We start from the raw sequence: 56390 nt of genomic DNA on the forward strand, positions 1-56390 counted from the left end.
CGATGCGGACGCGGTCGCCGGTCTTGAGCAGCGCCAGGCCGCCGCCGACGGCGGCTTCCGGCGAGGCGTTGAGGATCGACGGCGAGCCCGACGTGCCGGACTGGCGGCCGTCGCCGATGCAGGCGAGCGCGTGGATACCCTTCTTGATGAGGTAGGCCGGCGGCTGCATGTTGACGACCTCGGCGCCGCCAGGATAGCCGACGGGGCCGGCGCCGCGCATGAACAGGATGGTGTGCTCGTCGATGCCTTGCGCCGGATCGTCGATGCGGGCGTGGTAATCCTCCGGGCCGTCGAAGACCATGGCGTTGCCCTCGAAGGCTTCCGGATCGTTCGGGTTGGACAGATAGCGCTCGCGGAATTCCGGCGAGATGCCGCTCATCTTCATGATCGCCGAATCGAACAGATTGCCCTTGAAGTTGATGAAGCCGGCATTGGACTTCAGCGGCTCGGCCACGGTGCGGATGACGTCGGTGTTCTCGTTGGCGACCCCCTCGCAGTTGGCACCGATCGACTTGCCATTGACGGTCAAGGCATCGGGATGCGGCAGCATTCCGGCCTTCATCAGTTCGGCCACCACGGCGGGTACGCCACCGGCGTGGTGGTAGTCTTCGCCGAGATATTCACCCGACGGCTGCAGGTTGACGATGAGCGGCACGTTGAGGCCGACCTTCTGCCAGTCGTCATTGTCGAGCGGTACGCCGAGATGGCGGGCGATCGCGTTGAGATGGATCGGCGCGTTGGTGGAGCCGCCGATCGCCGAATTGACGACGATGGCGTTTTCGAAGGCCGCGCGGGTCATGATGTCGGACGGCTTCAGGTCCTCGTGTACCATGTCGACGATGCGTTTACCCGTCTCATAGGCGATCTGGCCGCGCTCGCGGTACGGCGCCGGGATGGCGGCCGAACCGGGCAGCTGCATGCCGAGCGCCTCGGCCAGCGAATTCATCGTGGTGGCGGTGCCCATGGTGTTGCAGTAGCCCGTGGACGGCGCCGAGGAGGCGACGATGTCCATGAACTCGTCATAGTCGATCTCGCCGGCCGACAGGCGCTGGCGCGATTCCCAGACGATGGTGCCCGAGCCGGTGCGCTTGCCCTTGTGCCAGCCATTGAGCATCGGGCCGACCGATAGCGCGATGGCCGGGATGTTGACGGTCGCCGCCGCCATCAGCAAGGCAGGCGTGGTCTTGTCGCAGCCGATGGTCAGCACGACGCCGTCGAGCGGATAGCCATAGAGCACCTCGACCAGGCTGAGATAGGCGAGGTTGCGGTCAAGTGCCGCGGTCGGCCGCTTGCCGGTCTCCTGGATCGGGTGACAGGGGAATTCGAAAGGAATGCCGCCCATCGAGACGATGCCTTCGCGCACGCGCTTGGCGAGCTCGATGTGGTGCCGGTTGCAAGGCGAAAGATCGGAGCCCGTCTGGGCGATGCCGATCAGCGGCTTGCCCGACATCAGCTCGGCGCGTGTCAGTCCGTAATTCAGGTAGCGCTCGAGATAGAGCGCCGTCATTCCCGGATTGTCGGGATTGTCGAACCACTCCTGCGAGCGGAACTTTTTCTTTTTCGTGGGGGCGCCGGCCATCATGGTCTCCGTATTTGTATGACAAATCGATATGACAACGCGCGGATGCAGGCAAGGGGCACGCGTGATCTGAATCCCGACTTTGGTGCGATAGACAGCTATCGAGCCGCGCGCTACGACCAATCCGACATCGGCGATCGGGGAGGTTTAGATGGCTTTGGTGATCGAGGGCGAGGAACGTATCGCCGCACCCGTGCAGAAAGTGTGGGAAGCGCTGAATGACCCAACCGTCCTGAAGGACGCCATTCCGGGCTGCAAGAGCCTGGAAATGAAATCGGCGACCGAGATGGCGGCAACGGTGGTGCTGAAGATCGGGCCGATCAAGGCGACCTTCAACGGCGAAGTGACGCTGAAAAATCTCAAGCCGCCGCATGCCTATACCATCCAGGGCGAAGGCAAGGGTGGCATCGCCGGCTTCGCCAAGGGCGGCGCCGACGTCACCCTCACCGCCGACGGGCCGGACGCGACGGTCCTCAAATATGCCGCCAAGGCAGAAGTCGGCGGCAAGATCGCGCAGCTCGGCAGCCGGCTGATCGAATCGACATCGAAGAAACTGGCCGGACAGTTCTTTTCGGCATTCGGCGAGAAAGTCGGCGGCTGATTCTTCCCGTGAAGGATCACTCAAATACGATGTTCGGCACCGCCGCTTCGGCCGCGCCGCGTTCCTCAATGACCCTGTCCCAGACCTTGGAGGCTATATCGCGGTAGATTTTCGCCTCGGCGCCGTCGGGCTTCGAGGCGACCACCGGCGTGCCGGCGTCCGAGCTCTCGCGAATGCCCATTTCCAGCGGCACCTCGCCGAGGAAGGTGACGCCCAGCCTCTCGGCCTCGCGGCGCGCGCCGCCATGGCCGAAAATATCGTAGCGCTGGCCGGTGTCCGGGGCGAGGAAGTAGCTCATGTTCTCGACGATGCCGAGCAGCGGCACGTCGACTTTCTTGAACATGTTGAGACCCTTGCGGGCATCGATCAGCGCCAGGTCCTGCGGCGTCGAGACGATGACCGCGCCGGCCAGCGGCACCTGCTGGGCCATGGTGAGCTGCGCGTCGCCAGTGCCGGGCGGCATGTCGACGACAAGCACGTCGAGCCGCCCCCATTCGACCTCGCGCAGCATCTGCGTGAGCGCCGACATCACCATCGGCCCGCGCCAGATCATCGGCGTCTCCTCATCGACGAGGAAACCCATCGACATCACCTTGAGGCCGTAATTCTCCATGGGTTTCAGGATCTTGCCGTCGACCGTCTGCGGCCGGCCGTGGATGTTGAGCAGCCTGGGCATGGACGGACCGTAGATGTCGGCATCGAGCACGCCGACCCGCAAGCCATTGGCGGCAAGGCCAAGCGCCAGATTGACGGCCGTGGTCGACTTGCCGACGCCGCCCTTGCCGGAGGCAACCGCGATGATCGCCTCGATGCCGGGCACGCCGCGCTTGCCGTGGCTCTGCGAAGCGGGAGCATGCTGAGCCGCCCGCGGTGCGGCGGCGGCCGGAGCCGGCCTGGGTGCGGGACGCGGTGGAACCGGTGCCTCCATGCCTCCGCCTTTCTTTTCGGCCGTCAGCGCAACGACCGCGCCGGCGACGCCGGGAATGGCCTTCACCACCCGCTCGGCGGCGGCACGCAAGGGCTCCATCTCCGGGGCGCGCGCGGCGGGCACGGTGATCGAGAAGAACACCTTCGAATCGGCGATGAAAATCTCCGAAACCATGCCGAGATCGACGATGTTGCCGGTGAAGTCCGGCCCGTTGACGGTCTTCAGGCGCTCGACGACGATTTCCTTGGTGATGGACATGGCTGTTATTCCCTGGCGTTCGGCTGCAGCTCACATAGTGCAGAACGCGGACGGCTCCAAGCGTCAGGCGTATGGCGGTCGTCAAGCGGCCTGGGTGACCTATTTCCATGACCAGAGGGAATGACAGCCAGGAAAGGAGACGATCATGCTTGAAAACAGCAACGCAACGGCCAATCTCGCGGTCAGGGACCTGGCCAAGGCAAAGGCTTTCTATGAGGGGACGCTCGGCCTGAAACAGGTGCACGATGAGGGCGGCGAACTGATCGTGTACAAAAGCGGCGACACCACCATCAATGTCTATCGCTCCCAATTCGCCGGAACCAACAAGGCGACAGCGGTGACGTGGACGGTCGGCGACGCGATCGGTACCGTCGTCGCCGCGCTGAAATCGAAGGGCGTCGTCTTTGAACACTACGAAATGCCCGGTTTGACGCTGGAAGGTGATGTCCATGTCGGACAGGGTATGAGGGTCGCTTGGTTCAAGGATCCGGACGGCAACATCCTGAATCTCGTCGACAGGTAGTTTTTTGCGATTGCGCAATGGCTGGGGGCGGCACGATTGTCGGCGGTAGCAGCAACCATCTGGCGCGGCGCCACCGCGCCGGATAGCTTCCGCCAATGATCGACAAGCTGGAATTCTTCATCGCACTGGCCAGGGAAGAGCATTTCGGCCGCGCCGCGGAAGTGTGCGGCGTCACCCAGCCGACGCTGTCGGCCGGCATCAAGCAACTGGAAGGCCAGCTCGGCGTCATGCTCGTACTGCGCGGCTCGCGCTTTCAGGGGCTGACGCCGGAGGGCAAGCAGGTGTTGGTCTGGGCGCGCCGCATCGTCGGCGACTCCAGGACCATGCGCGAGGAGATGCGGGCGGCGCGCCACGGCCTCTCAGGCCGCATCCGCATCGCCGCCATCCCGACGGCGCTCGCCATGGTGGCGCGGCTGACGACGCCGTTTCGCGAAAAGCATCCGGGCGTCACTTTTTCAGTATTGTCGCGAACCTCGATCGAAGTGCTGTCGCTGCTGGGTAATTTCGATGTCGATGCCGGCATCACCTATCTCGACAACGAACCGCTGGGACGGGTGACCAGCGTGCCGCTCTATGACGAGCGCTACCAGTTGATCACCGCTATCGGCAATCCCTATTCCGACCGCGACAAAGTGACATGGGCGGAGATCAGCCATTTGCCGCTGTGCCTTCTGACCCCGGACATGCAGAACCGCCGCATCATCGACCAGCATCTGGCCGAGGCCGGCGTGCAGGTGCGGCCGACACTGGAATCGAACTCGATGATCGTGCTGTTCTCGCACATCCGAACCGGTAAATGGTCGTCGATCATGCCACTCAACCTTGCGGAAACATTCGGTTTTTCCGAACCGATCCGGGCCATTCCGATCGTCGAGCCCGATGCCAGCCATACAGTCGGACTGGTGGCCGCGCCGCGTGAGCCGCACACGCCGCTGGTGCAGGCGCTGCTGGACGAGGCGATGGCGCTGGCAGACGATTTCCGCGCCCATCGCTAGGCTAGAGAATGGAGGCTGAGCGTTGTCGATAGAAAATTTCTATCAAACGACGGGACAGCTTTATTGATCTCGGGGGTTTCCTCTGATTTCGTAAGGACTTAGCGATATTGCGCCCTGTGCATGTCGTTACCCCAAAACCGCTCTATATCTTGGGGTGACATATATCGGGCCGCCATGACCAGGGAGGGCGCTGCATGACCGTGCAGCCTGCAAGTACCGAGATCGCATCGCGCACCGCGGCGATCATTCAGGATCTGAAGGACCTCGAAGGTCCGTTGCTGCCGATCCTGCACGGCATCCAGGAAGAGTTCGGCCATGTGCCGCAGGCCTCGCTGCCGGTCATCGCCGACGGGCTGAACCTCTCCAGGGCCGAAGTGCACGGCGTCGTCAGCTTCTATCACGATTTCCGTGCCCGGCCGGCCGGCCGGCACGTGCTGAAGCTCTGCCAGGCGGAAGCCTGCCAGTCGATGGGCTCGGACGCCGTCGCCGCCAGGGTCAAGCAGTTGCTCGGCATCGATTTCCATGAGACCACGCATGACGGATCGGTTACATTGGAGCCGGTCTATTGTCTCGGGCTGTGTGCCTGTTCGCCGTCGGCTATGCTGGACGGCGAGGTGATCGGACGGCTCGATGACGAGAAGATCGACGAGATCGTCGCCGAGGTGCGCTCATGACCCCCCGCATCTACATTCCCGGCGATTCCGGCGCGCTGGCGCTGGGCGCGGAAAAGGTCGCCAAAGCGATCGCAAATGAACTGGCCGAGCGCGGCATCGATGCCAAGATCGTGCGCAACGGCTCGCGCGGCGCCTATTTCCTCGAACCGATGGTCGAGGTGGCGACAGACAATGGCCGTGTCGCCTACGGGCCGGTGAAGCCGTCGGACGTGAAGAGCCTGTTCGACAGCGGCTTTCTCCAAGGCGGGTATCACAAGCGCTGGCTGGGTGCGCCCGACAAAATCCCGTTCCTCGCCAAGCAGACGCGGCTGACCTTCGCACGCTGCGGCATCAACGACCCGCTGTCGCTCGATGCCTACAAATCGCTCGGCGGATTGAAGGGCCTGCAGATCGCCGTGGCCATGGCGCCCGCCGACATCGTCAAGCAAGTGACCGACTCCGGCCTGCGCGGTCGCGGCGGCGCGGGCTTCCCGACCGGCATCAAATGGAAGACGGTGCTCGACACGACATCGGAGCGCAAATACATCGTCTGCAACGCCGATGAAGGCGACAGCGCCACCTTCGCCGACCGCATGATCATGGAAGGCGACCCCTTCGTGCTCATCGAGGGCATGACCATCGCCGGCATCGCCACAGGCGCGACCAAGGGTTTTGTCTACATCCGCTCGGAATATCCGCACGCGGTGGTTGTCATGAACAAGGCGGTCGAGATCGCCCGCAAGGCCGGTGTGCTCGGTGTCAATGTGCTGGGCTCGCCCAACGCCTTCGACATGGAAATCCGCGTCGGCGCCGGCGCCTATGTCTGCGGCGAGGAAACCTCGCTCTTGAACAGCCTGGAAGGCAAGCGCGGCGTGGTGCGCGCCAAGCCGCCGCTGCCCGCGATACAAGGATTGTTCGGCAAGCCGACGGTGATCAACAACGTCATCTCGTTGGCCTCGGTGCCTATTATCATGGATAAGGGCGCCACCTTCTACAAGGATTTCGGCATGGGCCGCTCACGCGGCACGATCCCGATCCAGATCGCCGGCAACGTCAAGCAAGGCGGCCTGTTCGAAACCGCTTTCGGCCTGACACTGGGCGAGATCGTCGACGATATCGGCGGCGGCACTTCCACCGGGCGCCCGGTGAAGGCGGTGCAGGTCGGCGGCCCGCTCGGCGCCTACTTCCCGCGCGCGCTGTTCGACACGCCGTTCGACTACGAAGAATTCGCCAAGCGCGACGGGCTGATCGGCCACGCCGGCGTCACAGTTTTCGACGATACTGCCGACATGCTGAAGCAGGCACGCTTCGCCATGGAGTTCTGCGCCATCGAAAGCTGCGGCAAGTGCACGCCTTGCCGCATCGGCTCGACGCGAGGCGTGGAGACCATCGACAGGCTTGCCGCCGGCATCGAGCCGGAGAAGAACCTCGCTTTGGTCACGGACCTCTGCAACACGATGAAGTTCGGTTCGCTCTGCGCGCTGGGCGGCTTCACGCCCTACCCGGTGATGAGCTCGATCACGCATTTCCCCGAGGATTTCAAGCCCGCGCCAGCGCGCGTGGCTGCTGAATAGGAGCTGGCAGATGAACATCAAGGCCGACTTCCCGACGCTGATCGAAGAACTCGATTACGGAACTCCGCAATCGAAGGCCGAGAAGCAGGTCACGCTGACCGTCGATGGCCGCAGCATCAGTGTGCCGGAAGGCACGTCGATCATGCGTGCGGCGATGGAAGGCGGGGTGGAGATTCCGAAGCTCTGCGCCACCGACATGCTGGACTCCTTCGGCTCCTGCCGCGTCTGCCTCGTCGAGATCGAAGGGCGTGGCGGCACGCCGGCCTCCTGCACGACGCCGGTCGGCGAAGGCATGGTGGTACGTACGCAATCGGACAGGCTCGACGCCATCCGCCGCGGCGTCATGGAACTCTACGTCTCCGACCATCCGACCGGGTGGAACGAGAAGGCGGGAACCGGCGCCAGCGAGTTCGATGTGGTGGCGAAGTCCGTCGGCCTGACCGAAAACCGCTACGGCGTCGAGGGCCGCAACCACGTCAAGGAAGAAAATGGCGTCGCGCCCGGCCATGGCTCGCTCGCGGTCGACTACATCGCCCGCGATGAATCCAACCCCTATTTCACCTACGATCCGGCTCAGTGCATCGTCTGTTCGCGCTGCGTGCGCGCCTGCGAAGAGGTGCAAGGCACTTTCGCGCTGACCATCGAGGGCCGCGGCTTCGAATCGCGCATGGTCGCCGGCATGCACGAGGACTTCATTGCCTCGGAATGCGTCTCCTGCGGCGCCTGCGTGCAGGCCTGCCCGACCGATGCGCTGCGCGAGAAGACCGTGCTCGAAAAGGGCCTGCCGGAGCGCTCGGCCGTGACCACCTGCGCCTATTGCGGCGTCGGCTGCTCGTTCAAGGCCGAAGTGAAGGGCGACGAGGTCATCCGCATGATGCCCTACAAGGAGGGCATGGCCAACCACGGCCATTCCTGCGTCAAGGGTCGCTTCGCCTATGGCTACGCCACCCACAAGGACCGCATCCTGTCGCCGATGATCCGGGAAAAGGTCAGCGATCCCTGGCGCGAGGTGAGCTGGGAAGAGGCGATCGCCCACACGGCCAAGGAATTCCGGCGCATCCAGTACCAGTACGGCCGCACCGCGATCGGCGGCATCACCTCCTCGCGCTGCACGAACGAGGAGACCTATCTCGTCCAGAAGCTGGTGCGGCAAGGCTTCCGCAACAACAATGTCGACACCTGCGCACGCGTCTGCCATTCGCCGACCGGCTATGGGCTCGGCCAGACCTACGGCACCTCGGCCGGCACACAGGATTTCGATTCCGTCGAATTCACCGACGTCGCCGTCATCATCGGCGCCAATCCGGCTTCGGCGCACCCGGTGTTCGCCTCGCGGCTGAAGAAGCGGCTGCGCCAGGGCGCAAAGCTGATCGTGCTCGATCCGCGCCGCACCGAGATGGTCAAGTCGGCGCATGTCGAAGCCGATTACCATTTGCCGCTGAAGCCCGGCACCAATGTCGCCGTGCTGACGTCGCTGGCACATGTCATCGTCACCGAGGGCCTTTTCGACGAAGCCTTCATCCGCGAGCGTTGCGACTGGGCGGAATTCCAGGACTGGGCGTCCTTCGTCGCCCTGCCGGAAAACAGCCCCGAAACCGTGGGCAAGCTGTCCGGCGTCGATCCCGAGCTGATCCGCGGTGCGGCGCGCCTCTACGCCAAGGGCGGCAATGGCGCGATCTATTACGGCCTCGGCGTCACCGAGCACAGCCAGGGCTCGACCACGGTGATGGCGATCGCCAACCTCGCCATGGCCACCGGCAATATCGGCCGCCCGGGCGTCGGCGTGAACCCGCTGCGCGGCCAGAACAACGTGCAGGGCTCGTGCGACATGGGCTCGTTCCCGCATGAGCTGCCGGGCTACCGGCACATTTCGGGCGACGCGGTGCGCGACATCTATGAGAGCCTATGGGGCGTGAAGCTGGACGACGAACCCGGCCTGCGCATCCCCAACATGCTGGATGCCGCCGTCGACGGATCGTTCAAGGGCATCTACATCCAGGGCGAGGACATCCTGCAGTCCGATCCCGACACCAAGCATGTCGCCGCCGGCCTTGCCGCGATGGAATGCGTGGTCGTGCACGACCTCTTCCTCAACGAGACGGCGAACTACGCGCATGTCTTCCTGCCCGGTTCGACCTTCCTCGAGAAGGACGGCACCTTCACCAATGCCGAGCGCCGCATCAACATGGTGCGCAAGGTGCTGGAGCCGAAGGCGCGCTACGCCGATTGGGAGGCGACGCAGGAGCTCGCCCGCGCGATCGGTCTCGACTGGAACTATACGCATCCGTCCGAAATCATGGACGAAATCGCCAAGACGACGCCAAGCTTCGCCAATGTCTCCTTCGAACTGCTCGACCGGGTCGGCTCCGTGCAATGGCCCTGCAACGACAAGGCACCGCTCGGCACGCCGATCATGCATGTCGACGGCTTCGTGCGCGGCAAGGGCAAGTTCATCCGCACCGAATATGTGGCGACGGACGAAAGGACCGGACCGCGCTTCCCGCTGCTGCTGACCACCGGCCGCATTCTCAGCCAGTACAATGTCGGCGCGCAGACACGGCGCACCGAGAATGTCATGTGGCACTCCGAGGACCGGCTGGAAATCCATCCGCACGACGCGGAAAACCGCGGCCTGCATGATGGCGACTGGGTGCGGCTGACCAGCCGTTCGGGCGAGACGACGCTGCGCGCGCTGATCACCGACAGGGTGTCGCCGGGCGTGGTCTACACGACCTTCCACCATCCCGACACGCAGGCCAACGTCATCACCACCGATTTCTCCGACTGGGCGACCAACTGTCCGGAATACAAGGTGACCGCGGTGCAGGTCGGCGCTTCCAACGGCCCGTCGGAATGGCAGCGCGACTATGACGAACAGGCCAAGCAGAGCCGCCGCATCGCTCCGCTGCAGGCGGCGGAGTAGCTGTGACGAGGCATTCGACAACAAGAGCTTCAATCTTGACGGCTGATCGACCCCCACTCCGTCGAGCTTCGCTCGACACCTCTCCCCCGATCGACGGGGGAGAGGAAAGGTGCGCGCTTCTGCCGGGAGGCACCCTTCCTCTCCCTCCGGAGGGGGGAGAGGTGGCGCTGCGAAGCAGCGACGGAGTGGGGGGCGGCCTCGGAGAGCAATCGCCGATTGAAGCAAAAAACCTTCGGCGCTTCCTAAGCGAAATGGCCGCCAGGCCAAAGGTTGGCGCCTCGTGACCCGCTCTCCTATCTCTCAAATCTCCAGACTGGCGCACCGCGCCAGCGGCACGGCTGCGGCCAGCCGCATGGTGCCGGAGGAGACGCCGGTGGCGTTCTCCTTTGCCGGCACCACGCATGCGGTGATGATGGCGAGCCCCGCCGATTTCGAGGATTTCGCGCTCGGCTTCTCGCTGACCGAAGGCATCATCGCTGTGCCTGACGAGATCGAAGCCATCGAAGTGGAAGATCATGGCGCCGGCATCGACATTCAGATCCGGCTGAAGGACCACGCCAATACGCGCTTCGAGGCGCGGCGGCGGCGGCTTGCCGGACCGGTCGGCTGCGGGCTCTGCGGCATCGAATCCATCGAGGAGGCGATGCGCTCGGTCGATGCGGTCGGTGCGTCGAAACTTACACTCAATGCCGAAGACATCACCCGCTCGGTCAAGCTGCTGTCGAAGGTGCAGCCGCTGCACACCGAGACCGGCGCCGTGCATGCCGCCGGCTTCTACGTACCGGGCAAGGGCGTCATCATGGCGCGCGAGGATGTCGGCCGCCACAATGCGCTGGACAAGCTGGCGGGCGCGCTGGCCAAGGCCAATATCGATGGCGCATCGGGCGCCGTCGTGGTGACCAGCCGTGTTTCGGTCGAGATGGTGCAGAAGACGGCGGCGATCGGTTCGGCCTTCATCATCGCCGTTTCCGCTCCCACCGCCCTTGCCATCCGCACGGCGCAAGAAGCCGGCATGACACTGGTGGCGTTGGTGCGCGGCGACGATTTCGATGTTTTTACCCACCCTGACCGGGTGATCTCCGGAGTTACCCAGCATGTCGCATGACGAAGAGCACATCATGAGCACACGGGAAAAGCTGGTGCGCATGGCCAACCAGATCGCCGCCTTTTTCCACTCCAGGCCACGCGAGGAAGGCGTTGCCGGCGTCGCCGAGCATATCAACAAATTCTGGGAGCCGAGAATGCGGCGCCAGTTCTTCGAGATGCTGGACAGCGGCGGTGAGGGCTTCGACGAACTGGTCGTGGCGGCTTCGGCTAAGATCAAACGGCCGATCACGTCGGCGGAAGCCGATCTCAAGCTCGGGCTCGACGCCTTTCCGGGCGACGTCGCGGCGTCGCAGAGATAGCCCCAGCGCCGGCTTATATTGCTCTTTGCTAAAGTTTAAGCTGCCGCAACCGGCGCGGCTCTGCTATGGTTGGCGATCAGAAATCGTCAGGCCGGGCGGACAATCTCGTGAGGCCGATCGAAACCCGATACGCCCTTAGCGGCGAGGTGCGGATCGCCTATCAGGTGGTCGGCCAGGGATCGTTCGACCTCGTCTTCGTGCCGGGCTTCATCTCCAATCTCGACCTGCATTGGGAAGACGAGGGGTATACCCGGCTCCTGAAGCGGCTTTCGGCGTTCTCCCGACTAATCCTGTTCGACAAGCGCGGCACGGGTCTCTCCGATCGCGTCGATGTCCATCACCTGCCCAGCCTCGAAACCCGTATGGACGATGTGCGCGCGGTGATGGATGCGGCGGGCAGCGGCCGTGCTGCCCTGCTTGGCGCTTCCGAAGGCGCGCCGCTGGCCATGCTGTTCGCCGCCACCTATCCGGAGCGGACGCGGGCGCTGACGCTCTATGGCGCCTATGCGCATTTCCACAAATGGGTGATGCCACCGGAGCGTCTGGACGCCTTCATCGCGATGGCCGAGACGGCTTGGGGCACTGGCGCCACCTTGCCCAATTTCGCGCCAGGCCGGGTTGATGACGCCCGGTTCTCAAACTGGTGGGCCCGCTTCGAACGACTGTCGGCGAGCCCGACCGCGGCGGTGGCACTGGCGCGGATGAACGCCGAGATCGATGTGCGCGGCGTGCTGGCGGCGATCAGCGCGCCGACGCTGCTGATCCATCGCCGCAACGATGTGCGGGTCGACCCCGACGCCAGCCGTTTTCTGGCCAGGAAGATTCCCAACGCGCGACTAGTCGAAATCCCGGGGCGCGACCATCCGATCTGGACCGGCGATGTCGACCGGGTGGCCGACCTGATCGAGGAATTCCTGACCGGCGAACGCGCCGTGGGGGAAGCGGAGCGCGTTCTGGCGGCGCTTCTGGTGACACGCATCTATGACACGGCACGGCTTGGCGACAGGATGTGGAGCGAACGCAGCGAGCATTTCCACGAGATATGGCGGGCACTTGTGGGCCGCCATGGCGGGCGCTGCACGGATGTGCACGGCGAAATGATGATTTCGCGCTTCGACGGCCCGGGGCGGGCCTTGCGCTGCGCGGCGGCATTGCGCGACGCGGCGCAACAAATCGGTGTGGCAAGCGCGCAAGGGGCGCATGTCGGCGAGATCGAATTGCGCGGCCCCCCCGCAGGATTGACGGGCCGCGTGACGATCCAACTCGCCGCTCACGCCGGGCGCGGCGAGATATTGGCGTCGAGGCTGGTCGCCGACCTCGCAGCCGGCTCGGGGCTTCATTTCGCCGACGCTGGCCGTGTCAGCATCGACGAACTGGACGAGCCCATGGCGCTAGTCTTGGCGATGTCCGAACAGCACCTGGAGCCGGCTTGTCGTCCCAAGGCCAAGGCGAGCGAACCGGCTTGCCTGACCGCGCGCGAGAGCGAGGTGGTGAGCCTGATCGCCGACGGCAAGAGCAATGCCGCGATCGCCGCCGAACTCAGGCTGAGCGAGCACACGGTCAAGCGCCACGTCGCCAACATATTGCTCAAGCTCGACCTGCCATCGCGAGCGGCGGCGGCGGCTTTTTCCGCCAGGCAGACTGGCCCGGACGGGCCATGAGAGCCATGGCGCTTTCGGGCGAAGCAGGCACACCGGTGTAGGCGCTATCAATTCCCCATGCAGTCCAGGCGGATATCGCCGAAAGGCGCTGCGAACGGAGGATGAGATGCTCAAGTCAAAACTGAATGTCAGATCCCTTATGGTCGTGGCAGGCATTGGCGTGCTGACCACGACCTCTCCCGTAAGAGCAGAGGATGCATCGGCGACCGCCGCCTACAAGGACATCCGGGCGACGCTCGGCTCGGTGCCGGACATGTTCAGGACACTGCCTGATGTCGCCATCGCCGGCGCCTGGGCCGAGATCAAGGGTGTGCAGCTCAACCCCAAGACCGCGCTTGATGGTAAGACCAAGGAGTTGATGGGGCTCGCGGTCGCGTCGCAGATCCCGTGCCAGTACTGCATCTATTTCCACACCGAAGCCGCCAAGCTCAACGGCGCCAGCGACGAGGAGATCAAGGAGACGATCGCGATGGCGGCAATCGTGCGCCATTGGTCGACGATCCTCAACGGCAGCCAGGTCGATCTCGCGACCTTCAAGAAACAGACCGACGACGTGTTCGCGGCCGTCAAGGCCAAGTCGCAGTGACGACCCGGCTCGGCGATGAGTGCCGGGCGACACCTCAAAGCATGAACCGCCCGATCGCAACGACGGGCATATGGAGGACAAAATGCTGACCAAGACCCAGACAGTGGACGGCGCGGCGATCAAGAAGGCGATCGAAGGCCGTGATGGAAAGATGCTGTCGAGCTTCTATGCGGACGACGCGCTGGTGCGGGTGATCGACCGCAACAACCCGCCGAGCAAGCCACGCGAAATCCGCGGACGCGCGGCGATCACGATGTTCTGGGACGATATCTGCAGCCGCGCGATGACCCACAAGGTCGATGCAACCATCGCCGACGGCGACAGCCTGGCCTTTACCCAGGCCTGCGCCTATCCGGACGGCACGAAGGTGTTCGCCGCGGCGATGCTGGAACTCAAGAACGGGCAGATCGCGCGGCAAACCGTCGTGCAGGCCTGGGACGAGTAGTCAAACGCGGCCATGCCGAAACAACGGAGGACAAGATGTTCAGCGCCAGATGGCAGATCGACGCCAGGTTCGGACACAAGCAGACCGTGCTCGAACTGATGCGAAAATGGGAACGCGAGATCGGCTCACAGGTTGGTCTCGCCGACCTCGAGTTCCAGATCATGACCGGCTCGATCGGCGCGCGCGAAGCGACGGTCGAGTCTCACCACCAGGTCGAGAGCCTCGCCCAGTTGGAGGCGTTCTTCGCCAAGATCGGCAAGATCGACGCGCACGCCAAATGGGGCAAGGAGTTGGAGCCCTATGTCGTGTCAGGCACCAGCCTGTGGCAGATTTTCCGTATCGTTGAATAGGTGATGTCGGATAGCCGTGGCCCAGCCCCTGGGAGGCGGCGAGTACCAAGGAGGGTGGCTGCGAGGCGGCGGCCACCTTCATCATGCGCCATGCGATAAAGGCAAAGCCACGAGGCGTGGCTCCCGCTCTCCTATACGGTCAATCTCTTCGGCGGCTTCCGGCTGCCCGCCATGGCTCTCCTGGGCCATTGCCCATTGGCCCTTTCGGGCGAAGCAGCGGGGACAGGATCGGTGCAATGTACTCGCCTCTGCTCCATCCAACGCATCCGCCCCGAGGGAGGCGGCACAACGAAGCAACAAGATGCGTCGCGCCGACGCCGCATAGCGCCGGCGCAATCAAAGGGAGAAAACCGATGACCGACGAAACCCATGCAAAACTGCGTGAAAACCTGCGCGGGGGGCTGATCCTGCGTGACGATGCCGGATATGACGAAGCACGCAAGATCTACAACGGCATGATCGAAAAGCACCCGCTGCTGATCGCACGCTGCGCCGATGTCGCCGACGTGATCACCGCCGTGAGATACGCGCGCGACAACGACCTCCTGATCGCCGTGCGCGGCGGAGGGCACAATGGTGCCGGATTGGGAATTTGCGACAACGGCCTCGTCATCGACCTGTCGACGATGAAGGGGGTCCATGTCGACCCGAACAGGCGCACCGTGAGGGTCGCGCCCGGCTGCACGTCCGGTGACGTGGACCATGCTACCCATGCTTTCGGGCTCGCCGTTCCGTTCGGCATTGTCTCGACCACGGGCGTTGCCGGCCTTACTCTCGGCGGAGGGACGGGCTATCTGACGCGCAGATACGGTCTCACCATCGACAATCTTGTCGAAGCCGATCTGGTGCTGGCCGATGGCAGCATTGTAAGGGCCAACAAAAGCGAGAATCCCGACCTGTTCTGGGCGTTGCGGGGCGGCGGCGGCAATTTCGGCGTCGTGACCAGCTTCCTGTTCCAGGCCCATCCTGTGAACATGATCTTCGGCGGCCCGGTATTCTGGGAGGCCAAGGATGCTCAGGCCGTCATGCAGGTGTATCGCGACTACCTACCGGAGGCGCCGGAAGACCTCGGTGCTTTTGTCGGCCTGAAGTCCGTGCCCTCGACCGATCCCTTCCCGCGCGAGTATTGGGGCAAGCGCGCCTGCGCCATCATCTCCTGCTACAACGGCACGGAGGAAGACGGGCGCAAGGCGATGGCGCCACTGCTGGACAACTTGCCGCCGCCGATCTTCAACTGGATGGGCGTCATGCCATACCCGGCGTTGCAGGCGCTGTTCGATCCGCTGCTTCCGAAGGGCCTGCAATGGTATTGGAAGGGCGATTTCGTCAAGTCGCTTCCCGACGAAGCCATCGCGACCCACATCGCGCAGGCCGCCCAGGCGCCCAGCGAATTGTCTCTCATGCATCTTTACCCGATAGACGGCGCCGTGCGCCGCGTCGGCAAGGACGAGACTGCCTGGAACGCACGCGACGCAAGCTGGTCAATGGTCATAGCCGGCATCGATCCCGATCCGGGCAAGGCCGCCGACCTCACCAAGTGGGCCAAGAATTACTGGGCGCGCATCCATCCCCACAATGGCGAAGGCGGCTACGTGAATTTCATGATGGAGGACGAAGGAGAAGCGCGCTTGCGGGCAAGCTATGGCGCGAATTACGAGCGGCTGAGCCAGGTGAAGCGGACCTATGACCCATCCAACGTCTTTCGGGTCAATCAGAACATCAAGCCCGCGCCATCCGGGGTACAAGGCAGGACGGCGGCTTAGCTGGCGGATCGCTGCTTATGCCGCTTAGGCGGTCTTCCCTCCGTCAAAGGCAGGGCCTTATAGAGAGTATAGTAACGCTGACGCCCTCCTTCAGACAAAGGGCGTCAGCGCCGCGATGCGATATCCCTTACCCGTGAGCCACCATGACATGGCGCACGGCGGTGTAGTCCTCCAGCGCGTAGAGCGACATGTCCTTGCCGTAGCCGGACTGTTTCAGTCCGCCATGCGGCATCTCGTTGGTCAGCATGAAATGCGTGTTGATCCAGGTGCAGCCATATTGCAGGCGGGCAGCCGTTGCCATGGCGCGTGAAACGTCCTTCGTCCATACCGAAGACGCTAGGCCATAATCGCTGTCATTGGCCCAGTTTACAGCGTCGTCGACCTCCGAGAACCGGGTAATGGAGACGACTGGGCCGAACACTTCGCGGCGCACGATCTCGTCCTCCTGCAGCGCGCCGGCGACGACAGTCGGTTGATAGTAGAAGCCGGTGCCCTCGCCCGGCTTGCCGCCGGTGGTGATCTCGATGTGCTTCAGTTCCGAGGCACGCTCGACGAAGCTCGAGACGCGGTCGCGCTGGCGGCGCGAGATCAGCGGCCCGATCTCGTTCTCGGTGTCGTCGGGCTGGTTGTATTTGATGGTCGAGACCGCGGAGGAGAGGTCGGCGACGAGCTTGTCGTAGATCTTCTTGCCGGCATAGATGCGGCAGGCGGCGGTGCAGTCCTGGCCAGCATTGTAATAGCCGAAGGCGCGCAGGCCGTTGACGACGGCGCCGAGGTCTGCGTCGTCGAAGACGATGACCGGCGCCTTACCGCCGAGTTCCAGATGCGTGCGCTTGACCGACTTGGCGGCGGCCTGCAGCACCTTCTTGCCGGTGGCGACGTCACCGGTGATCGAGATCATATTAACCTTGGGGTGATTGATCAGCGTGTTGCCGACGCTGTCGCCCCGGCCAAGCACGACATTGACGACGCCTTCGGGCAGGATTTCGGCCAGGATCCTGGCCAGTTTCAGCGCCGTCAGCGGCGTCTGCTCCGACGGCTTGAAGACGACGGTGTTGCCGCCAGCGATCGCCGGCGCCAGCTTCCAGGCCATCATCATCAGCGGATAGTTCCACGGCGCGATCGAGGCGACGATGCCGATCGGATCGCGCCGCACCATGGAGGTGTGGCCGGGCAGATATTCGCCCGCGACGACACCCGGCATGGAGCGGACCGCGCCGGCGAAGAAGCGGTAGCAGTCGACGATCGCCGGGATTTCGTCATTGAGCACGGCATTGATCGGCTTGCCGCAGTTCAGCGCCTCGAGCGTGGCGAATTCCCTGGCCTCGGCCTCGATGCGGTCGGCGATCTTCAGGAGGTAGCCGGAGCGCTGCGCCGGCGTGGTGCGCGACCACAAGACGAACGCTTGTTCGGCGGCAATGACTGCCGCCTCGATCTGCGCTTGGCTGGCCTCGGGCAGGTTGAGAATGGTCGCCCCGGTCTTTGGGTTGAGGATCGGCTCCTCGGTCTCGGTGCCCTTCTCAAATTTCGAGCCGATCAGCATCTGGGTGTCCATTGGATTCTCCTTGGGCAGAAGTAGTGAGTAGTGAGTAGTGAGTAGTGAGTAGTGAGTAGTGGATGAGTTTCCACCGTGGATTCGGCTATTCCCTACTCACTACTCACCACTCACTTCTTTCATTTCCCGCTTCCGGCGATCTGGTCGCCGTCGCGGGTCAGGTAGTAGGCAAACAGGATCGGCAGCAGCGTCACCAGGACGACGACCATGGCGACGACATTGGTGACCGGGCGCTGGCGCGGACGGATCAGCTCTTCCAGCATCCAGATCGGCACGGTCTGTTGCTGGCCGGCGGTGAAGGTGGTGACGATGACTTCGTCAAAGGACAAAGCGAAGGCGAGCATGCCGCCGGCGAGCAATGCGGTGGCGATGTTGGGCAGCACGACATGGCGAAAGGTCTGGAAACCGTCGGCGCCGAGATCCATCGAAGCCTCGATCATCGAGCCCGAGGTGCGGCGGAAACGGGCGACCGCATTGTTGTAGACGACGACCACGCAGAAAGTGGCGTGGCCGAGCACGATCGTCCAGAACGAGAACGGGATGTCGGCGAGCGCGAAGGCCGAGCGCAGCGCGATGCCGGTGATGATGCCGGGCAGTGCGATGGGCAGGATGACCAGCAGCGAGATGGTTTCGCGGCCGAAGAATTTCGTCCGCGACACGGCGGCGGCGCACAGCGTGCCGAGCACCAGAGCAATCGTGGTCGAGATAGCGGCGACGCGGACCGACAGCGACAGCGCTTCCCAGACATCGGGCCGGTTCCAGGTGACGGCGAACCATTGCGTGGTCAGCCCGGGCGGCGGCCAGACGAAGCTCTTCTCCTCGGTGGTGAAGGCATAGACGAAGATCAGCAGGATCGGCAGATGCAGGAAGAGCAGGCCGCAGGCGGCCGCGATCTTGAGGCCGAGCGGAGCGGATTGACCACGATCAGAGCGCATCGAAGGCCCCCATGCGCTTGGCGCCCCAGAGGTAGAAACCCATGATGACGATGGGCACCACGGTGAAGGCGGCGGCGAGCGGGATGTTGCCGGCGGTGCCTTGCTGCGAATAGACGGCCTGGCCGATGAACAAGCGCGAGGTGCCGATGATCTGCGGGATGATGTAATCTCCCAATGTCAGCGAGAAGGTGAAGATCGAGCCGGCGACGATGCCGGGCAGCGCCAGCGGGAACAGCACGTTGCGGAAGGTCTGGCCGGGCGAGGCGCCGAGATCGGACGACGCCTCGACCAGATTGCCGGGCACGCGCTCGAGTGCCGCCTGCACCGGCAGGACCATGAAGGGCAGCCAGACATAGACGAAGACGATGAAAGTGCCGGTGAAAGACACCGACAGCGAATTGCCGCCGACGACGGGCAACGACAGCCAGGCATCGAGCAGCCACAGCAGATGCAGCTTGGCGAGCAGCCAGGTCAAAATGCCTTCCTTGGCCAGGATCAGCTTCCAGGCATAGATCTTGACCAGATAGCTCGACCACAGCGGCAGCATGACGCCGAGATAGAACAGCGCCTTCCAGCGGCCGCGCGCATAGCGCGCCGCGTAGTAGGCAATGGGGAAGGCGACGATGGCCGAAGCCAGCGTGACCAGGGCCGCCATCGTCACCGTGCGCAAGATGATGTCGAGGTTGGCGGCCTGCAAAAGATCGCCATAGGTCTTCAGCGTGAACTGGCGGTTGATGAGGCCGGAGAACTCATCGATGGAGAAGAAGCTCTGCGCCAAAAGCGCGAACAGTGAGCCGATATAGACTATGCCGAGCCACAGCACTGGCGGCAACAGCATGAGCAGCAGCAGGACTTGCGGCCGGCGCCAGAAGAGGTCGGAGAGCGCACCGCGCATGCCGCCGCTGCCGGGCAGGATGGCGGGTAAGGGATTGGGGTTGAGGGCGGCGATGGTCATGACGGATGCACAGTTCTGCTGACGCCGTGATCCGTCGCGCCCCCCTCTGTCCTGCCGGACATCTCCCCCACGTGGGGGGAGATTGGCAGCTCGTGCGCGGCGCCAGCCTTCAGACGTTGGAGATTGGCGACGGCCGATGCGACATCCGATCTCCCCCCTAGAGGGGGAGATGTCCGGCAGGACAGAGGGGGGCGCATCGCGCAAACCTTCATCATGCCGGCTCGTCCATCAAATGCAGGTGCTCGCGATTGAACGTCAGCACCACCGCCTCGCCCTCCGCCGGCAAGGCAGTGCCGGCAGGCACCACGGCGTGCAGTTTCAACCCGTCGGCATCAAGCGCCAGCCTGGTCGTGGCGCCGAGATAGTTGGTCGAGACGAGGCGCGCAGCGACGCCCTCGCCGCTCGCGGCGCGGCCGACGCGAATGGATTCAGGCCTGAGACTCCCCCAGCGTTGCTGGCCGGAATAACGCTGGACGAAATCCGGCGGCAGCACGTTCGAGGAACCGACGAAATCGGCGACGAAGCGCGTGCTCGGCCGCTGATAGATGTCCTCCGGCGTGCCGATCTGCATGATCTTGCCATCGTTGAAGACGGCGACGCGGTCGGCCATCGACAGCGCCTCGCCCTGGTCATGGGTGACGAAGACGAAGGTGATGCCGAGCGCCTTCTGCAGCGATTTCAGCTCCTCCTGCATGTTTTCGCGCAGCTTGAGGTCGAGCGCGCCGAGCGGTTCGTCGAGCAGCAGCACCTTGGGCTGGTTGACCAGCGCACGCGCCAGCGCGACACGCTGGCGCTGGCCGCCGGAAAGCTGGCCGGGCCGGCGCGCGCCATAGCCGGGCAGCCGCACCAGCGACAGCGCTTCTTCCGCCGCCTTGTGCCGCTCGGCCTTGCCGACACGCTTGACCATCAGCCCGTAGGCGACGTTGTCGAGCACGTTGAGATGCGGGAACAGCGCGTAGTCCTGGAACACGGTGTTGACGTTGCGGCGGTAGGGGGGCACGCCCTCGGCGCGTTCACCGAAGATCGAGATCGAACCCGATGTCGGCTGCTCGAAACCGGCGATCAGGCGCAGGCACGTCGTCTTGCCGGAACCGGACGGCCCGAGCATGGCGAAGAATTCGCCTGGTACAATGTCGAGGTCGACAGCGTCGACAGCGCGAACGCTGCCGAAATGGCGCGAGACTTTTTGAAAGGAAACGGCTGGGGTCATGTGGTGTCCTGATCTGTCAGGCTCGTCAAATCTTGGGCGTTGGCGCTGCCCCTCATCGGCCTGCCGGCACCTTCTCCCCGTATTGAGACGGGGAGAAGGGACGCGCTTCAACGCCGATGATCCCCTCTCCCCGTTCTTCACGGGGAGAGGGCAAGGGTGAGGGGCAGCGCCAACTATCGACGAAACGAAGCGAAAATTATCGTCCGCCGATGACGCCGATATAGTCCGACACCCAGCGGTAGTAGGGCACGCACTGGTCGTTCTGGGTGGCGCATTTCGAGACCGGCGTCTTCCAGAACTTGATCTTGTCGAAATTGTCGTAGCCGTTGGTCTTGCAACCTTCCTCGCCGAGCAGCTCGTTGCCTTTGCAGGCGGCCGGCACGACCGGGAGCGAGCCGAACCAGGCCGAGACATCGCCCTGCACCTTCGGCGCCAGCGAATGCTCGAGCCACATATAGGCGCAGTTCGGATGGGCCGCGTCGGCTTCCATCATCGTGGTGTCTGCCCAGCCGGTGACGCCTTCTTCCGGCACGGTCGAGGCAACCGGCTTCTTGGCGGCGACCAGCGTGTTGACCTGATAGGGCCACGAGCCCGAGGCGACCACGCCTTCATTCTGGAAATCGTCGACCTGGATGGCGGCGTCATGCCAGTAGCGGCCGACCAGCGTGCGCTGGACGCGCAGCAATTCGAGCGCGGCCTTGTACTGGTCCTCGTTCAGTTCGTAGGGATCCTTGATGCCGAGTTCCGGCTTGTGGAACATCAGGTAGTTGGCGGCGTCGGCGATGTGGATCGGCCCGTCATAGGCCTGGACGCGGCCTTTGTTGGACTTTCCGTCCGGCAGCTTCATTTCCTCGAAGACGACGTTCCAGCTCTTCGGCGCTTCCTTGAACACCTCGGTGTTGTACATCAGGATGTTGGGACCCCACTGATAGGGGATGCCGTAATGCACCTTGTCGACGGTGAACCAGGGCGCGTCCTTCAGCCGGTCGTCGACCGTCTTCCAGCTTGGGATGAGATCGGTGTTGATCGGCTGCACGCGCTTGCCGGCGACGAGGCGCAGCGAAGCATCGCCCGAAGCGGTGACGAGGTCGAAGCCGCCCTCGTTCATCAGCGACACCATCTCATCCGACGTGTTGGCGGTCTTGACGTTGACCTTGCAGCCGCTCTCCTTTTCGAAGGCGGTGACCCAGTCATAGCCCTTGTCGGTCTCGCCGCGCTCGATATAGCCCGGCCAGGCAACGATGTTGACCTGGCCTTCGCCCTTGCCGAGTTCCTTGACCTGGGCAACGGCCTGCCCGGAAAAGGTCAGCGCGACCGTCAGCGCGGTGCATGACTTCAGGAATGAATTCATCATCGATCTCCCATTTTGGCGCCCGGCCTCCGAAAACCGGTTTCGGTTTTCGCCAAGGTCAACGCGCGGACTGAAAAAGTATCAGTTCGTCCGACGGACGCATGTCGCTCTGGTGGCGGCTTTGGTCCCTTGAAGGGAAGGTGCTTTGAAAATTCCGGTTTCGCAAATTCATTTATCAGAAAGGCGATATCGGTTTTTCCGATAGCAAGACGCCCTTCAAGCCAGCGCCGTCACAAGCCAGCAGGCGGCATTGAAGCGGGCCTCACCATCCTTCACGAAAGGCGCGTACGCAGCAGGCAACACCGTAGTGATTTTTTCGGCCGTTGCCCGGTCAACTTCGCGCAGCGTGGCGGCGACCGGCCCTAGCCGGGTGGCAAACGTCATCAAATCGCCTTCTGCGATCCGACACAGGACGTTCGCCTGTTCGACTTCGATTGATGACCAGCCGCTCGCTTCAAGGATCCGCTTCACCTTGGCGCCGTCGGCCAAGGCAAACTGTCCCGGCGCATCGGGATCTGGCGCGGGTGCGGGCGGCAGGAAAGGCTCAGCCGCTCGCGCGGCGGTCGTCATGAAATCATTCTCGACCGGACTGCGCCAAGCAACAAAGGCGAGTTTGCCACCGCGCCTTGCGGCTTGTCTTATATTGGAGAACGCGGCCACTGGATCATCGAAGAACATAACACCAAAGCGCGAGACAACAGCGTCGAAGCGTCCTGGTTCGAACGCATGCGCCTGGGCATCGCCCACTTCGAAACTTGCGTTTGCTGCCCCTTCCACCCGCGCGCGCTCCGTCGCCAGGGCGACAAGCGGCCGCGAGATGTCGAGCCCAACACAATTTCCGTCGTTGCCCACGCGGCGCGCCATCGTCAGGGTTGTGGCGCCAGCGCCGCAGCCGATGTCCAGGACATTGCCCCCCTCCCCGGGATAGCCGGCATCGACCACCAGCCGCTCCAACGGTGCCAGTATCTCGTCGAGGATCGGCTGCATCTCGACCCAGGCCTTCCCGCTGACGTCGTTCCAGAGCGCGGCTTGGCGTGTGTTTGGCTGCGCGGATTGCGGCATAACGGGCCTCACTTTCTGTTGCTCTCACCGATCGTCGCGACATTCTACGAGTCCGAGCCGACTTGAGGTCAAGCATAAAAGATATCGACATTGCCAAAGTGCCGCGCCGCACCGGCGTGCCCGCCTGACACTTCGCTACTACCAGGATAAGGGCCTCATCGCTTCGATCGGCCGTCGCAGCCTGCGCGGCTTGTTCGACCCGACCGTCCTGGAACGGCTCGCCTTGATCGTGCGCAAGACTGGCGACGTCAGCCTGGAGTAGGCCACACCAGACTAGCGGCGGACCGTCCGCTGCGACTGGGCAAGGCCGACGAAGTCGCGGGCCGCGGCGGCCAAGCCGGAGCCCCGCCGCCAGACCATGCCGACCTGCACCACCGGCAAGGAGCCCGAAATGTCGCGCGATTCGATGCGGTCGCCTTCCAGCGACCAGGGCCGGTAGACGAGGTCGGGCAGCAGCGCCACACCGGCGCCGGTGGCGACCAGGCTGCGCACGGCTTCCACGGAACGGGTGCGGAAGGCGACATGCGGCCTGGCGCCGATCGCCGTCAGCAGCTTGCCGGTGTTCTCCTCGATCTCGTCGACGGTCAGCATGATCAGCGGTTCAGAGGCGATATCGCCGATGCCGATGATGTCGGCGCCAGCCAAGGGATGGCCGAGCGGCAGCCACAGCCGGTAAGCCGAGACTTCGAGGATTTCCGATTGCAGGGCAGTGCGGTCGCGCAAATTGGAGGTGACCATGACTGCAATGTCCAGCTTGCCGCCGATCAACAGGTGTTCGAGGTAGTCGCCATTGTCCTCGATGGCCGAGACCTCGACGCCCGGATAGGCGCGGCGGTAGCGTGAGAGCAGATCCGACAGCACGTAGCCGGCGACAAGCGAGGTGACGCCGAGTTGCAGCCGCCCGCCCGCAATGGCCTGTTCGCCGGAAAAAGAGCGGCGCGCGTCGGACACGTCGGCGAGAATCTTTGTCGCGTGACGCAGGAACTGGTGGCCCTTGTGGGTGATGTTGAGACCGCGCGGATGGCGTTCGAACAGCGCGACGCCAAGATCGCTTTCAAGTTCCTTGATCGCCTCGGTGACCGACGATTGGGAAATGGAGAGGTTTTGCGCCGCGCGCGACACCGTGCCTTGCTCGGCGACGGCGATGAAGAACTGCAACTGGCGGATGGTGAAGGCCATGGCCGGACTAAACACCGGCAGGCAAGCGAAGGAAAGCCGGCTGCGGAGCTTATCCCGTGACCGGAGATTGGTGCAGCGCGGTCAGCCGAGCATCAGCCTGATGCGGCGTCGCCATGTCGGGCCATAGCGCAGCGCAAGCATGAAGGCTGTCTCCAGCGCCACGACGACGACGATGATCAAGCCCACCGCGAAGGAATCCTGGCCACTGCCGCGCATGACGTAACCGGTCAGGAGAAAGGCCGCATTCCATGTGGTGGCGCCAAGCAGTGTCGCGGTCGCGAAAGGCAAGGCAGGCAGACAAAGCGCGCCAGCAGCGATCGGCAGGTAACTGCGCACGGTCGGGATGAACTGTGCCAGCAAGGACACCCTGACATGATTGCGGCGATAGGCCTGGCCAAGATTGCGATAGGTTTCGGGGCGCAGGAAGACATATCTGCCGGCTCGTCCGATCAGCCTGTCGGCACGGTCGAATCCGATCCGGCGGCCGACCGCATACCAGACAAGGCAGCCGGCGAAGGAAGCGGAAGTCGTCACCGCCAGCAGGACCGCCAGCGTCGCGCCGTCAGGCGCCGCCGTCATGCCGAGAAACAGCAGCAACACATGCGAGGGCGGAATCGGCAGGATCTTCTCGGTGAAGGCGAGGCAGAAGACGCCGAACAGGCCGAAGCCGAGAATGGCCGACAACGGTCCCGTCATGCGAAGCGCCAGTCGTAGGTATCTGACGTCTTGATCCTGGCGATGCGATAGACCGTCGCCGGCGGGAAGTTGCGAAAGGTATGGCCAACCCGCGTAACCTCGAGATCGAGCCGGTCGAGCAGCGACTGGTCGAACGGGCAGCGCCGTCCGAGCGTGAACTGATAGAGCGCCCCGCCCGGGCGAAGGTTCGCGAAAACACCTTCGAGAATGGCGAGCGTCTTGCGCGGCGAAATCAGGCGGAAAGGCAAGCCGCTGACGGCAGCACCAATCACCGGCCGGTGGAAGAGCGACAGATGGCGCAGACCGACAGCATCCATTTCAAAAATCCGGGCGGTCGGAAAGCGACGCTTGAGCAGCGCGGTAAAATCCGGATCGGATTCGATCAGCGTCAAGTCTTCCTCCTTCACCCCGCGCGACAGCAGCGCCCGTGTGAAAGGGCCTGTTCCTGGACCGAGTTCCAGCACAGGGCCCGTCTCGGGTCCGATGTCACGGGTCATCAATGCCGCCAGGCTGGAGCTGGACGGCGTGACGGAGCCGACCCGGAACGGCGCCACGGTCCACGCCACTAGGAAAGACAGAGCATCATTTACAGGCATGGTAACCTCGATTCCGGACAACAGCACGCCAGATTGTGTGGCCAACTGATTCGTTTCAGCGCCATTTCGTTTCAACGTCGGGCCCGACCTGTTGCATATTCGGGCCCGACGCCTTCTTGCCGGCATGGGCGATTCGCGCCGACCGACGCTGTTTGCCGCGACTGGGTTGCATAGACATTGCGCAATATTGCGGAGCCAAGGAAAGCGCTCGTCGACCTGTGGCCGTTCGGCTTTGCCATGTTTGCGCAATGTTGGCGCGGTAACGCCCGAGGCCGTTGCTGGAGAATTGTCGATGCGAATCTTGCTGGTCGAGGATGAGCCTGAAATGGTCTCTGCCTTGCGTGCCGCGCTGAAGCGCCACGACATGGTGGTCGATCACGCCGGCTCGCTCATCGAGGCGGAAGGCTTCGTCGCCGCCGACAGCTACGACGCCATCCTGCTCGACCGCCAGTTGCCGGATGGCGACGGGCTGTCGCTGGTTCCCAGATTGCGTTCGGCCAAGAACACGACGCCAGTGCTGATGCTGACGGCGAGAGGCGATACATCGGACAAGGTCGATGGGCTGGACATGGGCGCGGACGACTATCTGGCAAAACCATTCGCCTTCGAGGAATTGCTGGCCCGCCTGCGCGCGCTGCTCAGGCGCCCGGCACCGCTGCAGTCACAGTTTATCCGCGCCGGCGATCTGGTGCTCGATGTCGGGCATCGCGAAGCGTCTGTCCGTGCCGAACCGCTCAGCCTGCCGCGCCGCGAACTCCTGGTGCTGGAGGCGTTGATGCGGCGCACCGGCCGCATGGTGCAGCGTGAGGCGCTGATGGAGGCGGTGTTCGGCCTCGACGACGAGATCCAGTCCAACGCCCTCGACACCCATGTCTCGCGCCTGCGCCGCAAACTCGCCGATGCCGATGCCGGGGTGACGATCAACGGCATTCGCGGCGTCGGCTATCTCCTGCGCGAGACGACATGAGCGCCAAGCAATGAGCCTCAAGCGTCCGCGTTCGCTGAAATGGAGCCTGGTGCTGCGCATCGCCTTGCTGCAATGCGCGATGCTGACGCTGATCATCGTCGGCATTCTCGTCGCATTGCTCGCCACCGGGCTCATTCCGCACGATTATGAAGACGGCACAATGGACGTGCTGGCGGATGCGGTGGCGCGTGACGCAGGCGGCAAGCTCGTCCTGCGCGAGACCGCGGACCTGACGAAGCTGCGATCCGAGGTCCCCGATCTCTGGTTCATCATCCGAGACAAGCAGGGCCAGCGGCTGCAGGAGGGCACCGTGCCGCCCATCTTCCAGCCTTTCGCCGGACTGCTGGATGCTATCAGCGACGCCCGTATCGACCACGCAATCGGGCAATCCGCGCCGCCGGAGGGAAAGATCCGCTGGACCGACACGGCGGCCGGCAATGTCCAGATCTTCACCGGCACCAAGGGCGGGCTTTCGCTGCTGCGCCTGCTCGGCCAGGCGCCGCAATTCTTCCTGCAAGGCATATTGCCGCTCGCCGGGCTGATGGCGCTGGCCACGCTGTTCGCGACGCCCTGGGTGGTTCGTGGCGCCCTTTCGGGGCTAGGCCATGCAGCCGCAGAGGCCGAACGCATCGACATCGACCAGCGCGGCGTGCAGTTGCCGCTGAAGGACGTGCCGACGGAAGTGACACCGCTGGTCAAGGCGGTGAACGCAGCCCTTGCGCGGCTGGACAAGGGCTATGAGCGCCACAAGCGTTTCCTCACCGACGCCGCCCATGAGCTCAGAACACCGGTCGCCATCCTCAACACGCGCCTGGCCTCGCTGCCGGCGACACCGGAACGGGCACGGCTGCTGCAGGATGCGGCACGGCTCTCGACGCTGACCGACCAGTTGCTCGACCTGCAACGGCTCGACCGGCAGACATCGCCTTTCGAAAAGGTAGATCTCGTGGCGATCGCGCGCAGCGTCATCGTCGACCTCGCGCCGATGGCGTTCTCGGCCGGCTACGAAATGTCGTTCGAGCCGGACAGCGACACGCTTTTTGCAACCGGCGACCGCACCGCGATCGAACGTGCAGTGACCAACATCGTCCAGAACGCCATCGAGCATGGCGGCCGCGCCGGCAAGATCACCGTCGGCGTCACAACGCCCGCCATCATAGAGGTCCGGGACGAAGGCGACGGCGTTCCGCCGGGCGAGCGGGAGCGCATTTTCGAGCCCTTCTACCGGTTGCGCCCGCAGGATCATGGCGCCGGCCTCGGCCTCAACCTCGTGCAGGAAATCATGCATCTCCATGGCGGCCGCATCGAAATCCTGGATGGCAAGCCAAGCGGCGCCTGCTTCAGGATGAGTTTTCGCGCTGTGTCGGCATAGCAATGCCGCGAGTTCACACAGGCGCCCGCGTGTTTGACATCGCAGATAATTGTAACTAATTAAGTTACATGAAGCGCAACAGCCGTCTATCCTCCACCTTGCATATCCTCGTCCACATGGCCGAAAAGCCAAGGCAGGCGCTGACCTCGGAGCAGCTCGCCACCTTCATTCATACAAATCCGGTGGTGGTGCGGCGGACCATCGCCGGCTTGCGTGATGCCGGCATCGTCACCTCGTCGCGCGGACATGGCGGCGGCTGGCTGCTCGGGCGCGCGCCCGAGAACATTTCGCTGGCCGAGATAAGCGTTGCCCTTGGCGAAACGCTGCTGCCGTTCAGCACCGAGCCGGAAAGCCCAGGCTGTCTCGTCGAGCAAGCAGTGATCGCCGTGCTCGACGATTTTCGCCTCGCGGCGGAGAGGCTGTTGGCGGAGAAGCTCAGCCGCATCACCCTGGCCGACCTGACCGCAGATTTCCGCCGCCGTTTCGACCTCATTGGAGTTTCCAGCCATGCAGTATGATCTTGCCGTCGTCGGCGGCAGCTTCGCCGGCCTGTCCGCCGCCATCCAGGCGGCGCGGGCGCGGCGCAACGTGCTGGTGATCGACGCCGGCCAGCCGCGCAACCGCTTTGCCGCGCATTCGCACGGCTTTCTCGGCCAGGACGGGCGCACGCCAGGCGCCATCCTCGACGATGCCAGGCGGCAATTGCTTGCCTATCCGACAGCCAGGCTGGTTACCGCGCGTGCGGACAAAGCCATTGCGAACGGCGGCAGCGATTTCGAAATCACCATCGGTGGCGGCGAGACATTCGGCGCCGCACGGCTGGTGCTGGCAACCGGCGTGCGCGACATCCTGCCGGAGGTTCCCGGGCTTGCCGAGCAATGGGGCAAGACCGTGCTGCATTGCCCCTATTGCCACGGCTACGAGGTTTCCGGCGGGCAGCTTGGCGTGCTCGCGACCGGCCCGATGTCCATGCATCAGGCGCAGCTGATTTCCGACTGGGGCGACGTCACGCTGTTCGGCAACGGCCTGATCGAGCCCGCCGCCGAGGAGATGCTCGTGCTGGAGGGCAAGAATGTAAGATTTGAGCCCGCGACGGTCAGCGAACTGAGGGAAGACGGCTCCGGCGGCCTGGTTGTCCACCTGGACGGCGGCTGGAAGGCCGGCGTCAAAGCGATGTTCACCGCGCCACGCAACACGATGGCGAGCCCGCTGGCCGAACAGCTCGGCTGCGGCTTCAAGGACGGCCTGCTCGGCTCGATGATATCAGTCGATGACAGACAGCAGACGACCGTTCCCGGCATCTATGCCGCCGGCGACGCTGCGCGCGCGATGCACAACATCGCCTTCGCCGTGTCGGGCGGCACTTTCGCGGGCGTATGTGCCCATCAGTCCCTGGTGTTCGGCTAAATTCCGGCTTCGCCGCCGGCGATGCTGAGCCGCGCGCCGGCTTGTGCGAGGGCGGCTCCAATGTCATGCGGCGGCGCGCGGTCGGTGGCGAGTTCGGAAAAGCCGTCGAAGCCGCAGACCTGAACCAGCCCCTGGCGGCCGAACTTCGTGTGGTCGGTGACGACGAGCGAGCGCTGGCCGCGCGACAGCACCATGCGGGCGAATTCCGCCTCGTCCAGATCAAAGTCCATGACGCCCGTCACCGCATCCACGGCGCCGGTGGAGATGATGGCATGGCTGACCGAGAAGCGGCTGACGAACTCGATCGCCGACGTCCCGAACGCGGCGCCTGAATCGCTGCGCAGCTCGCCGCCCGCCATATAGACCTTGTTGCCGTTGATGGTGGCCAGCGTGCGGGCGATATCAGACGAGTTGGTGACGACCGTCAGGCGCCGGTGGCCGAGCAGTTCGCGCGCCAGGAACGACGTCGTGGTGCCGGTGTCGAGCATGATCGATTCGCCGTCGCGGATGGTGGCGGCAACCATGCGCGCGATGACGCGCTTGGCGTCGGCATGCTCGCGCATGCGCCGTTCGAACGGTGCCTCGCCGATCATCGACGGCAGGCCGATGGCGCCATGCATCTTCAGAACCGAGCCGTCGCCGGTGAGCGGCTTGACGTCCCGCCGCACGGTTTCGAGTGAAACGCCCAACCGGTCGGCAAGGCTGGCGATGGTGACGGTTCCCTCTTCCTGCAGCAGCCGCATGATCTCGCCATGCCGTTTCGAGTGGACCATATGTGCGCGTCCCAGAATTTGCCCGCTTCTATGGCATTCCTAGCGCTTTTAAAGGAATTGCCTATACTTTCGGGCAAAATACCCAAAAAAGGTCACATCTTTTTATTGACAGAAGGGCAACCCTGGCGTGAAATCCACCCTCAATAGGTTCGGAGCTGCAGCGGGAGGTTAATTGGCAGAGCCGCAACTCATTGACCGGACAGCCCGTAACGTGTCTGGCTCAAGGAATTTTCAGATCCGCGGGGGCGGATGCCGGGCTCAAAAGTCTGGCCAAGGGGCTCGTCGGTGCGGTGCGGGATACCGATCCTGGCGTCCCGCACCGACGAGATTGTTTGCGTTTCTCCCATTGCGCTGCCCATGGCGCCTTGTCGAAATCCGGCAAACCAGGCCAGCAAACCAGGCCAGCAAAAACCAGGGATGATTTCGTGATTGCCGAAGACCGCATCCGCGCCCTGCCCTGCTGGACGGGCGCCATCGAGATCGCGCCGCTGCCCGGCGGCTTGAGCAATGCCAATTATGTGGTCACCGACACCGCCGGCAAACACGTCGTGCGCTTCGGCCAGGATTATCCGTTCCACCATGTCTTCCGCGAACGCGAGGTGATGACCGCGCGGGCGGCTCACGCCGCCGGCTTCGCGCCGGCGGTCCATTATGCCGAACCAGGAATCCTGGTGACGGCGTTTCTTGGCGCCAAAACCTATCTGGCCGAGGACGTGCGCGCCAATCTCGGCCGCGTCGCGGCGCTGATGCGCGGCTTTCACCGGGAGATGCCCAATCATATCTCCGGCGCCGGCTTCATGTTCTGGGTGTTCCACGTCATCCGCGACTATGCGCGCACGCTTGACGAGGGTAACAGCCGCAAGCGCGGTGACCTGCCGCGCTTTCTGGCGCTCGCCGACGAACTGGAGCGCGCCCAGAAACTCCTGCCGATCGTCTTTGGCCACAATGATCTCTTGCCGGCCAATATTCTCGACGACGGCAGCAGGCTGTGGCTGATCGATTTCGAATATGCCGGCTTCAATACGGCGATGTTCGACCTTGCCGGCGTCGCTTCGAACGCAGGCATGAGCGACGAGGAATCCTTCGCCTTCCTGACCGCCTATTTCATGAAGGAACCGGACGAGGCGATCCGCCGCTCGCACGCAGCCATGCAATGCGCCTCGCTGCTGCGCGAGGGGATGTGGAGCATGGTGTCGGAGCTCTATCTCGACGCGCCCGGCATCGACTACGTCGCCTATACCGAGGAAAACCTGGCGCGGCTCGACGCGGCGCTGGAGAACTACCGGACAAAATACGGGATCCTGAAATCATGACCTTGCCTAGCCAGGCCGCGATCGTCGTCATCGGCGGCGGCATCATCGGCTGTTCGACGGCCTATCATCTGGCGCGCGACCACAAGGCCGACGTGGTGCTGCTCGAACAGGGCAAGCTGACCTCGGGTTCGACCTGGCATGCGGCCGGCCTGGTCGGGCAATTGCGCTCTTCGGCCTCGATCACGCGGGTGCTGAAATATTCCGTCGATCTCTACAAGGGGCTGGAGGCCGAAACCGGCCTTGCCACCGGCTGGAAGATGACCGGCTGCCTCAGGCTCGCCACCAATGCCGACCGCTGGACCGAGTACAAAAGGCTGGCGACGACGGCGAAAAGCTTCGGCATGGACATGCATTTGCTGTCTCCGGCGGAGGTCAAGGCGATGTGGCCGCTGATGGAGACCGGCGATCTCGTCGGCGCGTCCTGGCTGCCGACCGACGGCCAGGCGAGCCCTTCCGACATTACGCAGTCGCTGGCCAAGGGCGCGCGCATGCATGGCGCCAAACTCTATGAGGACGTGCGCGTCACCGGTTTCGAGATGAAGGGCGACCGCATCACGGCGGTGAAGACCAATCAGGGCGACATCGCCTGTGACAAGGTGGTAAACTGCGCCGGCCAATGGGCGCGGCAGGTCGGCGCCATGGCCGGCATCAACGTGCCGCTGCAGCCGGTGAAGCACCAGTACATCATCACCGAAAAGATCGCGGGACTGGCGACCGACGCGCCGACGCTGCGCGACCCCGACCGGCGCACCTATTTCAAGGAGGAGGTCGGCGGCCTGGTGATGGGCGGCTATGAGCCGAACCCGCAGGCCTGGACAACCGGTCTCCCCGGGGGCGACGTGCCCAACGACTGGGAGTTCCGGCTGTTCGACGACGACTACAATCATTTCGAGCAGCACATGGCTCAGGCGATCGCGCGCGTGCCGGCGCTGGAGACGGTCGGCGTCAAGCAGATGATCAACGGACCGGAGAGCTTCACGCCGGACGGCAATTTCATCCTCGGCGTAGCGCCCGAATGCGCCAACATGTTCGTCGGCGCCGGCTTCAACGCCTTCGGCATCGCGTCGGGCGGCGGCGCAGGCTGGGTGCTGGCGCAATGGGTGGTCGATGGCGAGGCGCCGCTCGACCTGTGGGTGGTCGACATCAGGCGCTTTTCCAACCTGCACCGCGACCGGCACTGGGTGTGTGAGCGCACGCTGGAAGCCTATGGCAAGCACTACACGATCGGCTTCCCGCACGAGGAATACGTTTCCGGCCGGCCGCGCATCGTCTCGCCGCTCTACGACAGGCTGAAAGACCATCGCGCCGTCTTCGGATCCAAGCTCGGCTGGGAGCGGCCTAACTGGTTCGCGCCGGAGGGCGTCGAGCCAAAGGACATCTATTCGATGGGCCGGCAGAACTGGTTCGCCGCCGTCGGCGACGAACACCGGCATGTGCGCGAGCATGTCGGCATCTTCGACCAGTCGTCCTTCGCCAAGTATGAGTTGAGCGGGTCCGACGCGGCGAAGGCCCTGGACTGGATCTGCGCCAACGATGTCGGCAAGCCGGTTGGCCGGCTGACCTACACGCAACTCCTCAACACGCGCGGCGGCATCGAGGCCGACCTGACGGTGTCGCGGCTGGCCGAGGAAAAATTCTACATCGTCACCGGCACAGGTTTCCGCACCCATGACGGCTCGTGGATCAGCGACCATATTGGCGAGGGCCTCGATGCCCAGCTCGCCGATGTCACCGAAGATTTTGGCACGCTATCGCTGATGGGACCGCGTGCCCGCGACGTGCTTTTGGCGGTGACCAGGAGTGACGTGTCGAATGCCGGCTTCCCGTTCGGCCATGTGCGCGAGATCACAATAGCCGGCCACACGGTGCGGGCGCTGCGCGTCACCTATGTCGGCGAACTGGGCTGGGAGTTGCATGTGCCGATCGCCGCCACCGGCGAAATCTTCGACGCGCTGATGGCGGCCGGCGGGAAACACGACATCCGGCCGGTCGGCTATCGCGCGCTGGAGTCGCTGCGGCTGGAAAAGGGCTATCGCGCCTGGGGCTCCGACATCACGCCCAATGACACGCCGCTGGAGGCCGGGCTCGGCTGGGCGGTCAAGCTGCGCAAGAACACCGACTTCGTCGGACGGCGCGCGCTCGAGAAGGTTGGCGGCGCGTCCCTGAAGAAGCGCTTTGCCGGCTTCACGGTCGACGATCCGGAGATCGTGCTCGTTGGGCGCGAGACCATCCTGCGCGATGGCGAGCCGGTGGGCTATCTGACCAGCGGCGGCTATGGCTACACGGTCGGCAAGAATATCGGCTATGGCTATGTGCGCAACGCCGACGGGGTGAGCGACGATTTCCTCGCCTCGGGCAGCTATGAACTGGTGGTCGCGATGCAGCGGACGCCGGCTAAACTCCATTTCGAGCAGCTATACGACCCGGCAATGGAGCGAGTGAAGGCTTAACTCACGCGCAAGGCGAGGCCACGACTCGGGACGGTATCAGCCTCCCCGGGCATCGAGACGTAAGGGCGGGTTTCCTCGGCGCGGGTGACGAGACCTTGCGCCTCGAGTTCCGCGATGCGCGCGGCAAAACCCTGATCCCACAGCGTGTTCTTGACCGTCAGCACGATCACTCCGCCCGGCCGGCAGATGCGGATCAGTTCGTCCAAGCCCTCGGCGCCGACATGACCCGAGGTGAACACGCCGGCCGAGATGATACCGGCATAGGCATCGTCGGCAAAAGGCAAGGCGCCGCCGAGCGCCAGGCAATGCAGCGCCGAATAGACGCCCTTGCGCGCGGCCTGATCCAGCATGCCTTGCGAGATGTCCAGCCCCTCGACCTGGGGATAGCCGGCAATATCCAGCCATTCGCTGATCAGCCCGGTACCGGCGCCGGCGTCGAGCAACGGGGCAGAGCCGCGCGGCAGATGGCGCGCCAGCAAGGCAAGGCAGATCGTCGGATGGCGGTAGCCGGCGGCCGACATGTCGGCGTCATAGGTCTGCGACCACCTGTCATAGAGTGCCGCCACCTCTTCCGGGCGCTTGGCCGCGTAGACCTCGCCAAGTGCGCCGTGGTGTTTGCTGTCCGTCACGTGTCCACCAATCCCTCGTCTTGCCGGGATGATAGCCAAACGACGAAAATTGTGGAACCGTTGCGGCGAAGAAATAGCGCGTGGGGACGCAGGCATGGTCACAGACGAGGCGCGGGCAAAACTTGGCGCCATTCCGGTGCTGGCCGGCTACACCGGGCCGCTGGAACGGCTCGGTGGCCTGACCAACCTCGTCTTCAAGGCCGGCGATTACTGCCTGCGCATTCCAGGCAAAGGCACCGAGGAATACATCAACCGCGCCAACGAGGCGGTGGCGGCGCGCGAGGCGGCAAAGGCCGGTGTCAGTCCCGAGGTGCTGCATGCCGATGCCGCCACGGGCCTGATGGTGACGCGCTACATCGCTGGTGCCGAGACGATGTCGCCGGAGAAATTCAGGGACCGGCAGGGCAGTCCGGCCCGGGCGGCCGACGCCTTCCGCAAGCTGCACGCGTCCGGCGCGGTGTTCCCCTTCCGCTTCGAGCTGTTTTCGATGATCGACGACTATCTCAAGGTGCTGTCGACGAGGGATGTCGCCCTGCCCGCCGGCTATCACGACGTGGTGCGCGAGGCCGGCAGCGTGCGCTCGGCGCTGGCCGTCCGCCCCTTGCCCCTCGTCGCCTGCCACTGCGATCCGCTGTGCGAAAATTTTCTCGATACGGGCGAGCGGATGTGGATCGTCGACTGGGAATATTCCGGGATGAACGACCCGCTCTGGGACCTCGGCGATCTCAGCGTCGAAGGCAAGTTCGATGCGGCCCAGGACGAGGAGCTGATGCGCGCCTATTTCGGTGGCGAGGCGAAGCCGGCGGAGCGCGGCCGCGTCGTCATCTACAAGGCGATGTGCGACCTGTTGTGGACGCTGTGGGGGCTGATCCAGCTTGCCAACAACAACCCAGTAGACGATTTCCGCGCCTATGCCGACGGCCGCTTCGCGCGATGCAAGGTGCTGATGGAGACAGAGGAATTTTCGCGGCACCTGGCGGCGATACGCCGGGGTTAGCAGCGACCCGGAAATCCGGGCCTCAGTTCACACCCTTCGGCACGTTCTCCGGCGGCACCGTGGTGTCGACCACTTTCTGGCGATGGAAGATGAACAGGCCGGCCAGAACGACGATGCCGGAGCCGATCAGGATGCGCGGGCCGGGAACGTCGCCGAAGAACACCAGCCCGAACACCACGGCCCACAAGAGCAGCGTGTAATGCAGCGGCGCCAGCGTCGAGGCCGGCGCCAGTTTCAGCGCCCGCGTGATCATCAGATGCGCGCCGCAGGAGACGATGCCGAGCAGCAGCATGGCGCCGAGATCGAGCGCCGAAGGCGCCTTCCAGGCGCCGATGGTCAGCACGCCGCCAACCACCAGCGTGCCGATCGTCTGCCATGTCACCAGATTGGTGTCGCTGGTGCCGCGCAGGCGCCGGTTGAGGATGATGGCGAATGCGAAGGCAAGGCTGCCGACAAGCGCGAAACCCGACGATAGCGAAAACGCGGCAGAAGACGGTTTCAGCATGATCACTACGCCGCAGAAGCCGAGCAGGATTGCCACCCAGCGGCGCCAGCCGACCTTTTCGCCAAGCAGGAAATGCGATAGCGCCGCCACATAGATCGGCCCGGCCATGTAGAAACTCATCACATCGGCGAGCGGCAGGTAGACGACGGCGGCGTAGAACAAAGCGGTGTCCAGCGTCGTCGCCACCACGCGCAGGATCTGCAGCCCGGGCCGCTCCAGCCGGAACAGTCTGGCAGCGCCCTGGTTGGCGATCATCGGGCCGAGCACGATGAAGGCGCCAATCGAGCGAATCAACACGACCTGGCCGACGGAGAAGCTGGTGACCAGCCACTTGCCCATCGCGTCGTTCAGCGCAAACAGAAAGTCGCCCGCCAGCATCAGCAGGATGCCGGCCAGAAGCACATTCCTGATTATCGAATTGGGAGCGGGCTCGACCATGCCCGGCTCCTATCCGCAAGCGCCAAGTTTGACGAGTGGGAATCGGCGAAACGGTAAGACCAGCCGCCGGAATCGGCTGTATCTACCCGGATTTGTGCCGCCGATTCACCTGCGACGGCCTGCCGGAGATCGAAAGCCTGGTATCCTGCCTTGTTCGCTCCGCCACCACCTTGCCCCTGGCGATGACGCAGATGCGCTCGGCGCGCAGGCGCAGGGCCTCGATCGGATTGCCGGCATCGAGGATCACCAGGCTGGCGCGCTTGCCGACGGCCAGGCCGAGATGATCGAGGCCCATGATCGCGGCGTTGACGTTGGTGACCATGTCGAAGCAGCGCGCCATGTCGGCCGGGCTCGACATCTGGGCGACATGCAGGCCCATGAAAGCGACGTCGAGCATGTCGGCGGTGCCGAGCGAATACCAGGGATCGAGCACGCAATCCTGGCCCCAGCCGACTCGGATGCCCAGCGCCTGCATTTCCTTGACCCGCGTCATGCCACGCCGCTTCGGGAACGTGTCGTGACGGCCCTGCAGCATGATGTTGATCAGCGGGTTGGGTATCGCCGAAACCCGGGCCTCGGCGATCAGCGGCAACAGTTTCGAGACATAGTAATTGTCCATCGAATGCATGGAGGTTAGGTGCGAACCGGCCACCCTGCCCTGCAGACCGAGGCGCTGCGTTTCATAGGCGAGCTGCTCGATGTGACGCGACAGCGGGTCGTCGGTCTCGTCGCAATGCAGGTCGACCATGAGTCCGCGTTTTGCCGCAATCTCGCACAGTTCGGTCACCGAGCGCGTGCCATCGGCCATGGTGCGCTCGAAATGCGGAATGCCGCCGACGATGTCGACGCCCATGTCCAGCGCGCGAATGGTGTTTTGGCGCGCCGTCGGCGAGCGATAGAAGCCGTCCTGCGGGAAGGCCACCAATTGCAGGTCGATATAGGGGGCGACGGTCTTCTTGACCTCCAGCAGCGCCTCGACCGCCAGCAGCCGGTCGTCGCAGACATCGACATGGGTGCGGATGGCGAGCAGTCCCATCGACACCGCCCAGTCGCAATAGGCGAGCGCCCGATCGCGCACAGCTTCGTGCGTCAAGAGCGGCTTCAGTTCGCCCCACAGCGAAATGCCCTCGAGCAGCGTGCCCGACGTGTTGATGCGTGGAATGCCGTAGGATAGCGTGGCGTCCATATGGAAATGCGGATCGACGAAGGGCGGCGAGACCAGATTGCCACGGGCGTCAACCTCGGTCCGCGAGGAACCCTCGAGCTTCGGCTCGATCGCTGCGATCGTCTCGCCGCTGATGCCGATGTCGGCTATGCCGCCATCCGGCAGCGTGCCGCCACGAACGATTAGGTCGAAATCCATCTCTCATCATCCCGCTTGAAGAATCACAGTTGCATCGTGTCTCAAAAGACAGCCTGCCGCAGCGGTTTCTTTCCATGGCGGCGAAAGGTTCCCTCCGGCGGCAACTCCCTCTATAAGCCGCCTTCGTCATCCCGGCATCAAGGATCAGCCGTGTTTCGCTTCTTCCGCTCGACGGAAAACCAGCGCCTCGTCACAAGGCTGCTCCAGGAATCGTTCCGGCAGCACAGGGCCGGCTACGCCGCCGCGATCCTGTCGATGCTGGTGGTGGCCGGCATGACGGCCGCCAGCGCCTGGATCCTGCGCGAAATCACCAATGAATTCGTGATCGACAAAAGGGTCGATCGCGTCAACATGATTGCCGTGGCGGTCGCCGGGATCTTCATCGTCAAGGGCATCGCCAACTTCGTCCAGGCCTACTTCATGAGCCGGGTCGGCAACGCCATCATCGCCGAACGGCAACGCAAGATCTACGACCGCATCCTGGCGCAAGGCATCGAATTCTACCATTCGACCTCGTCGTCCGACCTGATCACCCGCATGACCAACAATGCCCAGGCGGCGCGCAACGTGCTCGACCTCATCGTCACCTCCTATGTGCGCGACCTGGTGACGCTGGCTGCCTTGATTGGGGTCATGGTCTGGCAGCAGCCGGCGCTGTCCCTGATCTGCTTCGTCGTCGGTCCGCTGGCCATCTATGGCGTCAACCGCATCCTGAAGCGCGTGCGCAAGTTCGCCGCCATGGAGTTCCGCTCGGTCGGCCAGATCGTGCAGGTGATGCAGGAAACCGCGATCGGCGTGCGCGTGGTCAAATCCTTCAACCTCGAAGGCCTGATGCGCAAGCGTATGTACAGGGCGGTGTCCGATGTCGAGGACCGGGCCAACAACATCGCCGCGCTGGAAGCAGTGACCAATCCTGTGATGGAAACGCTGGCCGGCCTGGCGATCGCCGGCGCGGTCATGGTCAGCGGCTTACTGGTCCTGAAGGGCGGCCAGATGCCTGGCAACATCATGGCCTTCATCGCCGCGCTGCTGCTTGCCTATGAACCGGCAAAGCGCCTCGCGCGCGTCCGTATCTCGCTGGAAAGCGGCATTGTCGGCGTGCGCATGATGTTCCAGTTGGCCGACGAGCCGCTGACATTGGCCGAGAAGCCGGATGCAAGGCCGCTTCAGGCCGGACCGGGCGAGATACGGTTCGACGCGGTCAGCTTCGCCTACCAGAACGGCTCCCCGGTGCTGGATGGGTTCGACCTGACCCTGGCGCCCGGCAAGATGACGGCGCTGGTCGGCCCTTCCGGCGGCGGCAAGTCAACGATCCTGAACCTGATCATGCGTATGTACGACCCGAAGAGCGGCAGGGTGCTGCTCGACGGCCAGGACATTTCCCATGCCACGCTCGCCTCGCTCAGGGAAAAGATCGCCTATGTCAGCCAGGACACGTTCCTGTTTGCCGGCACCATCATGCACAACATCCGGCTTGGTCGCGAGGACGCGACCGACGACGAGGTGATCGCCGCGGCCAGGGCGGCCAACGCGCATGACTTCATCGTCGCGCAGGCGAAAGGCTATGAAACCGATGTCGGCGAGAATGGCGGCCTTTTGTCGGGCGGCCAGCGCCAGCGCATCTCGATCGCCCGCGCCATGCTGCGCAACGCCGAAATCCTGCTGCTCGACGAGGCGACCAGCGCGCTCGACGCGGAGTCAGAGGCGCTGTTCCGCGACGCGCTGCAACAGCTGACGGAAGGGCGCACCACGATCGTCATCGCGCACCGCCTGTCGACCGTGCACCAGGCCGACACGATCGTGGTGCTGGAAGCCGGCAAGGTGGTGGAAAGCGGGCCGCACCGGGCCTTGCTCAAGCAGGGCGGGCTTTACCAGAAGCTCTATGAGTATCAGTTGATGCCTTAGTGTGGGAGCGGCGCAAGCCGAGGACAGGTAGTCCTGCAGTGTTTGTGCCGCCCCTCATCTGCCTGCCGGCATCTTCTCCCCGTATAGTGACGGGGAGAAGGGGCTGGTCGCAACCTCTCAGCTTTCTTGCAACGCCGACAATTGGGCGAAGCCGTTGGTAATGGCCTCTTTCTCCCCGTCACTATACGGGGAGAAATGTCCGGCAGGACAATGAGGGGCAGCGCCGACCTGACGAGATTCGAGCCTTACTCCGGCACGTGCCTCACGGCACCCTTGTCCGCGCTGGTGGCGAAGGCGGCGTAGGCGCGCAGCGCGGTCGTCACCTTGCGCTTGCGCTTTTCCTGCGGCTTCCAGGCGGCCGCGCCCTTGGCCTCCATGGCAGCGCGGCGCGCAGCGAGTTCCGCGTCGTCGACGGCAAGGCGGATGGTCCGGTTCGGGATATCGATCTCGATCGTGTCACCCTCCAGCACCAGCCCGATCAGACCGCCTTCCGCCGCTTCCGGCGAAGCATGACCGATGGACAGGCCCGACGTGCCGCCGGAGAAGCGTCCATCCGTGACCAGCGCGCAGGCCTTGCCCAGGCCCTTCGACTTCAGATAGCTGGTCGGATAGAGCATTTCCTGCATGCCGGGGCCGCCGCGCGGTCCCTCATAGCGGATGACGACGACGTCGCCGGCCTTGATCTCATTGGCAAGGATCGCCTTGACCGAAGCGTCCTGGCTTTCGAAGACGCGAGCCGGACCGGTGAATTTCAGGATCGACTCATCGACGCCTGCCGTCTTCACGATGCAGCCGTCGAGCGCCAGATTGCCTTTCAGCACGGCAAGGCCGCCGTCTTTCGAGAAAGGCGTCTTCGCCGAGCGGATGACGCCGGTCTCGCGGTTCGTGTCGAGCTCGTCCCAGCGGCGGTCCTGGCTGAAGGCGACCTGCGTCGGCACGCCGCCGGGAGCAGCGAGGAAAAAGTCCCGCACATTCTGGCTCGAGGTGCGTGAAATATCCCAATGATCGAGCGCTTCGCCGAGGCTGGCGGTGTGCACGGTCGGCAGGTCGCGATTGATCAGTCCGGCCTCGTCGAGCTGGCCGAGGATGGCCATGATGCCACCGGCGCGATGGACGTCCTCCATGTGCACGTCGGATTTGGCCGGCGCCACCTTGCACAGGACGGGGACCCGCCGCGACAGCCGGTCGATGTCCTCCATGGTGAAGTCGACCTCGCCCTCATGGGCGGCGGCCAGGATGTGCAGCACGGTGTTGGTCGAGCCGCCCATGGCGATGTCGAGCGTCATGGCGTTTTCGAAGGCGCCCTTGGAGGCGATGCTGCGCGGCAATGCGCTCTCGTCATTCTGTTCGTAGTAGCGCTGGGCGAGATCGACGACGAGATGGCCGGCCTCGACGAACAGCCGCTTGCGGTCGGCATGCGTGGCCAGTGTCGAGCCGTTGCCGGGCAGCGAAAGCCCCAGCGCCTCGGTCAGGCAGTTCATCGAGTTGGCGGTGAACATGCCCGAGCAGGAGCCGCAGGTCGGGCAAGCCGAGCGCTCGATGACCTTGACGTCCTCGTCGGAGATCTTGTCGTCGGCGGCGGCGACCATGGCATCGACCAGGTCGAGCGCCTGCGTCTTGCCGGCCAGCACCACTTTGCCGGCTTCCATCGGGCCGCCGGAGACGAACACGGTCGGGATGTTGAGGCGCAGTGAGGCCATCAGCATGCCGGGCGTGATCTTGTCGCAGTTGGAGATGCAGACCATGGCGTCGGCGCAGTGCGCATTGACCATGTATTCGACGGAGTCGGCGATCAACTCGCGCGACGGCAGCGAATAGAGCATGCCGTCATGCCCCATGGCGATGCCGTCATCGACGGCGATGGTGTTGAATTCCTTGGCAACGCCGCCGGCCTTCTCGATCTCGCGGGCGACCAGCTGGCCAAGGTCCTTCAGATGGACGTGACCCGGCACGAACTGGGTGAAGGAATTGACCACCGCGATGATCGGCTTGCCGAAATCACTGTCCTTCATGCCTGTGGCGCGCCATAGGCCGCGGGCGCCGGCCATGTTGCGGCCATGGGTGGTGGTGCGGGAACGGTAGGCGGGCATGTTTTTTCCTTGATGGCTGACCGCAGCCGAAGAATGGCGCGGCGGCGCTTAATTTTGATCGCAGGGGTTATAGACGCGCAAGTATGGTCTGGCCACATTTTTGCAATGCGCCAGATTCTCCAGGAAAATTCGATGCCACTGTCGGATCGGGCGTTTCACGGCCGTCCTTGGGCAGACGGCAAGAAATGGCACCATTCCGGGAGTCGGCCGTTTCATTGTGGCGCAAGAAGCAACCGAGGAGCACGACATGCAAAAGATCACCACCTGCCTGTGGTTCGACGGCCAGGCCGAAGAAGCGATGAACCACTACGTCTCCATCTTCAAGAATTCGAAGGTGCTGAGCGTGCTGCGTTGGCCCAAGGGTCACGCCGATGAGGGCAAAGTGCTGCTGACCACGTTCGAGCTCGACGGCGTGCCGTTCCAGGCGCTCAATGGCGGCCCCAACTTCAAGTTCAACGAGGCGATGTCGCAGTCGATCGACTGCAAGACGCAGGAAGAAGTCGATTATTTCTGGGAGAAGCTCACCGAGGGCGGGGAGCCTGGCGCCTGCAGCTGGTTGAAGGACAAGTTCGGTGTTTCCTGGCAGGTCGTGCCGGAACAGTTGCCGCGCCTGCTTCTGGATCCGGACCGGGCCAAGGCCGGCCGGGTGATGAGTGCGATGATGCAGATGGGCAAGATCGACATCGCCAAGATCGAGGAAGCGGCGAAGGGGTGATCGCAAGTGAGTAGTCAGTAGTGAGTAGTCAGTAGCGATATTACTACTCACTACTCACTACTCACTACTCACTACTCATTATAATCACGCCGCCTTGTCTCTCACCTGATAATCCTTGATCGTGGCGAAACGGATCGCTTTCCAGCGGTCGGCTTCGTAGTTCAGAGAGAAGGCGTGCTGGGCGAGGAAGACTGGGTCGTTGTCGAGGTCGCGGGCGATGTCGCCGCGGTGCGCCTCGATGAAGCGAAGCACCTCGGCCTTGTCGTCGGCCGAGATCCAGCGGCAGACGGAAAAGCGCGACATCTCGAACTCTACGGGCAGCGTGTACTCGAAGTTCAGCCGCTCTTTCAGCACATCGAGTTGCAGGGCGCCGACGACGCCGACGATGGCCGGAGAGCCGTCCTCGGGCGAGAACAGCTGCACGACGCCTTCCTCGGCCATCTGGTGCAGCGCTTCCTTCAGCTTCTTGGCCTTCATCGCGTCGCCGAGACGGACACGACGTAGAATTTCCGGGGCGAAATTCGGCACCCCGCGAAACAGGATCTCCTCGCCCTCGGTCAATGTGTCGCCAATGCGCAGCGTGCCGTGGTTGGGGATGCCGACGACATCGCCGGCAAATGCCTCGTCGGCGGTGACGCGGGTGCGGGCGAAGAAGAATTGCGGCGCCGAGAGTGACATAGGCTTGCCGGTGCGCACCAGCTTGGCCTTCATGCCGCGCTCGAGCTTGCCCGAGCAAACGCGCACGAAGGCGATGCGGTCGCGGTGGTTGGGATCCATGTTGGCCTGGATCTTGAAGACGAAGGAGGTCATTTTCTCCTCGGTCGCCTCGATGGTGCGGGTGTCGGCCTCCTGCGCGCGCGGCGGCGGGCCAAAGGCGCCGAGCGCCTCGATCAGGTCGCGCACACCGTAGTTGCGCAGCGCCGAGCCGAAATAGACAGGCGTCAGATGGCCCTCGCGAAAGGCGTCGATGTCAAGGGGTCTGCACGCCTCTCGCGCGAGCTCCAGTTCCTCGATGAAGGCCTCGCGCTCGTTCTCCGGCAGCAAGCCGGCAACGCGATTGGAATCGGGACCATTGACCGGCGTGCGTTCCTTCTCGTCATCGCCCTTGCGCACTGCGTTCAACGCCAGGTGGTAGGTGCCTGAAAAGGTCCTGCCACGGCCGATCGGCCAGGTGATGGGCGCGGTGTCCAGCGCCAGCTTCTGCTCGATCTCGTCCAGAATCTCGAACGGATCGCGGCTTTCGCGGTCCATCTTGTTGACGAAGGTGATGATCGGGATGTCGCGCAGCCGGCAGACCTCGAACAGTTTCAGCGTGCGCGGCTCGATGCCCTTGGCGGCGTCGATGACCATGACCGCCGAGTCGACCGCCGACAGCGTGCGATAGGTGTCGTCGGCGAAATCCTCGTGGCCCGGCGTGTCGAGCAGGTTGAAGACGTTGTCCTCATATTCGAAGGTCATCACCGAGGTGACGACCGAAATGCCGCGCTCGCGCTCGATCTTCATCCAGTCGGATCGCGTCTGGATGCGGTCCTTCTTTGCCTTGACCTCGCCGGCAAGCTGAATGGCGCCACCGAACAGCAGCAGCTTTTCGGTCAGCGTCGTCTTGCCGGCGTCAGGGTGGGCGATGATCGCGAAAGTGCGGCGGCGCGATACCGCCTGTTCGATGTCTTCTGCCAATTTCTGGAATCCTGTCTGTGGCGCGGGCTTCTAGCAGCGCTTTTCCGGCCTGTCGACGGTTTTGGCCTGACGGGCCCTGTCCGCACTTGAGCTCCGGCCGCCGCGATGGCATCAGGGATGCCAATCCGGCGGAGATCAAGCGTGAGCGAAACCAAGCAAATCATCGTCATCGGCGCCGGCATCATCGGAGCTTCCATCGCCTGGCATCTGACCAGGGCCGGCGCGCAAGTGACCGTCATCTCCGAAAGCGGCATTGGTGGTGTCGCGACGCCCAATTCCTTTGCCTGGATCAATGCAAGCTGGGGTAACCCGGAGCCGTATTTCCGGCTGCGCAGCCGCGCGATGGCTGAATGGACTCGGCTAGCGCGGGATCTGCCAAGCCTGCCGCTCGCCTGGTGCGGCGGCCTGTGCTGGGATCTATCGGCGGCCGACATGGAAACGTATGCCGCGGAGCATTCTGCCTGGGGCTACGGCATCGAGCGCGTCGACCGTGCCGGTGCGGCGCGCATCGAGCCGAATCTCGCCGATCTGCCGGATGTCGCTTTGCATGTGGCCGAAGAGGGTGTCGCCGAGCCGGTCGCAACCACGAAAGCACTGTTGGCAGATGCGAAGCGGCATGGCGCACGCATCACCTCCAGCACGGTGACGGCACTTGCCCAGACCAATGGCAGGATAACCGGCGTGGACACATCGCATGGGCTGATCGCCGCCGACGAGGTGGTGATCGCGGCAGGCGTCGGCTCGCCTGACATTGCGGCGACCGCCGGCATCAACCTGCCGATCGAGACGCCGCCCGGGCTGATCGTCCATTCGCGGCCATACAAGAAGCTGCTCAACGGACTGGTGCTGGCCGAGCGGCTGCACATGCGCCAGACGGCGGAAGGCCGCATCATCGCCGGCTCGGACTTCGGCGGCGCCGATCCGGGGATGGATGCCGAGGCCACCGCGCGCGCGTTGTTCGCGGCCACGAAAGCCATGTTGCGCGACAGCGACGGACTTGAGCTGGATTTCCACACGGTCGGCTACCGGCCGACGCCGATCGACGGCTTTCCGATCATCGGCCGCGCCGAGAGCATGGATAGCGTCTATGTCGCGGTCATGCATTCCGGCATCACGCTGGCGCCGGCCGTCGGCCTGTTCGCCACCCGCGAAATTCTTGGCGGCGAGCGCGACCCGCTGATGGCGCCTTACGGGCTGTCGCGCTTCGCTCAATAGCCGGGCGGCCGGCGAAAGCCGCCGGCTAGCGGTTCCATCGCCCTGGCGATGGCGAGCAGCCGCGATTCCGACCAGCGTTTGCCGACAAGCTGCAGGCCGATCGGCAGGCCGCCGCTGTCCTGTCCGCATGGCATCGAAAGCGCTGGGTGGCCGCTGTAGTTGAAGAGGGCGCCGTAGGCCGGCAGCATCCAGTAACTCCGGTCCTTGCCGTCGACCTTGATCGCAGTGCCCGGCGCACAATGCGGGAATGCCGTGGTCATGGCGACCGGGCAGAGCAGCGCGTCCCAATCCTCGAAGAACCGGTCCCAGGCGAGAATGGATTTGTCGCGGCGGGCCAGTGCCTCGAACCAGCGCGAGACCGATGTCGGTTGCTCCGGGGTTTCCTGCGCCGCCTCCATCATCATACCGATCAGCGCGCCGCCCTCGGCAAGATTGTCGTGCAGATCGAGCTTGGGCAGTTTCGCTTCCTCGATGACGGCACCGGCATCTTGCAGTTGCCTTGCGAGATTTTCGACCGCGGCACTGATGTCGCCGGCCACCGGGAACCCGGCAAAGTCGGGCGCGAAAGCGATGCGCAAAGCCTGGAGGTCGAGCTTCGGCATGGCCTCGACCGGCACCGGCGCAAGGTCGGTGTCGCGGCTGTCCGGGCCGGCGATGATCCGATAGATCAACGACAGATCCTCTACGCTGCGCGCCAGTGGGCCGAGACAGGACATCAGCCGCACGCCGCGCGCGGCACCGCCCGGATCCGGAAAGGCGCCGGCCAGCGAAACGCGATGTTCGGTCGGCTTCAGGCCGTAGACGCCGCAGAACGCCGCCGGAAGGCGGATCGAGTCCTGCATGTCGGTGCCGACGTCGAACGCTGTCATGCCTGTGCAGACGGCGGCAGCGGCGCCGCCGCTGGATCCGCCCGGGGTGCGCTGGAGGTTCCAGGGATTGCAGGTGCGGCCGAACAGCGGATTGTCCGATTGCCAGTCGGACAGCATGGTGGCGACATTGGTCTTGGCCATTAGCACACCGCCGGCCGCCTTCAGCCTGATAACGACCGGGCTGTCTTCTTTCGCCACATAGTCGGCGAAGGGCGGGAAGCCGACCGTGGTCCTCACGCCGAATGTCTCGTGCATGTCCTTCAGCGTGAAGGGAACGCCGTGCAGCGGCCCAAGTACGGCACCGCGCGCCAGTGCCGCGTCGGCCTTCTTGGCACGCTCGCGAGCCCCTTCCCTGTCGAGTGAGATGACTGCGTTGACGGCAGGGTTGTGTTTGTCGATCCGCGCGAGATGGGCGTCGAGCGCCTCGACGGCAGAGATCTTGCGATTGGCGATGGCGGCGGCGAGATCGGTGGTTGTGGAAAAGACCGGGTCCATGACGAATGCTCCAGCTTGCTTGCCGCCTGCCCTTCAAGATGGCGGACAGCGGCGCGGCTTCAAGCGGAGTTGAGCATTCCTTGGAAGTCGGCCTTTGATTGGGATTGCGTTGAGGTCGGCACTCTACGGCGCCCCCCTCTGTCCCGCGACGTTACTCAACGCGGCGAAAGCCTATCCAACCAGCGCCAGTTTCGCCGCAGTTGGCGCAAAGGGGCGGATGGTGATGCCGTCCCTTGTCATGGTGACGAAGCTCGATGGCGGGATCGCCTGCCAGTCGCCGCCCTCGCGATCGAAGGGCTCGGAGACGATGCAGCGGCCGGCGCCCTTGCCGAACATCGCTGTGTAGAGCGTCGGCGCCTGGGCATCGCTGGCGTAGCGCACCGCATACAGCGCCTGCCCGTCCGAGAAGGCGGCGGTGAGTTTCAGCGCCGGCTCGAGGCCAGCGCGGCGCGAGGCTTCGAGCACGCGACTGGTGGCACGGGAAACGGCGCCTTGCGGATCAGCAGCCAATCCTTCGTCGATCATCAGGAGAAAGAAGAGTTCGGAATCGGTGGTGCCTTCGCGCTGGTCGAAGACGGCGTCGGACAGCGAGTTCTCCAGCGCGCGGCGGATCTTCTCGAAGCCGCCGATCTGGCCGTTGTGCATGAACGACCAGCGGCCGGAGATGAACGGATGGCAATTCATGCGGCTGGTGGCGCCGCCAGTCGAGGCCCGCACATGGGCGAGGAACAGGCCGGATTTGATCTGCCGGCACAGGCTCTTCAGGTTGGGATCGGACCAGGCCGGCAGGATGTCGCGATAAAGACCGGGCTCGGGCCGGTCGCCGTACCAGGCAAGGCCGAAACCGTCGCCATTGGTCGGCGACTTCGCTTCCTGGGCGCAGTGGCTCTGGGCGATCAGCGAGTGACAGGGCGCCGTGAGGATGTCTTCGAGAAAGACCGCTTCACCGAGATAGGCGGCCCACCGGCACATCGCTTGTCGTCCCCTAGGCGCGATCCGGAAGAGCCACCGGCTCGTTGATCGCGTGTGTGCCTCTGTTGTGCGTCCGCTCGTAGAGCTCGCGGATGATTCGGCTGGCGGTAGTCTCGAAGAGAAATGGCAAGAAAGCGTGAACAAATGCTGCTCCCGCCGCCATCAGCAGGCGCGACGAGAACCAGGCGGCGAAGGCCATATGGCCGAAATAGGTTTCGCCGACCTTGGCCGTATGAGAGGTGAAAATCCTTGCGACCGACATGCTGGTTCCCCTTCAGCGCTTGCGTTCCGATATGAGTATCCTGACACGCCTCACCGGTTCATTGGTCCCAAAATATCCTTGTATTTTGCTATTTCATGGGACAAATATTTCACATGACACTGGCAATCGATGAGATCGATCGAAAACTGCTCGCCGAATTGCAACGCGATGGCACGCTGTCGGTCGACCAGCTGTCGGAGCGGGTGGCCTTGTCGCGCAATGCCTGCTGGCGTCGCGTGAAGCGGATGGAGGAAGATGGCGTCATCACTGGCCGCGTGGCGCTGGTCGACGCCGAAAAGCTCGGGCTCGGCCTTTCGGTGTTCATCCTGATCCGCACATCCAATCACGATCCGGACTGGCTGCAGAAATTCCGCGCCGCGGTGGCGGGCTTGCCCGAGATCATCGGCGTCTACCGCATGTCTGGCGATCTCGACTATGTGCTGCGCGCCCGCGTCGCCGACGTGAAGGCCTATGACCGGCTCTACCAGCGGCTGATCGCCAAGGTGGCGCTATCCGATGTGTCCGCCTCCTTCGTCATGGAGGAGATCAAGGAGACGACGATTGTTCCGATGGAAGTTCGCTAGGCCGCCCTCAGGCCATAGTGATGCCCGAAAGAAAGCCGTTGATAGCTCCGCGGTCGAGTTGACCGAATCGGCATTCGCGCCGATAGGATCGATTTTATGCGCGCAGCCCTTCAAACACCTTCCGTCATCGGTCCGACCGTCGGCTTCATCAGGCTGCCGCACGGTGAGGGACTTCCTCTTCCCGCCTATGAAAGCGCCGGCGCCGCCGGCATGGATTTGCGCGCGGCGGTGCCCGAAGACCGACCGCTTCTGATCCTGCCGGGCAAACGCGCCTTGGTGCCGACGGGGCTGATCCTGGAAATTCCCGAAGGCATGGAAGGCCAGGTGCGGCCGCGCTCGGGCCTTGCCTTCAAACATGGCCTCACCGTCCTCAATTCACCGGGCACGGTCGACGCCGATTATCGCGGCGAGGTGAAGGTGCTGCTGGTCAACCTCGGCGACGAGGACTTCGCCGTGACGCGCGGGATGCGCATTGCCCAGATCGTTTTCGCCGCCGTGACGCAGGTGGCGGTGGAAGAGCGTTCGCTCGCCGGCGGCACGGCGCGCGGCTCGGGCGGATTCGGATCGACCGGCACCGCCTGATGCATGGCTGCGTTTCGGCACAGCGAACCTTGCCGGGTAGACTGATCCAATATGACTGAAACACTGCCCCTGCCAAAGCTCGTCATCTTCGACTGCGACGGGATCCTGGTCGATACCGAGAACCTAGCCAACCGACGCCTGGCCGAATGGCTTAGCGCGGCCGGCTACCCAACGACCTTCGAATATTGCCGCAAGAACTTCTCCGGCCGCAGCATGGTGTCAGTGCGGAAGGAGATCGAAGAGACGACCAGCGTCAGGCTCGGCGCCGATTTCGTCGAGCGCTGGAATGCCGGCCTGCCGGATCTGTTCGCCCATGGCGTCGAAGCTATCCCCTATGTCCGGGAGTTCATCGAGGCGGTCCGTGCGGCCGGCCTCGCCTATTGCGTCGCCACCTCGGCCAGGATCTCCAAAATGCACATAACGCTTGGCCAGACCGGGCTGTTGCCTCTGTTCGAGCATGCCATGTTCAGCGCCACCATGGTGTCTCGGGGCAAGCCGTTCCCCGACCTGTTTCTGCATGCGGCCAGGACCATGGGCTTCGAGCCCGCCGACTGCATCGTCATCGAGGACAGCGTTGCCGGCACGCAGGCCGGCATCGCCGCCGGCATGCGGGTGTTCTCCTATCATGGCGATCCCTATTCCGACCGTGACGGGCTGATCCAGGCCGGAGGCATCCTGTTCGACGACATGCGCGAACTCGCCGGGCTGGTGCCGATCCACTGACTTTGCCGGCCGGTTTGGCTAGCTGCGGCGCCCTGCAAGCCATGTTAGCTTCGCGATGCTTGCGGTGAGGGGACGATATCAAGCATGTCAGGATTTTTGCATCGGCTCGTCTTTGCCTGCCTGTTGGTGCCATTGCTGTGCGGCGCGGCCAGCGCCCAGGATGCCGCCAGCCCGGACCTCGGCAAACCCATCGCCGGCCACGCCGATACGACCTATGCCGATCTCATCAGGATGGTCATTCCGGATCTGACGGCGAAGGCTGACTATTATGTCGGCTCCTCGCCGATCGAGATGCGGCACATCGCCGGTCCCGACAATGACAGCTCGCCACCGGAAGCACCGAGCGTTTTCAGCGCCGGCGTGCTTGGCATCAAAGCCGGCGGCAAGGACCGGCTGGCCATGCTGTTCGACCTCGGCGAGTCGCCCGACAGCGCGGAGGGCTATGCGGTGCTGGCGCTTTACGACGTCACCGGCAAACCGAGGCTGCTTGACGCCGTCAATGTGGCGACCGACCGTTTCACCTTCTTTCGCCACCCCGGTAAACTTTCGCTCGGCGCCAGTGACGATGCGCTGATGATCTCCAGCACGCATTTCAACTCGAACCAAGGCTACATGTCGACGCCGCTTATCCTGGTGCGAGACGACCGTTTTGAGCTGATCGACCTCATCAACACGTTAGACGAAAATGTCTGTTCCTACCGGCGCTCCCAAGACCTGGCCTTCCAGGTTTTGAGCGATGGGCCGCCCTACGCGGCGATCAAGGCGACGATAACCGACAAGACAGCGCCTGGCGAAGAGACTTGCGACGAACCGGCCCCGAAAGCCGTCTCGAACGCCATTTCCGTCACCTACCGCTGGGATAAGAGAACGGCGGGCTATGTCGCCGATTCCGACGCTTTCGAGAAATTGGCAGCAGACAACGAGAAACGCTTCTGAACCAACCGCATTCGTTTGCCCGGCCGCAAACAGCGCGCTAGCATCCGTCCAATACTCGTTATGGGGGAGCATCCATGGACAAGGGCAAGATTTTTCGCGACCTGCATGCCTCGACCTTCGTCATGCCCAATCCCTGGGACCCGGGCACGACGAAGCTGCTTGGCTCCTTCGGCTTCAAGGCATTGGCCACGACCAGCGCCGGCTTTGCCTTTTCGCGCGGCCTGCCGGATGGAGCCGTGAGCTTCGATCAGATGATTCATCATTGCCGCGACGTGACGGCCTCGACCGAACTGCCGGTTTCGGCCGATCTCGAGAAGGGCAAGGGCGACAGCGCCGAGCAGGCCGCCGAGACCATCTTCGCGGCGGAAGCCGCCGGGCTTGCCGGCTGCTCGATCGAGGACCACACCGGCGATCCGGACAAGCCCATCTATGAGTTTTCGCACGCGGTCGAGCGCGTTGCCGCCGCGGTGGAGGCGGCGCGGGCGCTGAAGCGTGATTTCGTGTTCACGGCGCGGGCCGAGAATTTCCTCTGGGGCAAGTCCGACCTCGACGACACGATCAAGCGGCTGCAGGCTTTCGAAAAGGCCGGCGCCGACGTGCTCTATGCGCCGGGCATCGGCGACGTCGAGATGGTGCGCAAGATCTGCTCGGCGGTCGGCAAGCCGGTCAACGTCATGGCGAGACCCGGCTTCACCATCGCCGACCTTGCCATGGCCGGCGTCAAACGGATTTCGCTTGGCCCCTGGCTGACCAATTTCGCCTACGGCATGCTGGAGACGGCGGCGCGCGAAATCCAGCAGGACGGCACGTTCGGCTTCACCCGCGCCGCCATGCCGTTCGGCAAATTGCAGGCGCTGTACGGCAAATCCCAGGGCTAGGACCGGCCGCATGAACCTCACCGTCGTCGACATGCATACGGGCGGCGAGCCGCTCCGGATCGTCACGGGCGGCTATCCCAGCATTCCCAAGGGCACCATCCTGGAGAAGCGCGCCTATGTGCGCGACCATCTCGATCATTTGCGCAAACTGCTGATCTTCGAGCCGCGCGGCCACTACGACATGTATGGCGCCCTGCTGGTCGAGCCGGACCTGCCCGGCGCCGACCTCGCCGTGCTGTTCATGCACAATGAGGGCTATTCGACCATGTGCGGCCACGCCATCGTCGCGCTCGGCCGCTACGCCATCGATCAAGGACTTGTGGCGAAACAGGAGCCGTTCACTACCGTGAACATCGAGGCGCCGTGCGGCCTTGTCGTCGCCTCTGTCGCGGTCAGCGATGGCAGGGCCGGTTCGGTGTCGTTCGAGAGCGTGCCGGCCTTCCTGTTCGCCCGCGACCAGCAGATCGAGCTGCCGGAATATGGCAAAATCGGTTTCGATATCGCCTATGGCGGAGCTTTCTACGCGCTGGCCGATTGCCATCAGTTCGGGCTGGAATTCGGCCGCGACCGCGTACGCGATTTCGTCGATGCGGCAACCGCGCTGACGAACCGGCTCAAGGCCGAGTTCGCGCTGTCGCATCCCGATCATGATGACCTCGCCTTCCTCTATGGCACCATCCTGACCGATGGAAAGGACGCCTTTTCCGGAGAGGCCACCAGGAATGTCTGCGTCTTCGCCGAGGCGGAGGTCGACCGTTCGCCGACCGGTTCCGGCGTCACTGCCCGGCTGGCGGCCATGCATGCCAAGGGAGAGATCGCCATCGGGCAGACGCGCGTTTTCGAAAGCATCGCCGGCTCGCGCTTTTCCGGGGCCGTGGCACGAACGGCGAAGGCCGGCCCGCACGAGGCGATCGTCGCCCGCGTCGGCGGCCGTGCCTATTATTCCGGACGGGCCGAATTCATCGTAGAACCGGACGACGATCTGGGGCGCGGTTTCCTCTTGCGCTGAAGGCTCAACCGCGTGCGCGACGAGCCGCTTCCCGCGCCGAGACCGCCTTGTGCAGATGCACCATCATGGCGGCGGCGAAGAGCGGCGTCAGCAGGTTGAGCAGCGGCACGGCAAGGAAGGCCGCGATAACCAGCCCGGAGAGAAACACCGTACCGGCATACTGCCTGCGCAGGGCCCTCGCATCTTCCTCGGGGCGAAAGCGCATGGCGGCGAATTCGAAGAATTCGCGCCCGAGCAGGTAGCCGTTGACGATGAAGAAGGCGGCGATGTTGATGCCCGGCACCAGCAGAAGCATGAGCGCCACGATATTGCCCAGGACGACGACGCCGAAGAATTTTATCGCCAGCACCAGCGAGCGCAATGCCGGCATGGCGCGTCCGGCCGGGTCGCCGGGAAAGTCGGTGCGCTCGACCACGTCAGCGATATCGTCGAGGAACAAGCCGGCGACCACTGCCGTGACCGGCGCGACGAGCAGCGCCATGCCGAAAGCCAGCGCTATTGCCGCGATAATGCCGCCCAGCCAGCCGGCCCAGGATGGCATGCCGGGAAACAGTGTCTGGAGCCAAGGCAGGGCCAGCCATTCGACAAGGCTGGTCAGACCGAACCACAGGGCGACCAGCGCCAGCAGAGTCAGGCCGAGCGTCTTGATGAAGACGGCGCGGAACGGAGGCGAGAGCAGTTCCAGGGCCGCGGTGCGGGCAGCGTCGAAAATCACCGTGCTTCAACCCCAGGTCAGCGGACACAGCCACAAGAGCAATTCCAGGAAAAGTGCGTAGCGGTTTTCCGTCCGGGATTGCGTAAAAACAAGAAATTAGAGCGATCAGAGATTCCATCAAACACTGAACCGCTCAAGACAGGACGCTCCCGAGATAGGCAGCGCGGCCCGCGAGCACAAGCGCGGGCCGTTGCTCGCCTTTGGACGCTCTCGAAATTTGCCTATCGGGCGAAGGCCGGCCTGCGGACCGGTATGGTCATGGCAGCCACGCCGGCGACGACAAAACCCATGCCGAGCCAAGCCGTGGGGCCAAGGCTTTCACCGAGGAAGACGGTGCCGATGCCGACGCCGATCGGCACGCGCAGATAGGCCTGAGACGTGGTGCCGACCGAACCCAGCGTGTGGATCAGACGGAAATAAATGACGAAAGCCAGTGCCGTCGAAAACACCGACAGGCCGAGCAAGGCGAGGATGGAAGCCGCCGAAGGCGCCAGCGTCCACGGCTGGTCGACCACCAGGCTGAGCGGCACCAGCATGACCGCGCCGCACAGCATCGAACCGGCGGCGGGGAGCATCGGATCGAGGCCCTTGAAGCCACGGCCGAAAATCGCGGCGCCCGCATAGCACACGGTTGCCACGACGATGGCCAGCTGCGCCCAGAGCTGGTGGCCGATGCCGCCAAGCGCCTGCGTGCCGACGATGAGGCAGATGCCGGCGATGCCGGCGCCGACGCCGACCAGCTTGCGCACTGTGACCGGCTCATGGCGGGTGATGAGCGCCGTCAGAAGGAAGGTGAAGATCGGCGAGGTGGCGTTGAGGATGGTGGCAAGGCCGGCGTCGACCGAGCGCTCGGCGGCGGCGATCAACGTGAACGGGACGACGCTGTTGAGGCAGGCCTGGAAGGCGAAGCGGCGCCAGCTTGCCGCATCGCCCGGCATGGCAAGCCCGCGCCAGCGGATGATGGCGAACAGGATGGCGCCAGCGATCAGGGTGCGAGCGGCGATGAAGGTGATGGGCGGGATGGTCTCGACGCCGATCTTGATGAAGGTGTAGGAGGCGCCCCACAGCACCGCCAGCACGCCGAGCAGCGCCAGGTCGGTGGTCGTATCGCTCTTTGCAGACATGGGCTTGCCGCCTTCGGGTCGAGATCGAACAAGCCCTTTTAGGCAACGCCACGACGAAATGCTTCGGCCACGATCGAATTGTCGTAACGCCTGGGGGTACAACGAAAACCATGGGCAGAACCGCTTTACAGGCACGTAGTTGCTGGCTTCTTCGACAAAGATGGGCCTCGCCGCAACGCCAGCAACGACAGAAAATCGGTTGCCAGTTTTCAGGATCATGCTGTAGACCCGCGCGGGCATGGCAAGAAGCCGGCCCGGGTTTTGGCGGAGACATTGATGCCGGAATATGACGTGCTTTGCATCGGCAATGCGATTGTCGACATCATCGCCCAGTGCGAGGAGGACTTCCTCCAGACCAACGGCATCATCAAGGGCGCGATGAACCTCATAGACACCCACCGCGCCGAATTGCTCTACAGCCGCATGGGTCCGGCGATCGAGGCCTCCGGCGGCAGCGCCGGCAACACGGCGGCTGGTGTCGCCTCCTTTGGCGGACGCGCCGCCTTCTTCGGCAAGGTCTCCAACGATGCGCTGGGCGAAATCTATGCGCACGATATCCACGCGCAGGGCGTCGCCTTCGACACCAGGCCGCTCGAGGGCGAGCCGCCGACGGCGCGCTCGATGATCTTCGTCACCCCCGATGGCGAGCGCTCGATGAACACCTATCTCGGCGCCTGCATCGAACTCGGGCCGGAAGATGTCGAGGCCGACAAGGCGTCGGGCGCCAAGGTCACCTATTTCGAGGGTTATCTGTGGGACCCGCCGCGCGCCAAGGAAGCCATCCGGCAGACGGCCAGGCTGGCCCACGCGGCCGGCCGCGAAGTGTCCATGACTCTCTCCGATTCGTTCTGCGTCGACCGCTACCGCGACGAGTTCCTCGACCTGATGCGTTCGGGCACAGTCGACATCGTTTTTGCCAACAGCCACGAGATCAAGTCGCTTTACCAGACTTCGTCGTTCGACGAGGCGGTGGCGCAGATCCGCAAGGATTGCAAGATCGCGGCGGTGACCCGTTCCGAAAAGGGCTCGGTCATCGTGCGCGGCGACGAGACCGTGGTCATAAAGGCGACCGCCATCAAGGAACTGGTCGACACGACGGGCGCCGGCGATCTCTACGCCGCCGGTTTCCTGCATGGTTATACACAGGGCTGCGATCTCCAGACCTGCGGCGATCTTGGCTCACTGGCGGCCGGATTGGTGATCCAGCAGATCGGCCCGAGGCCACGCCAGAACCTACGCAAAGAGGCCGAGCAGGCGGGGTTGTTGTAGGACAAAGCTGCCGATCTCCCCCCTCGTGGGGGTTGAGGAGTGGTCCGCGAAGCGGGCGGAAAGCCAATTGCTTGGCTTCCGAACGACGAACGCCGGCAGGCCAGAGGGGGGGCGCTGTCCCGCCAACATCTCGAGGTTTTCCCTGCCAACCGACGGCATTCCCCCAGGCGATGCCAAGCGGCCGCACGTGTGAACACAAGTACCGCTGCGTAGCGATCCTTCGCGCCCCCCTCTGCCCTGCCGGGCATCTCCCCCACGAGGGGGGAGATCGGCAGCTTCGCCGTCTCGCCCACCGCAGGGCTGCGAATCCAGGTTAACGGGGAAGTTGACCGAGGATTGAGGCGAGGTAGTCGGGGCTCCATCCGGCCTTTT

The 56390-nt window shown here is 64.0% G+C and carries 52 protein-coding genes (1 of these 52 only partly in view); 30 read left to right on the plus strand and 22 right to left on the minus strand.

What is annotated here, in order from left to right; all coding sequences use genetic code 11:
• A protein-coding gene (locus tag LB543_RS18910) for an IlvD/Edd family dehydratase (RefSeq protein WP_140810850.1) crosses the window boundary here: on the minus strand, nt 1-1579 show its 5' portion. Its footprint begins 227 nt before the window's first position; 1579 of the gene's 1806 nt are visible here — the first part of the coding sequence; the start codon lies at nt 1577-1579; its stop codon lies off the left edge, out of view.
• A 151-nt stretch (nt 1580-1730) separates the two neighbouring features.
• Between LB543_RS18910 and LB543_RS18915 the strand changes: the two genes are divergently transcribed.
• Nucleotides 1731-2180 (plus strand): SRPBCC family protein, encoded by a 450-nt coding sequence (locus LB543_RS18915; protein WP_140757976.1) that lies wholly within the window; start codon nt 1731-1733, stop codon nt 2178-2180.
• Between the two features lie 16 nt (nt 2181-2196).
• On the opposite strand, the gene LB543_RS18920 is transcribed toward LB543_RS18915, so the two are convergent.
• Complete coding sequence (locus tag LB543_RS18920; protein ID WP_224615145.1) at nt 2197-3366, minus strand: Mrp/NBP35 family ATP-binding protein; 1170 nt, start codon at nt 3364-3366, stop codon at nt 2197-2199.
• Between the two features lie 145 nt (nt 3367-3511).
• On the opposite strand from LB543_RS18920, the gene LB543_RS18925 reads away from it, so the two are divergent.
• From LB543_RS18925 to LB543_RS18980, 12 genes are all read left to right on the plus strand, one after another.
• Entirely contained in the window at nt 3512-3889 is a 378-nt protein-coding gene (locus tag LB543_RS18925; RefSeq protein ID WP_140757978.1) for a VOC family protein, read from the plus strand.
• 95 nt (nt 3890-3984) lie between these two features.
• Nucleotides 3985-4884 carry a LysR family transcriptional regulator gene (locus tag LB543_RS18930; RefSeq protein WP_140757979.1) on the plus strand — a complete coding sequence of 300 codons (900 nt, stop codon included), beginning with the start codon at nt 3985-3987 and terminating at the stop codon, nt 4882-4884.
• A 194-nt stretch (nt 4885-5078) separates the two neighbouring features.
• Nucleotides 5079-5558 carry a formate dehydrogenase subunit gamma gene (locus LB543_RS18935; protein WP_140810848.1) on the plus strand — a complete coding sequence of 160 codons (480 nt, stop codon included), beginning with the start codon at nt 5079-5081 and terminating at the stop codon, nt 5556-5558.
• Entirely contained in the window at nt 5555-7111 is a 1557-nt protein-coding gene (locus LB543_RS18940; protein WP_224615146.1) for a formate dehydrogenase beta subunit, read from the plus strand. Before LB543_RS18935 ends, LB543_RS18940 begins: the two co-directional genes overlap by 4 nt.
• A gap of 10 nt (nt 7112-7121) precedes the next feature.
• Nucleotides 7122-10034, plus strand: coding sequence for a formate dehydrogenase subunit alpha (fdhF, locus tag LB543_RS18945; RefSeq protein WP_140757982.1), 2913 nt, complete (start codon nt 7122-7124; stop codon nt 10032-10034).
• Nucleotides 10035-10314: 280 nt separating this feature from the next.
• Nucleotides 10315-11139, plus strand: coding sequence for a formate dehydrogenase accessory sulfurtransferase FdhD (fdhD, locus tag LB543_RS18950; protein ID WP_224615147.1), 825 nt, complete (start codon nt 10315-10317; stop codon nt 11137-11139).
• Entirely contained in the window at nt 11129-11440 is a 312-nt protein-coding gene (locus LB543_RS18955; protein WP_224615148.1) for a formate dehydrogenase subunit delta, read from the plus strand. Before fdhD ends, LB543_RS18955 begins: the two co-directional genes overlap by 11 nt.
• Nucleotides 11441-11547: 107 nt before the next feature.
• Nucleotides 11548-13101, plus strand: a complete 1554-nt coding sequence (locus LB543_RS18960) for an alpha/beta fold hydrolase (protein WP_224615149.1) — start codon at nt 11548-11550, stop codon at nt 13099-13101.
• A 106-nt stretch (nt 13102-13207) separates the two neighbouring features.
• On the plus strand, nt 13208-13687 hold the full coding sequence (locus LB543_RS18965; RefSeq protein WP_140810842.1) for a carboxymuconolactone decarboxylase family protein: 480 nt from the start codon (nt 13208-13210) through the stop codon (nt 13685-13687).
• 82 nt (nt 13688-13769) lie between these two features.
• On the plus strand, nt 13770-14132 hold the full coding sequence (locus LB543_RS18970; protein WP_140757987.1) for a nuclear transport factor 2 family protein: 363 nt from the start codon (nt 13770-13772) through the stop codon (nt 14130-14132).
• A 35-nt stretch (nt 14133-14167) separates the two neighbouring features.
• Nucleotides 14168-14482 carry a hypothetical protein gene (locus tag LB543_RS18975; protein ID WP_140810841.1) on the plus strand — a complete coding sequence of 105 codons (315 nt, stop codon included), beginning with the start codon at nt 14168-14170 and terminating at the stop codon, nt 14480-14482.
• Between the two features lie 353 nt (nt 14483-14835).
• Nucleotides 14836-16245: an FAD-binding oxidoreductase gene (locus LB543_RS18980; RefSeq protein ID WP_224615150.1), complete on the plus strand. Its 1410-nt coding sequence runs from the start codon at nt 14836-14838 to the stop codon at nt 16243-16245.
• A gap of 127 nt (nt 16246-16372) precedes the next feature.
• Here LB543_RS18980 and LB543_RS18985 read toward each other — a convergent pair whose 3' ends face one another.
• From LB543_RS18985 to LB543_RS19030, 9 genes are all read right to left on the minus strand, one after another.
• Nucleotides 16373-17800, minus strand: coding sequence for a gamma-aminobutyraldehyde dehydrogenase (locus tag LB543_RS18985; RefSeq protein ID WP_140757990.1), 1428 nt, complete (start codon nt 17798-17800; stop codon nt 16373-16375).
• A 119-nt stretch (nt 17801-17919) separates the two neighbouring features.
• Nucleotides 17920-18735 carry an ABC transporter permease gene (locus tag LB543_RS18990; RefSeq protein ID WP_135921158.1) on the minus strand — a complete coding sequence of 272 codons (816 nt, stop codon included), beginning with the start codon at nt 18733-18735 and terminating at the stop codon, nt 17920-17922.
• Nucleotides 18725-19690, minus strand: coding sequence for an ABC transporter permease (locus tag LB543_RS18995; RefSeq protein WP_411908767.1), 966 nt, complete (start codon nt 19688-19690; stop codon nt 18725-18727). Before LB543_RS18995 ends, LB543_RS18990 begins: the two co-directional genes overlap by 11 nt.
• A gap of 211 nt (nt 19691-19901) precedes the next feature.
• Nucleotides 19902-20900: an ABC transporter ATP-binding protein gene (locus LB543_RS19000; RefSeq protein WP_224597762.1), complete on the minus strand. Its 999-nt coding sequence runs from the start codon at nt 20898-20900 to the stop codon at nt 19902-19904.
• Nucleotides 20901-21096: 196 nt separating this feature from the next.
• Nucleotides 21097-22251 carry an ABC transporter substrate-binding protein gene (locus tag LB543_RS19005; RefSeq protein WP_140810836.1) on the minus strand — a complete coding sequence of 385 codons (1155 nt, stop codon included), beginning with the start codon at nt 22249-22251 and terminating at the stop codon, nt 21097-21099.
• A gap of 216 nt (nt 22252-22467) precedes the next feature.
• Nucleotides 22468-23313, minus strand: coding sequence for a class I SAM-dependent methyltransferase (locus LB543_RS19010; protein ID WP_140810835.1), 846 nt, complete (start codon nt 23311-23313; stop codon nt 22468-22470).
• 273 nt (nt 23314-23586) lie between these two features.
• On the minus strand, nt 23587-24492 hold the full coding sequence (locus tag LB543_RS19020) for a LysR family transcriptional regulator (RefSeq protein WP_224615151.1): 906 nt from the start codon (nt 24490-24492) through the stop codon (nt 23587-23589).
• Between the two features lie 81 nt (nt 24493-24573).
• Nucleotides 24574-25188: a DedA family protein gene (locus LB543_RS19025; RefSeq protein ID WP_224615152.1), complete on the minus strand. Its 615-nt coding sequence runs from the start codon at nt 25186-25188 to the stop codon at nt 24574-24576.
• Nucleotides 25185-25784 (minus strand): class I SAM-dependent methyltransferase, encoded by a 600-nt coding sequence (locus tag LB543_RS19030; protein ID WP_411908768.1) that lies wholly within the window; start codon nt 25782-25784, stop codon nt 25185-25187. The genes LB543_RS19025 and LB543_RS19030 overlap by 4 nt, the downstream gene beginning before the upstream one ends.
• Before the next feature lie 292 nt (nt 25785-26076).
• Between LB543_RS19030 and LB543_RS19035 the strand changes: the two genes are divergently transcribed.
• The 4 genes from LB543_RS19035 to LB543_RS19050 all read left to right on the plus strand — a co-directional run bounded on the left by LB543_RS19035 (nt 26077) and on the right by LB543_RS19050 (nt 29530).
• Complete coding sequence (locus LB543_RS19035) at nt 26077-26751, plus strand: response regulator transcription factor (RefSeq protein ID WP_224615154.1); 675 nt, start codon at nt 26077-26079, stop codon at nt 26749-26751.
• Between the two features lie 10 nt (nt 26752-26761).
• Nucleotides 26762-28123, plus strand: coding sequence for a sensor histidine kinase (locus LB543_RS19040; protein WP_224615155.1), 1362 nt, complete (start codon nt 26762-26764; stop codon nt 28121-28123).
• A 68-nt stretch (nt 28124-28191) separates the two neighbouring features.
• Nucleotides 28192-28641: an RrF2 family transcriptional regulator gene (locus LB543_RS19045; protein WP_224615156.1), complete on the plus strand. Its 450-nt coding sequence runs from the start codon at nt 28192-28194 to the stop codon at nt 28639-28641.
• The gene (locus LB543_RS19050; RefSeq protein ID WP_224615157.1) at nt 28631-29530 is read left to right on the plus strand and encodes an NAD(P)/FAD-dependent oxidoreductase; all 900 of its coding nucleotides are present in this window, start codon (nt 28631-28633) and stop codon (nt 29528-29530) included. The genes LB543_RS19045 and LB543_RS19050 overlap by 11 nt, the downstream gene beginning before the upstream one ends.
• On the opposite strand, the gene LB543_RS19055 is transcribed toward LB543_RS19050, so the two are convergent.
• Entirely contained in the window at nt 29527-30303 is a 777-nt protein-coding gene (locus LB543_RS19055; protein WP_224615158.1) for a DeoR/GlpR family DNA-binding transcription regulator, read from the minus strand. The genes LB543_RS19050 and LB543_RS19055 overlap by 4 nt on opposite strands.
• Before the next feature lie 425 nt (nt 30304-30728).
• On the opposite strand from LB543_RS19055, the gene LB543_RS19060 reads away from it, so the two are divergent.
• Complete coding sequence (locus LB543_RS19060) at nt 30729-31616, plus strand: phosphotransferase (RefSeq protein ID WP_224615159.1); 888 nt, start codon at nt 30729-30731, stop codon at nt 31614-31616.
• Nucleotides 31613-34066: an FAD-dependent oxidoreductase gene (locus LB543_RS19065; protein ID WP_224615160.1), complete on the plus strand. Its 2454-nt coding sequence runs from the start codon at nt 31613-31615 to the stop codon at nt 34064-34066. Before LB543_RS19060 ends, LB543_RS19065 begins: the two co-directional genes overlap by 4 nt.
• Here the strand turns inward: LB543_RS19065 and LB543_RS19070 are convergent.
• Nucleotides 34063-34695 carry a class I SAM-dependent methyltransferase gene (locus tag LB543_RS19070; RefSeq protein ID WP_318012982.1) on the minus strand — a complete coding sequence of 211 codons (633 nt, stop codon included), beginning with the start codon at nt 34693-34695 and terminating at the stop codon, nt 34063-34065. The two genes, LB543_RS19065 and LB543_RS19070, sit on opposite strands and share 4 nt — an antisense overlap.
• A gap of 94 nt (nt 34696-34789) precedes the next feature.
• Here LB543_RS19070 and LB543_RS19075 point away from each other — a divergent pair, with 94 nt between their 5' ends.
• The gene (locus LB543_RS19075) at nt 34790-35692 is read left to right on the plus strand and encodes a phosphotransferase family protein (RefSeq protein WP_224615162.1); all 903 of its coding nucleotides are present in this window, start codon (nt 34790-34792) and stop codon (nt 35690-35692) included.
• Between the two features lie 22 nt (nt 35693-35714).
• Here the strand turns inward: LB543_RS19075 and LB543_RS19080 are convergent, their stop codons facing one another.
• Together LB543_RS19080 and LB543_RS19085 are read right to left on the minus strand one after the other, a co-directional pair.
• On the minus strand, nt 35715-36635 hold the full coding sequence (locus LB543_RS19080) for a DMT family transporter (protein ID WP_224615163.1): 921 nt from the start codon (nt 36633-36635) through the stop codon (nt 35715-35717).
• Between the two features lie 82 nt (nt 36636-36717).
• Nucleotides 36718-37998, minus strand: coding sequence for an amidohydrolase family protein (locus tag LB543_RS19085; RefSeq protein ID WP_224615164.1), 1281 nt, complete (start codon nt 37996-37998; stop codon nt 36718-36720).
• Between the two features lie 150 nt (nt 37999-38148).
• Here LB543_RS19085 and LB543_RS19090 point away from each other — a divergent pair, with 150 nt between their 5' ends.
• Nucleotides 38149-39903 carry an ABC transporter ATP-binding protein gene (locus LB543_RS19090; RefSeq protein ID WP_224615165.1) on the plus strand — a complete coding sequence of 585 codons (1755 nt, stop codon included), beginning with the start codon at nt 38149-38151 and terminating at the stop codon, nt 39901-39903.
• A 245-nt stretch (nt 39904-40148) separates the two neighbouring features.
• Here the strand turns inward: LB543_RS19090 and ilvD are convergent, their stop codons facing one another.
• Complete coding sequence (ilvD, locus tag LB543_RS19095; RefSeq protein WP_224615166.1) at nt 40149-41993, minus strand: dihydroxy-acid dehydratase; 1845 nt, start codon at nt 41991-41993, stop codon at nt 40149-40151.
• Between the two features lie 247 nt (nt 41994-42240).
• Between ilvD and LB543_RS19100 the strand changes: the two genes are divergently transcribed.
• Nucleotides 42241-42708, plus strand: a complete 468-nt coding sequence (locus LB543_RS19100; RefSeq protein ID WP_140760803.1) for a VOC family protein — start codon at nt 42241-42243, stop codon at nt 42706-42708.
• Between the two features lie 84 nt (nt 42709-42792).
• Here the strand turns inward: LB543_RS19100 and LB543_RS19105 are convergent, their stop codons facing one another.
• Nucleotides 42793-44385: a peptide chain release factor 3 gene (locus LB543_RS19105; RefSeq protein WP_140760801.1), complete on the minus strand. Its 1593-nt coding sequence runs from the start codon at nt 44383-44385 to the stop codon at nt 42793-42795.
• 117 nt (nt 44386-44502) lie between these two features.
• Between LB543_RS19105 and LB543_RS19110 the strand changes: the two genes are divergently transcribed.
• Nucleotides 44503-45600, plus strand: coding sequence for an NAD(P)/FAD-dependent oxidoreductase (locus tag LB543_RS19110; RefSeq protein ID WP_263498754.1), 1098 nt, complete (start codon nt 44503-44505; stop codon nt 45598-45600).
• Here the strand turns inward: LB543_RS19110 and LB543_RS19115 are convergent.
• From LB543_RS19115 to LB543_RS19125, 3 genes are all read right to left on the minus strand, one after another.
• Nucleotides 45594-46964 (minus strand): amidase, encoded by a 1371-nt coding sequence (locus tag LB543_RS19115; RefSeq protein WP_224615168.1) that lies wholly within the window; start codon nt 46962-46964, stop codon nt 45594-45596. The two genes, LB543_RS19110 and LB543_RS19115, sit on opposite strands and share 7 nt — an antisense overlap.
• Nucleotides 46965-47135: 171 nt before the next feature.
• The gene (locus LB543_RS19120; RefSeq protein WP_224615169.1) at nt 47136-47936 is read right to left on the minus strand and encodes a class II glutamine amidotransferase; all 801 of its coding nucleotides are present in this window, start codon (nt 47934-47936) and stop codon (nt 47136-47138) included.
• A gap of 13 nt (nt 47937-47949) precedes the next feature.
• A complete protein-coding gene (locus LB543_RS19125) occupies nt 47950-48198 on the minus strand; it encodes a DUF6356 family protein (RefSeq protein ID WP_224615170.1) in 249 nt (82 codons plus the stop codon).
• Nucleotides 48199-48311: 113 nt separating this feature from the next.
• Between LB543_RS19125 and LB543_RS19130 the strand changes: the two genes are divergently transcribed.
• From LB543_RS19130 to LB543_RS19155, 6 genes are all read left to right on the plus strand, one after another.
• On the plus strand, nt 48312-48782 hold the full coding sequence (locus LB543_RS19130) for an Lrp/AsnC family transcriptional regulator (protein WP_224615171.1): 471 nt from the start codon (nt 48312-48314) through the stop codon (nt 48780-48782).
• 96 nt (nt 48783-48878) lie between these two features.
• Entirely contained in the window at nt 48879-49364 is a 486-nt protein-coding gene (dut, locus tag LB543_RS19135) for a dUTP diphosphatase (RefSeq protein ID WP_224615172.1), read from the plus strand.
• A 63-nt stretch (nt 49365-49427) separates the two neighbouring features.
• Nucleotides 49428-50087, plus strand: a complete 660-nt coding sequence (locus tag LB543_RS19140; RefSeq protein ID WP_224615184.1) for an HAD family hydrolase — start codon at nt 49428-49430, stop codon at nt 50085-50087.
• An 84-nt stretch (nt 50088-50171) separates the two neighbouring features.
• Nucleotides 50172-51023 carry a hypothetical protein gene (locus LB543_RS19145; protein ID WP_224615173.1) on the plus strand — a complete coding sequence of 284 codons (852 nt, stop codon included), beginning with the start codon at nt 50172-50174 and terminating at the stop codon, nt 51021-51023.
• Nucleotides 51024-51097: 74 nt separating this feature from the next.
• Nucleotides 51098-51901 carry an isocitrate lyase/phosphoenolpyruvate mutase family protein gene (locus LB543_RS19150; RefSeq protein WP_224615174.1) on the plus strand — a complete coding sequence of 268 codons (804 nt, stop codon included), beginning with the start codon at nt 51098-51100 and terminating at the stop codon, nt 51899-51901.
• A gap of 10 nt (nt 51902-51911) precedes the next feature.
• The gene (locus tag LB543_RS19155) at nt 51912-52910 is read left to right on the plus strand and encodes a proline racemase family protein (RefSeq protein ID WP_224615175.1); all 999 of its coding nucleotides are present in this window, start codon (nt 51912-51914) and stop codon (nt 52908-52910) included.
• A gap of 4 nt (nt 52911-52914) precedes the next feature.
• On the opposite strand, the gene LB543_RS19160 is transcribed toward LB543_RS19155, so the two are convergent.
• A complete protein-coding gene (locus LB543_RS19160) occupies nt 52915-53625 on the minus strand; it encodes a sulfate transporter family protein (RefSeq protein ID WP_224615176.1) in 711 nt (236 codons plus the stop codon).
• 221 nt (nt 53626-53846) lie between these two features.
• Nucleotides 53847-54749, minus strand: coding sequence for an EamA family transporter (locus LB543_RS19165; protein ID WP_224615177.1), 903 nt, complete (start codon nt 54747-54749; stop codon nt 53847-53849).
• Between the two features lie 276 nt (nt 54750-55025).
• On the opposite strand from LB543_RS19165, the gene LB543_RS19170 reads away from it, so the two are divergent.
• On the plus strand, nt 55026-56018 hold the full coding sequence (locus tag LB543_RS19170) for an adenosine kinase (RefSeq protein WP_140810803.1): 993 nt from the start codon (nt 55026-55028) through the stop codon (nt 56016-56018).
• The last annotated feature ends 372 nt before the right edge of the window (nt 56019-56390 follow it).

The sequence above is a fragment of the Mesorhizobium sp. ESP7-2 genome (genome assembly GCF_020164715.1).
In the GTDB taxonomy this organism is placed as follows: Bacteria; Pseudomonadota; Alphaproteobacteria; order Rhizobiales; family Rhizobiaceae; genus Mesorhizobium.

Excerpts from the sequence above, each read along its gene's own strand:
- LB543_RS18915 (WP_140757976.1), top strand. The coding sequence starts at position 1,731 with ATGGCTTTGGTGATCGAGGGCGAGGAACGTATCGCCGCACCCGTGCAG.
- LB543_RS18920 (WP_224615145.1), bottom strand. The coding sequence starts at position 3,366 with ATGTCCATCACCAAGGAAATCGTCGTCGAGCGCCTGAAGACCGTCAAC.
- LB543_RS18925 (WP_140757978.1), top strand. The coding sequence starts at position 3,512 with ATGCTTGAAAACAGCAACGCAACGGCCAATCTCGCGGTCAGGGACCTG.
- LB543_RS18930 (WP_140757979.1), top strand. The coding sequence starts at position 3,985 with ATGATCGACAAGCTGGAATTCTTCATCGCACTGGCCAGGGAAGAGCAT.
- LB543_RS18935 (WP_140810848.1), top strand. The coding sequence starts at position 5,079 with ATGACCGTGCAGCCTGCAAGTACCGAGATCGCATCGCGCACCGCGGCG.
- LB543_RS18940 (WP_224615146.1), top strand. The coding sequence starts at position 5,555 with ATGACCCCCCGCATCTACATTCCCGGCGATTCCGGCGCGCTGGCGCTG.
- fdhF (WP_140757982.1), top strand. The coding sequence starts at position 7,122 with ATGAACATCAAGGCCGACTTCCCGACGCTGATCGAAGAACTCGATTAC.
- LB543_RS18955 (WP_224615148.1), top strand. The coding sequence starts at position 11,129 with ATGTCGCATGACGAAGAGCACATCATGAGCACACGGGAAAAGCTGGTG.
- LB543_RS18965 (WP_140810842.1), top strand. The coding sequence starts at position 13,208 with ATGCTCAAGTCAAAACTGAATGTCAGATCCCTTATGGTCGTGGCAGGC.
- LB543_RS18970 (WP_140757987.1), top strand. The coding sequence starts at position 13,770 with ATGCTGACCAAGACCCAGACAGTGGACGGCGCGGCGATCAAGAAGGCG.
- LB543_RS18975 (WP_140810841.1), top strand. The coding sequence starts at position 14,168 with ATGTTCAGCGCCAGATGGCAGATCGACGCCAGGTTCGGACACAAGCAG.
- LB543_RS18980 (WP_224615150.1), top strand. The coding sequence starts at position 14,836 with ATGACCGACGAAACCCATGCAAAACTGCGTGAAAACCTGCGCGGGGGG.
- LB543_RS18985 (WP_140757990.1), bottom strand. The coding sequence starts at position 17,800 with ATGGACACCCAGATGCTGATCGGCTCGAAATTTGAGAAGGGCACCGAG.
- LB543_RS18990 (WP_135921158.1), bottom strand. The coding sequence starts at position 18,735 with ATGCGCTCTGATCGTGGTCAATCCGCTCCGCTCGGCCTCAAGATCGCG.
- LB543_RS18995 (WP_411908767.1), bottom strand. The coding sequence starts at position 19,690 with ATGACCATCGCCGCCCTCAACCCCAATCCCTTACCCGCCATCCTGCCC.
- LB543_RS19000 (WP_224597762.1), bottom strand. The coding sequence starts at position 20,900 with ATGACCCCAGCCGTTTCCTTTCAAAAAGTCTCGCGCCATTTCGGCAGC.
- LB543_RS19005 (WP_140810836.1), bottom strand. The coding sequence starts at position 22,251 with ATGAATTCATTCCTGAAGTCATGCACCGCGCTGACGGTCGCGCTGACC.
- LB543_RS19010 (WP_140810835.1), bottom strand. The coding sequence starts at position 23,313 with ATGCCGCAATCCGCGCAGCCAAACACACGCCAAGCCGCGCTCTGGAAC.
- LB543_RS19020 (WP_224615151.1), bottom strand. The coding sequence starts at position 24,492 with ATGGCCTTCACCATCCGCCAGTTGCAGTTCTTCATCGCCGTCGCCGAG.
- LB543_RS19025 (WP_224615152.1), bottom strand. The coding sequence starts at position 25,188 with ATGACGGGACCGTTGTCGGCCATTCTCGGCTTCGGCCTGTTCGGCGTC.
- LB543_RS19030 (WP_411908768.1), bottom strand. The coding sequence starts at position 25,784 with ATGCCTGTAAATGATGCTCTGTCTTTCCTAGTGGCGTGGACCGTGGCG.
- LB543_RS19035 (WP_224615154.1), top strand. The coding sequence starts at position 26,077 with ATGCGAATCTTGCTGGTCGAGGATGAGCCTGAAATGGTCTCTGCCTTG.
- LB543_RS19040 (WP_224615155.1), top strand. The coding sequence starts at position 26,762 with ATGAGCCTCAAGCGTCCGCGTTCGCTGAAATGGAGCCTGGTGCTGCGC.
- LB543_RS19045 (WP_224615156.1), top strand. The coding sequence starts at position 28,192 with ATGAAGCGCAACAGCCGTCTATCCTCCACCTTGCATATCCTCGTCCAC.
- LB543_RS19050 (WP_224615157.1), top strand. The coding sequence starts at position 28,631 with ATGCAGTATGATCTTGCCGTCGTCGGCGGCAGCTTCGCCGGCCTGTCC.
- LB543_RS19055 (WP_224615158.1), bottom strand. The coding sequence starts at position 30,303 with ATGGTCCACTCGAAACGGCATGGCGAGATCATGCGGCTGCTGCAGGAA.
- LB543_RS19065 (WP_224615160.1), top strand. The coding sequence starts at position 31,613 with ATGACCTTGCCTAGCCAGGCCGCGATCGTCGTCATCGGCGGCGGCATC.
- LB543_RS19075 (WP_224615162.1), top strand. The coding sequence starts at position 34,790 with ATGGTCACAGACGAGGCGCGGGCAAAACTTGGCGCCATTCCGGTGCTG.
- LB543_RS19080 (WP_224615163.1), bottom strand. The coding sequence starts at position 36,635 with ATGGTCGAGCCCGCTCCCAATTCGATAATCAGGAATGTGCTTCTGGCC.
- LB543_RS19085 (WP_224615164.1), bottom strand. The coding sequence starts at position 37,998 with ATGGATTTCGACCTAATCGTTCGTGGCGGCACGCTGCCGGATGGCGGC.
- ilvD (WP_224615166.1), bottom strand. The coding sequence starts at position 41,993 with ATGCCCGCCTACCGTTCCCGCACCACCACCCATGGCCGCAACATGGCC.
- LB543_RS19100 (WP_140760803.1), top strand. The coding sequence starts at position 42,241 with ATGCAAAAGATCACCACCTGCCTGTGGTTCGACGGCCAGGCCGAAGAA.
- LB543_RS19110 (WP_263498754.1), top strand. The coding sequence starts at position 44,503 with ATGCCAATCCGGCGGAGATCAAGCGTGAGCGAAACCAAGCAAATCATC.
- LB543_RS19115 (WP_224615168.1), bottom strand. The coding sequence starts at position 46,964 with ATGGACCCGGTCTTTTCCACAACCACCGATCTCGCCGCCGCCATCGCC.
- LB543_RS19120 (WP_224615169.1), bottom strand. The coding sequence starts at position 47,936 with ATGTGCCGGTGGGCCGCCTATCTCGGTGAAGCGGTCTTTCTCGAAGAC.
- LB543_RS19125 (WP_224615170.1), bottom strand. The coding sequence starts at position 48,198 with ATGTCGGTCGCAAGGATTTTCACCTCTCATACGGCCAAGGTCGGCGAA.
- LB543_RS19130 (WP_224615171.1), top strand. The coding sequence starts at position 48,312 with ATGACACTGGCAATCGATGAGATCGATCGAAAACTGCTCGCCGAATTG.
- dut (WP_224615172.1), top strand. The coding sequence starts at position 48,879 with ATGCGCGCAGCCCTTCAAACACCTTCCGTCATCGGTCCGACCGTCGGC.
- LB543_RS19145 (WP_224615173.1), top strand. The coding sequence starts at position 50,172 with ATGTCAGGATTTTTGCATCGGCTCGTCTTTGCCTGCCTGTTGGTGCCA.
- LB543_RS19150 (WP_224615174.1), top strand. The coding sequence starts at position 51,098 with ATGGACAAGGGCAAGATTTTTCGCGACCTGCATGCCTCGACCTTCGTC.
- LB543_RS19155 (WP_224615175.1), top strand. The coding sequence starts at position 51,912 with ATGAACCTCACCGTCGTCGACATGCATACGGGCGGCGAGCCGCTCCGG.
- LB543_RS19165 (WP_224615177.1), bottom strand. The coding sequence starts at position 54,749 with ATGTCTGCAAAGAGCGATACGACCACCGACCTGGCGCTGCTCGGCGTG.
- LB543_RS19170 (WP_140810803.1), top strand. The coding sequence starts at position 55,026 with ATGCCGGAATATGACGTGCTTTGCATCGGCAATGCGATTGTCGACATC.